This is a genomic window from Coprococcus sp. AF21-14LB (genome assembly GCF_003458885.1).
Lineage (GTDB): Bacteria > Bacillota > Clostridia > Lachnospirales > Lachnospiraceae > UBA9414.
Map to the genome: position 1 here is coordinate 1 of NZ_QRVX01000011.1, position 57,671 is coordinate 57,671.

Genomic DNA, 57,671 nt, shown 5'->3' on the forward strand with positions numbered 1-57,671 from the left:
GAAAACAATCTTCATTGGGTGTTGGATGTTCATTTTCGAGAGGATGCATGTAAAATCAAAGCAGAAAAAGCGATGCAAAATCTGTCACTGATCCGAAAGATCTGTTATAATCTTATGAAATTGGATAAACGATTTGACAAGAAGAAAAAAATGACCTATAAAAAGATGAGTATGTTATATACATATCATTTAGAATATGTGCAGGAATTGATTTTTGAGAAAATTGTAGAAAATATTTAAAAATATCCATCTAGGGAAATAGTTCTCTAAATGGATATTTTATGCGGTTGCCCTGGTAGCAGGAAAACTAAAACTTGTGGAATTGTTGTTGATGATGTATAATCATAAGTTGGAATATGAAAAGAAAAGGGAAGACGTCATATGGCAATACCAGTAAAGCTGGATGTATTTGAAGGTCCTTTGGATCTCCTAATGCATTTAATTGATAAAAATAAGGTAGATATTTATGATATTCCGATTGTAGAAATTACGAATCAGTATATGGAATATATACGAGCAATGCAGGAACAAGACTTAAATGTGATGAGCGAATTTCTTTTGATGGCAGCAACACTTTTGGACATTAAATGTCGTATGCTTTTGCCGAAAGAAGTAAATGAGGAAGGCGAAGAGGAAGATCCGAGACAGGAACTTGTGGAGCAGCTGCTGCAGTACAAGATGTATAAATATATGTCCTATGAATTAAAAGATCGACAGCTGGACAGTGAGAGATTAATGTTTAAAGGTCCTACAATTCCGGATGAGGTACAGGAATATCAGGAGCCGATTGATTTGGATAAACTTCTGGAAGGATTGACACTGGCAAAATTAAATGCAATTTTTACAGAAATTATGCGGCGCAAAGAAGATAAAATGGATCCGATTCGAAGTAAGTTTGGAAAAATTGAACGGGAAGAAGTGACGCTTTCAGACAAACTTGTATATGTAGAACAGTATGCAAGATTCCATAGATGTTTTAGTTTTCGAGAACTGTTAAGCCGTCAGCGTTCAAAGATGCATGTAATTGTTACATTTTTAGCGATTTTGGAATTGATGAAGATGGGAACGATTCTAATTGAACAGGATGGAACTTTTGCAGATATTATCATTACATCTCAGATATATAGAAAAGGATAGAAAAATGAAACTCACAAAATTAGAGAGTGCGGTGGAAGCAATTCTATTTGCAATGGGGGATTCGGTTGCTCTTGATAAGATTGCTGCGGCAATCGGGCAGACGCCGGATGAAACGAGAATGATTCTGCGGCATATGATGGACTATTATGAAAAGGAAAATAGAGGGATTCACATTATTGAGTTGGAAGATTCTTTCCAGATGTGCACGAAGACGGATTTATATGACTATTTAATCCGGATCGCAAAACAGCCGAAGAAATGTGTGCTGACAGATGTTCAGTTGGAAACGCTTTCTATTGTGGCATATAAACAGCCGGTAACAAAGCTGGAGATTGAAAAAATCCGTGGTGTGAAATCAGACCACGCGATTAATAAATTAATTGAATATAACCTGATCTGTGAAGTGGGACGACTGGATGCGCCGGGACATCCGCATCTGTTTGGAACAACAGAAGAATTTTTGAGAAGATTTGGTGTTGCATCGCTAGAGGAGCTGCCAAATCTGAATCCGGAACAGGTGGAAGAAATGAAAACAGAAGCAGAGGAAGAAGCAGAGATGAAACTGGATGTATAGTGCAGTTTCATCTTTTTGTTTGCGGAATAATTCGTCTGAGAAATTCATAGATAACTATATATGCAGGAAATTATCCGGGTATTAGGAGGGCGCTATGAAAAAAATATATTGGAAAAGTATTTCGTGGATCATTGGACTGTTGCTCGGTCTGCAAATATGGATTTTGTCTGGCGGTGGGGCGGACGCAGCACAGACAGTACCGGAAGAACTTCAAAATCTGCATGCGCAGTCGGCTGTGTTAATGGATGGGGCCAGCGGACGTGTTCTGTTTGAAAAAAATGGTTATGAGAAGCGGGCTATGGCAAGTACGACAAAGATTCTCACATGCATTCTGGCTTTAGAAAAAGGAGATTTGGAACAGATTGTTACGGTTTCTAAAAATGCGGCAAGACAACCGAAAGTGCATCTTGGTATGCAGGAGGGAGAGAAATTCTTTCTGAAAGATCTGCTCTATTCATTGATGCTGGAATCCCATAATGATTCTGCAGTGGCAGTAGCAGAAGCGATTGCAGGTTCTACAGAGGAATTTGCGGTACAAATGAACGAAAAGGCGAGAGAAATCGGCTGTAGAAACAGTCATTTCATTACACCGAACGGATTGGATGCATCGGATGAAGAAGGAAAGCACTCTGCAACGGCAGAAGAACTGGCAAAAATCATGCGGTACTGTATTAAGGACTCTGAGAAGCGGGAAATTTTTCTGGAAATTACCGGTACACAGGAGAAAACATTTCAGAATATAGAAAAAACAAGAAGTTTTTCCTGCGTCAATCATAATGCGCTTTTACAGATGGAAGAAGGGGCTTTGACAGGGAAGACCGGATTTACCTCTGAAGCGGGATATTGCTATGTAGGGGCAGTGAAAAGAGATGACCGTACATTAATTGTAGCACTTTTAGGATGTGGCTGGCCAGGGCATAAGAGCTGGAAATGGCAGGATACAAAGTCTTTACTGCGTTATGGATTTGGGCATTATCGGTATCGTGAGATAAAAGCCATTCCGAAAATTCCAACAGTGGAAGTAGAAGAGGGATGTAAAGAGAACTCAGAGTTGTTTTCTAAAATATTTTTACAGGGTACGGCAGAAAAGCCGTCCTTTCGGATGTTGTTAAAAGATGATGAGAAAATATATGTGAAGGTAAAAATGAATGAACGGCAAAAAGCGCCTGTATGTAAGGGAGAGCTGATCGGAACAGTGTTATATACTTTGAATGGAAAAATTGTTTATCAGACTCCGGTTTTGGCAAAGGAGCAAATTGACAGAAGAAATTTCTGGTGGGTATTGAAAAAAGTGATAAAAATATATTTGATCCAATATAATTAGACAACAAGATAATAAAGGTCAAGAAGATGATAAAAACAACACTTTAAAGTTGATAAATTTTGTCATAGAATAAGAAAAGACAATTGACTTGATGAATTATACTTGATGAGAAATTAGAAGTGAGGACGATTTTTATGAGAAATTTTGAAAAATATGAACGGATGTATTTCATGCCGCCAGAAGTAAGTTATGATTGGGTCAGAAAAGAGTATTTAGAAAAACCTCCGGTATGGTGCAGCGTAGACTTAAGAGATGGCAATCAGGCTTTGATCGAACCGATGAGCTTGGAAGAAAAATTGGAATTTTTTGAGCTTCTTGTCGAAATTGGATTTAAAGAGATTGAGGTAGGATTTCCGGCCGCTTCAGAGACGGAATATACATTTTTGCGTGCATTAATTGAACGCAAGATGATTCCGGAAGATGTGACGATTCAGGTGCTGACACAGGCAAGAGAACATATTATCCGTAAGACATTTGAAGCGTTAGAGGGGGCGCCGCATGCGGTAGTGCATTTATATAATTCGACTTCTGTAGCGCAGCGCGAACAGGTCTTTCGGAAAAATCGGGAGGAGATTAAGCAAATTGCTGTAGAAGGCGCTAAACTGCTTCAAACATTGGCAGATGAAACGGATGGAAATTTCACATTTGAATACAGTCCGGAAAGTTTTTCGGGAACGGAAATGGATTATGCGTTGGAAGTGTGTAATGCAGTGCTTGATATCTGGAAGCCAACAAAAGAAAAACCGGTTATCATTAATATTCCAACAACGGTAGAAAATGCTATGCCGCATGTATTTGCCTGCCAGGTAGAATATTTTACAAAATATTTAGCATATCGGGAACATGTGGTGCTGAGTCTTCATCCTCATAATGACAGAGGATGCGGTGTTGCTACAGCAGAACTTGGCGTATTGGCAGGGGCTGACCGTGTGGAAGGGACGCTGTTTGGAAATGGCGAGCGGACTGGAAATGTAGATATTATCACGCTTGCTATGAATCTTTTTTCTCATGGGATTGATCCCGGGCTTGATTTTTCCAGAATGCCTCGCATTGTAGAAGCGTATGAGCGTCTTACAAGAATGAAGGTTGGGATGCGCCAGCCGTATGCGGGAGAACTTGTATTTACTGCGTTTTCAGGTTCCCATCAGGATGCCATTGCGAAAGGCATGAAGTGGCGTGAAGAAGGTCATACAGATAAATGGACAGTACCATATCTCCCGATCGATCCACATGATGTAGGGCGACGGTATGAGTCCGATGTGATTCGGATTAACAGTCAGTCCGGCAAAGGCGGCGTTAGCTATATTCTGAAGCAGAATTATGGCATTTCTCTTCCGGAAAAAATGAAAGAAGAAGTGGGATATCTTGTAAAAGATGTTTCAGATAAGGCGCACAAAGAATTAACGCCGGAATGGATTTATCATATTTTTGAAGATCATTATATTAATGCAAAAGGGGTATTTTATATTGAGGAATCCCATTTCCGCAGAGAAAATGGAATCCTTGCAGATGCAGTCATTGTGCATGGAACGAGTAAACATACAGTTACGGGAAGCGGAAATGGACGACTGGATGCCATTAGCAATGCGATCAAACAGTATTTTGGCGTCAGCTATGAGCTGTCTTTCTATGAGGAACATTCACTCACAAAAGGCTCTTCCTCGAAGGCAGTTGCCTATGTGGGTGTCATCTGTAATGGAAAGCATTATTGGGGAACCGGAATCGATGCAGATATTATCAGCGCATCGATAGAGGCGCTGACTGTTGCTGTTAATAAGATCGATCAGATTAAAAATTCTGATGGATATAAAGATGAGCGTATGATAGCAATTATGAATTTTATTCAGGAAAATTATCTGGATGTGACACTGGAAAGTCTGTCGGAGAAATTCTATCTTTCTAAGCCGTATCTTTCCAAATATATTAAAGAAAAAGCCGGAAGTACGTTCGGCGAGATCGTAAAACGTGTGCGTATGAAAAAGGCAAGGACATTGTTAAAGAGCAGCACCATGACCGTTGAGAGCATCGCAGAAGCGGTGGGATATCAGAATGTAGAGCATTTCAACAGGCTCTTTAAAAAAGCGTATAATATGACGCCGATTCAGTTCCGGAATCATGGATAATCAGAAGAGGCACGTAAAAAACAGGCGGGAGAAAATTCCCGCCTGCTTTTTACTTATATTAAATATTAAATTGCGCGTGTGTACTGGCGCAGCCATTCGTTTTCTTCTTCTGTCATATACGGAGAGAGTTTCTCGTAAACTTCAGCATGGTAACTGTTGAGCCATTCTTTCTCACGAGGAGACATGAGATCAGGATTGATACCGTCAAGGTCGATTGGCGCAAATGTGATCGTCTCGAAATACATGAACTGTCCGTATTCGTTCTTTTCGCCTTTGCGTACAACCATTTCATTTTCAGTACGGATGCCGTGAGAGCCTTCTGTGTAGATACCAGGTTCATTTGTAAGAACCATACCTTCTGTAAGTTTTTCACTTTCTCCGGCACGCCCCTGTGAACGGAATCCGGCAGGACCTCGTGGATGTTCAGGAGATAGCCGACACCGTGTCCTGTTCCGCAGCGATAATCGATTCCCATTTCCCACATTGGCTGTCTTGCATAGATGTCAAGATTGATTCCGGTACATCCGTAAAGGAATTTTGCCATGGAAAGTCCGATCATACCGCGTGCGACAGCAGTAAAGTCGCGTTTTAATTCATCACTGATCGGTCCAAGTACAAATGTTCTTGTGATATCTGTAGAACCTTCATAGTAGTTTCCGCCTGTATCATTCAGGAAGAAATGTGCTGGCTGAAGCTGTACGTCTGTTTCCGGTGTAGAAGAGTAGTGCATCATTGCTGCATGCTCTTTGTATGCACAGATCGGAGAGAAACTCTGCCAGAGGTAGCCGTCTTGTTCCTTGCGGAACTCATCTAATTTTTCAGCAGCAGAAGATTCCGTGATCTTCTCAGATGCAACATGGGTTTTTACCCAGTGCATGTATTTTGTGACAGCGACACCATCTTTGATATGTGCGCGGCGTATATTTTCAAGTTCCACTTCGTTCTTTAACGCTTTGAAAAGAATTTCCGGGTTTGTTGCTTCTACAGTTGCAGTATCTTCCGGAATGTTGGAAGAAAGTGCATAGTTCACGCGGTCCGGATCGAAAAGTACACAGTCTTCTTTCGAGAAGCCTTTGACTGTTTCGTAGATTGCGTTGTAAGGAAGAATTTCAATATTATCTTTTGCAAGGAGCGCTTTTGCTTCGTCGTTTAATTTCTTTTCAGAGATAAATAACTGCATGCGGTCTTCGTAAATGATTGCATAAGCAAGGATGAGCGGAGAATATGCAACGTCATTTCCGCGCATGTTAATCAGCCATGCAATGTCATCAAGAGAAGCCAATACATGGATGTTGGCGTTCTTTTCTTTCATCACTTCACGGATTCTTGCGAGTTTGGAAGCGGTACTTTCGCCGCTGTATTTTTCTTCCAGGATAAATACCGGTTCTTCTGCCATTGCAGGGCGGTCTTCCCAGACTTCATCGATCAGATCCATATCGTATTCGACAGTTACATTTTTGGCAGCCAATGCTTTTTTCCAGTTGTTTCCCTGAGTTGTGGAGATGACCTGTCCATTAAATGCCAGTTTTCCATTCTCTGGAAGATAGTTCACAAGATATTCCTGGATCGTCGGCACATCCGGCTGTCCCATGCGGTAAAGGTCGATTCCGCTTCCCTCCAGTTGTTTTTCGGCCTGGATGAAATATCTTCCGTCTGTCCAAAGTCCTGCTTCGTCTTTGGCAATGACAGCAGTTCCGGCAGAACCTGTGAAGCCGGAAATGAATTTTCTTGCCATGAAATACTCACCGACATATTCGCTCTGGTGATTGTCTGAAGAAGGAATTACATATGCATCGATATTCTTGCTTTTCATCAATGTCCGTAATTTCTCAATTCGTTCTGTTACGTTCATTTTCGTTTCCTCCTGTATAAAACATATTACAAATGATATTGTACCACAGTCTAAAAAAAAGAGATATAGTAAATCTGATTTTTCGAAAGAAAAATTTTTAGAAATTTTCAGAAGAAAATGGGGAGCTGTAATTTCTAAATTCATTTACGGCTGGAAAAAGTGAAAATGACAAAAAAATAACAAAAACAATTGCACTTTAAGGAAAAACACCGTATAATGATACTCGGCAGAATTTGAAAAGAATTTGGAAATAGGAAAATGGAGGACTGGGCTATGAATAACAGAACAGCAGAAAACTTCGCAGGCAAGCGAATCACAGCATTGCTCGATGAAGGAAGTTTTGTTGAAATCGGTAGAGAGATCACTGCCAGAACAACAGATTTCAACGTACAGGCAAAGGATACTCCGGCTGACGGCGTTATTACCGGATATGGAGTGATCGATGGAAATCTGGTTTATGTTTACAGCCAGGATGCAGAAGTGATGAATGGTTCCATCGGTGAAATGCATGCAAAAAAAATCGCACATATTTATGATATGGCAATGAAGATGGGGGCACCGGTAGTAGGTTTTGTGGACTGTGCAGGACTGCGGCTGCAGGAAGCGACAGATGCACTTAACGGATTTGGAGAATTATATTTGAAACAGGCAATGGCTTCTGGTGTGATTCCGCAGATTACTGCTGTGTTTGGTACATGCGGAGGAGGACTTGCAGTTGTTCCGGCATTGACAGATTTTACTTTTATCGAAGAAAAAGGACGTTTGTTTGTGAACTCACCAAATGCAATTCCGGGAAATACAGAAGCAAAATGTGATACGGCATCTGCTTCTTATCAGGAGAAAGAGACAGGTCTTGTCGATTTTGTTGGAACTGAGGAAGAGATTATTGAGAACATCCGCGAACTGATCTGCATGATTCCTGGAAATAACGAGGACAATGATTCTTATGATGAATGTCTGGATGATTTAAACAGACGCTGCGAAGAATTGGAAAATGCAGTTGAAGATCCGGCAATTATGCTTTCAATGATTTCTGATAATGGGATTTTCTTTGAAGCAAAGAGAAACTTTGCAAAAGATATGGTAATAGGGCTGATCCGTTTAAATGGAATGACTGTTGGTGCAGTGGCAAACCGTACAACACGTTATGATGAAGAAGGAAACGCCGCAGAGACATTTGATTGTGCATTATCTGCCCGTGGCTGCAGAAAAGCGGCAGACTTTGTGAATTTCTGTGACGCTTTCAATCTTCCGGTTGTGACATTTGTAAATGTAAACGGATTTAAGGCATGTAAGTGTTCTGAAAATAATATTGCAAGAGAGACAGGACGCCTCACATATGCGTTTGCAAATGCAACTGTTCCGAAAGTAACTGTTGTAACAGGAAAGGCTTACGGAAGCGCTTATGTTGCAATGAACAGTAAATCGATTGGTGCAGATATGGTTTATGCATGGCCGAAAGCAGAAATCGGTATGATGGATGCAAAACTGGCAGCAAAGATTATGTATGCGGATGAAGCTGCGGAAGTGATTGCAAAAAAGGCAAAAGAGTATGAAGCGCTTCAGACAAGTCCGGCTGCTGCCGCCAGAAGAGGCTATGTAGATACAATCATTGAACCGGCAGATACAAGAAAATATCTGATCGGTGCATTTGAGATGTTATTTACGAAAAGGGAAGACCGTCCGGTAAAAAAACACGGAACAGTATAGTGAGGTGAACCAAATTGAAAAAGAAATTAAGTATTCTTGTCTGTATGCTTGTATTTGTACTCGGCCTTTCAGCATGTTCCGGACAGAAAGAAACTGCAGAGTATAATCAGGAAGCATTGGCACAGGTATCAGACTTTTTGATTTCGAATTTCTCACAGATGACGGAAGAACAGTTCGAGGCGTTTCACAGTACATCTGAATATGCATTGAATTATACTCTGATGAACACAGGGGTTCCATTAGAAAGCGATGCATTTCTTGCGGCAATGGATGCCTGGCAGGCTGCCATTAAAGAATGTGGAACATATGCTGATCATGGCGACTATTCTATGGAAGTGAAAAGTGACGGAGCAATTTTGAAAGCAAATGCATCTTTTGAGAACCGTGATGCAGTCATGGAGTTTGCTTTTGATGAAGAGTCAAAGTTGGAATCTCTTACCGTGAGTGCAGAATATACAACAGGAGAGATCCTGACAAAGGCAGGATTGAATACAGTGCTTGGAATGGGAACTGTATTTGTTATGTTAATCTTTATGGCATGGCTGATTTCTCTTATGAAATATATTCCGGTAATTGCGGAGAAATTTTCCGGAAAGAAAAAAGAAGAGCCGTCAGAAGCAGCGCCGGTTGTTGTTGAGGAAACTGAGATCGCAGATGAAACAGATGATCTGGAACTTGTGGCTGTGATTACTGCAGCAATTGCTGCAGCAGAGGGAACATCCTCAGATGGATTTGTTGTAAGATCGATTAAAAAAAGAAGAAAACCAGGAAAATGGAATGCATAGGCGTTTTAGGAGGAAATCAATATGAAAAGCTATACAATTACAGTAAATGGAAATGTATATGATGTTACAGTAGAAGAAGTGGCTAATGGCACTGCACCGGCTGCAAGACCAGTGGCAGCACCTGTTGCAGCACCAAAAGCAGCACCGGCAAAAGCAGCAGCGAAACCGGCAGCAGGAAGTGTAGAAGTAAAAGCAGGTGCGGCAGGAAAAGTATTTAAGATTGAGGCATCTGTTGGTCAGACAGTGAAAAGCGGAGATACGGTTGTTGTCATTGAAGCAATGAAAATGGAAATCCCGGTTGTAGCACCGGAAGATGGAACAGTTGCAAGCATTAATGTAGCTGTCGGTGATGCAATTGAATCAGGAGCAGTTCTTGCTACATTAAACTAAACAATTAGCTCATCTTCGGATGTTACAGGAGGTTTAAACATGGAATATATTACAACGACCCTGGGAAACCTCGTTCATCAGACTGCCTTCTTCAATCTGACATGGGGAAACTTTTTGATGATTGCAGTTGCATGCGGTTTCCTGTATCTGGCGATAAAGCATGGGTTCGAACCGTTACTTCTGATTCCGATCGCATTTGGTATGCTGCTTGTTAATATCTATCCGGATATTATGCTCCATGCTGAAGATGCAGCGAACGGAACAGGTGGATTATTATATTATTTCTTCAAACTGGATGAATGGGCAATTCTTCCATCCCTGATTTTCATGGGAGTCGGGGCTATGACTGATTTCGGTCCTCTGATTGCAAATCCGGCCAGCTTCCTTCTTGGAGCTGCTGCACAGTTTGGTATTTTCGCAGCATATCTTGGCGCTATGGCAATGGGATTCTCAGATAAAGCAGCAGCTGCCATCTCTATCATTGGTGGTGCTGACGGACCAACATCTATTTTCCTTGCAAGCAAACTGCAGCAGACAGGACTTCTGGGACCGATTGCTGTGGCAGCGTATTCTTATATGTCGCTTGTGCCGATTATTCAGCCGCCGATCATGAAGCTTCTGACAACAGAAAAAGAGCGAAAGATTAAAATGGAACAGCTTCGTCCGGTATCAAAACTGGAAAGAATTCTGTTCCCGATCATCGTTACAATCGTTGTCTGCCTGATTCTTCCGACAACGGCTCCGCTTGTTGGTATGCTGATGCTCGGAAACCTGTTTAAAGAATGTGGCGTTGTAAGGCAGCTGACAGAGACTGCCTCAAATGCAATGATGTATATTGTTGTTATTTTACTTGGAACGTCTGTTGGCGCTACAACAAGTGCAGAAGCATTCCTGAACTGGACTACATTAAAAATTGTAGCGCTTGGTTTGATTGCATTTGCATTCGGAACGGCATCCGGTGTTATTTTTGGTAAGATTATGTGTTATGCAACTCACGGAAAAGTCAATCCGCTGATTGGTTCTGCCGGAGTATCTGCAGTACCGATGGCAGCGCGTGTATCACAGAAAGTTGGTGCAGAAGCTGATCCGACGAACTTCCTGCTGATGCATGCAATGGGACCGAATGTAGCCGGCGTAATCGGAACAGCGGTTGCCGCCGGAACTTTTATGGCGATTTTCGGGGTATAGGAGACAGGGCATAATTGTCCAGGAAATAGGAGGAACACACAATGGCAGAAATGGTAAAAAAACCAATTAAAATAACTGAAACAATTCTGCGTGATGCACATCAGTCTTTGATTGCGACACGTATGACAACAGAACAGATGCTTCCGATCATTGATAAAATGGATCAGGTCGGATATCATTCTGTCGAATGTTGGGGCGGAGCCACATTTGACGCTTCTCTCAGATTTTTGAAAGAAGATCCGTGGGACAGACTTCGTAAATTCCGTGCCGGATTTAAAAACACAAAACTTCAGATGCTGTTCCGTGGGCAGAATATTCTCGGATATCGCCCGTATGCTGATGATGTAGTAGAATATTTCGTGAAGAAATCTGTTGCAAATGGAATTGATATTATTCGTATTTTTGATTGTCTGAATGACCTTCGCAACCTTCAGACAGCGGTAACAGCAGCAGTGTCAGAAAAAGCAGATGCACAGGTTGCGCTTTCTTATACACTGGGAGATGCTTATACACTGGAATACTGGATCGATATTGCGAAAAGAATTGAAGATATGGGAGCTACATCAATCTGTATTAAAGATATGGCAGGACTTCTTGTGCCGTATAAAGCAACAGAACTGGTACAGGCGATGAAAGAAGCAACAACACTTCCGATTCAGCTTCATACACATTACACATCAGGCGTTGCGTCTATGACTTATTTGAAGGCAGTAGAAGCCGGAGTTGATGTGATCGATACTGCAATCTCACCGTTTGCAATGGGAACGTCTCAGCCGGCGACAGAAGTTATGGTAGAGACATTTAAGGGAACGCCGTACGATACAGGATTGGATCAGAAATTGCTTGCAGAAATTGCAGACTATTTCCGTCCGATCCGCGACGAAGCTCTGGAATCCGGACTTCTCAATCCAAAGAATCTGGGAGTTAATATTAAAACACTTCTGTATCAGGTTCCGGGCGGAATGCTTTCTAACCTGACATCACAGTTAAAAGAGCAGGGTGCAGAAGATAAGTATTATGAAGTGTTAGAAGAGGTTCCAAGAGTGCGAAAAGATCTCGGAGAACCGCCGCTTGTAACACCATCTTCACAGATTGTCGGTACACAGGCTGTATTTAACGTATTGATGGGCGAACGTTACAAAATGGCAACAAAAGAAACGAAAGATATTTTAAGCGGAAAATACGGAAAAACAGTTAAGCCATTTAACGAAGAAGTACAGAAGAAATGTATTGGAGATGCAGAAGTCATTACATGTCGTCCGGCAGATCTGATTCCGGATGAACTTGACACACTGCGAGGAGAAATGGCACAGTGGTCACAGCAGGATGAGGACGTATTGTCTTATGCATTATTCCCGCAGGTGGCAACAGACTATTTTAAATATCGGGAAGCTCAGCAGACAAAAGTAGATCAGACAGTTGCCGATACAGAGAACGGTGCTTATCCGGTATAAGGAAATAAATAATCGGGGAGAAAATCAGAGATTCTGGTTTTCTTCCTTGTTTTTTTTCTGAAAAACATTTAATATAGAAGAGGTATTTTAGAAAAAAGGAAGAGTCAGAATATGAGCAGTAACAATAAGAATGAATTATTGCGGAGAATAGAAGAACAGTACAAAGAACTGAGCAAAGGGCAGAAACGGCTTGCAGACTATATTGTTCAGAATTACGATAAGGCGGTATTTCTGACTGCAGCCAGACTTGGAAAAGTTGTAGGAGTAAGTGAGTCTACGGTTGTGCGCTTTGCAACTCAGCTTGGTTATAAAGGATATCCGGGTTTTCAAAGAGCGCTGGAAGAGCTTGTAAGACATAAACTGAATTCCATTCAGCGTATGGAAGTAACTTATGGGCGTATCAGTCAGTCAGAGATTCTGGAGTCTGTGTTGCAGTCGGATATTGAGAAGATTAAGATGACGATAGGAAGTCTGGATCAGAAAGCTTTTGAAGAAGCGGTGGATACGATTGTAAAGGCGAGGAAGATTTATATTATCGGGATTCGCAGCTGTGCGCCGTTGGCTAACTTCTTGAGTTATTACCTGAATCTGATCTTTGACCATATTACACTGGTTCATACCAACAGCTCCAGCGAGATCTTTGAACAGATGATACGGATTGGTGAGGAAGATGTCGTAATCGGTATTAGTTTTCCGCGGTATTCGATGCGTACACTAAAGGCGTTAGAATTTGCCAGCAATAGAAAAGCAAAGGTGATCACACTGACAGACAGTGTGCACTCGCCAATGACTATTTATTCTTCCTGTAATCTGATTGCAAGAAGCGATATGGCTTCCATTGTAGATTCGCTTGTGGCGCCGCTTAGTGTGATCAATGCGCTTGTTGTAGCATTGTGCATGAAGAAACAAAAGGAAGTTGTAAAGACGTTGGAGACGCTGGAAGAAATCTGGGATGAATATCAGGTATACAGCGGTGATGAACTGAATCAGGTAGATGACAGGATGGAATTAGGATATGAAGAATAAAGTGCTGATAATAGGCGGAGGAGCTGCTGGAATGTTTGCGGCTATCTTTGCTGCAAGAAATGGTCGGGAAGTACATTTATATGAACAGAACGAAAAGCTTGGGAAAAAACTATTTATTACAGGAAAAGGACGCTGTAATCTGACGAATGCTGCCGATATGGAAGTACTTTTCCGGTCGGTTGTATCCAACGCTAAGTTTTTGTACAGCAGTTTTTATGGATATACGAATGAGGACACCATTCGCTTCTTTGAAGAAATCGGGCTGAAGACAAAAATTGAGCGCGGAGACAGAGTTTTTCCGGTGTCAGATCATTCTTCTGATGTGATCCAGGTGCTGCAAAAAGAGATGAAAACTCAGGGAGTGCAAATACATCTGAACACAAAAGTGAAAGAAATTCTTACAAAAGAAGGAAGATTTGACGCGGTTATACTTGAAAAGGGAGAAAAAATACATGGAGATGCCTGTATTATTACAACCGGTGGATTTTCTTATCAGACAACAGGATCTCGTGGAGATGGATACCAGTTTGCAGCGGAACTGGGCCATAAGGTAACAGAGCTGATGCCGGCACTTGTTCCAATGGAGACGGAGGAAGTCTATACGCATGAGCTTCAGGGATTGTCGCTTCGCAATGTAGCAGTAAAGATTTTGAATGGCAAAAAAGTTCTGTACAGTGATTTTGGAGAAATGCTGTTCACTCATTATGGAGTAAGCGGACCGCTGATGTTAAGTGCCAGCAGTATCGTAGGGAAAAGGCTTTTAAAACAATCATTGGAACTTCAGATTGATCTCAAACCTGCACTTTCGGAAGAACAGCTTGATCAGAGGGTGCTCCGGGATTTTGAGGAGAATCGGAATAAACAGTTTAAAAATGCAGTCCACAAGCTCTTTCCGGCAAAATTGATTCCGGTAATGATTTCACTTAGTGGAATTGATCCGGATAAAAAAGTAAATGAAATTTCAAAGGAAGAGCGCCAGAGATTTGTAAAACTGATGAAAGCATTTCCGGCAACATTGACCGGCTTGCGGGATTATAATGAAGCAATTATTACAAAAGGCGGTGTAAACGTAAAAGAAATCAATCCGGCGACAATGGAGTCCAAGATTGTACCGGGCGTTTATTTTGCGGGAGAAGTTTTGGATCTGGATGCGCTGACAGGCGGATTTAATCTTCAGATTGCATGGTCAACAGCTTATGCAGCGGGGATGAACGCCGGAATCGCAGAAGAATAATACGGAGGCAGAGTTTAGATGGGATATAATATTGCAATAGATGGACCGGCTGGTGCCGGTAAAAGTACAATAGCAAAAAAAGTTGCGAAAGAAAAAGGATTTATTTATGTAGATACCGGAGCAATGTATCGGGCGATGGCGCTGTATTTTTTAAAACTCGGAATCGCCCCGGAAGATAGTAATTCGATTGCCAAAGCCTGTACAGGTGCAGAAATTAAGATTGCCTATGAAGATGGAATGCAGCAGGTATATCTAAACGGACAGAATGTTACAGACCGGCTTAGAGAAGAGATGGTAGGAAATATGGCCTCTAAAAGCTCTGCTGTCGCTGAAGTGCGTGAGCATCTGCTGTCGCTGCAGAGAGAGCTTGCCAGAACTGAGGATGTGGTCATGGACGGACGTGATATCGGAACAAGGATCTTACCGGATGCCGATGTGAAAATATATTTGACGGCCAGCGTGGAAACAAGAGCAAAAAGACGCTACCGGGAACTTTTAGAGAAGGGCGAGGACTGCGATTATGAGAAAGTAGCGCAGGATATTGAACAGCGGGATTATCAGGATATGAACCGCCAGGTATCTCCGCTTTGCCAGGCAGAAGACGCGGTTTTCATAGATTCTTCTGATATGACAATTGAGGAAGTAGTGGAGGCGATTAAAGCATTATGCAGATAAAAGTAGCAAAAACAGCAGGGTTTTGTTTTGGTGTAAAGCGGGCTGTAGAGACTGTTTATGAGCAGGCAGAAACAAATCAGGGGAAAAAGATTTACACTTATGGTCCGATTATTCATAATGAGATTGTTGTGAATGATCTCCGGCAAAAAGGGGTAGAAGTAATCGAATCAGAAGAAGAGCTGGCCTCATTGAAAGACGGGATTGTTGTGATCCGTTCCCACGGTGTAGCAAAACATATTTATGATCTTTTGGAAGAAAATCAGATTGTCTGTGTGGATGCTACCTGTCCTTTTGTTAAAAAAATTCACAGAATCGTTGCAGAAGAAAGCGCGAAAGGCAAAGAAATTATTATTATTGGGAATGAAAAACATCCGGAAGTGGAAGGAATCAAAGGGTGGTCCGAAACAAAAGTGACAGTGATCGGATCAAAAGAAGATGCCTGCAGATTTCAGACTTCATTCGATCAGGAGCTGTGTATTGTATCACAGACGACATTTAATTACAATAAATTTAAAGAATTAGTTGAAATTATAGAAAAAATGGGGTATCATATAAGTGTTTTAAATACGATTTGCAGTGCTACGAAGGAACGTCAGGATGAGGCGCTTTGCATTGCCGGGGAAGTTGATGCCATGCTTGTCATTGGCGATAAGCACAGCTCGAATACCCAAAAGCTATTTGAAATATCAAAAAAAGCATGTAACAATACGTACTATATTCAGACACTTGACGATTTGGATTTGAATCAATTAGGGTCCTCGGAAACAGTAGGTATTACAGCTGGGGCATCGACGCCCAATAAAATAATTGAGGAGGTTCAAAATAATGTCAGATTTAACTTTTGAACAAATGTTAGAAGAGTCATTTAAAACAATACATAACGGAGAGGTAGTAGACGGTACAGTTATCGATGTAAAACCGGATGAGATTATCCTGAACATCGGATATAAAGCAGACGGTATCATTACACGCAGTGAATATACAAACGAAACCGGTGTAGATCTTACAACGCTTGTATCTGTTGGAGATCCGATGACAGTGAAAGTTCTGAAAGTCAATGACGGAGAAGGTCAGGTGCTCTTAACATATAAGAGATTGGCAGCTGAAAAAGGCAACGAGAGACTGCGTGAAGCATTTGAGAACAAAGAAGTTCTGAAAGCAACTGTAACTCAGATTTTAGGCGGCGGCTTAAGTGTTGTTGTTGATGAAGCAAGAGTATTTATTCCGGCAAGTCTTGTGTCTGACACATATGAGAAAGACTTAGGAAAATATCAGGGACAGGAAATTGAATTTGTTATCAGCGAATTCAACCCAAGAAGAAACCGTATTATCGGAGACAGAAGACAGCTTCTTGTTGCTAAGAAAGCAGAACTTCAGAAAGAATTATTTGCAAAACTTCAGGTTGGTGATACAGTAGAAGGAACTGTTAAGAATGTAACAGATTTTGGTGCATTCATTGACCTCGGCGGAGTAGACGGTTTACTTCATATTTCTGAAATGTCCTGGGGCAGAGTAGAGAACCCGAAAAAAGTATTCCAGGTAGGCGATACTGTGAAAGTTCTTGTAAAAGATATTAACGATACAAAAGTTGCTTTATCTTTAAAATTCCCAGAGACAAATCCGTGGGCAAATGCAGCTGAAGCATATGCTGTTGGAAGCGTTGTAACAGGAAAAGTTGCAAGAATGACAGATTTTGGTGCATTCGTAGAACTTGCTCCGGGTGTAGATGCATTACTTCATGTATCTCAGATTTCAAGAGCACATGTTGAAAAACCGGCAGATGTGCTGAGCATTGGTCAGGAGATTACAGCAAAAGTAGTAGACCTGAACGAAGAAGAGAAAAAAATCAGCTTAAGCATGAAAGCATTAGAACCAGAGACAACATCTGAAGAAACAGCAGAAGAAGAATAAGACTGAATAATGCGAAGGACTGTACAGAAGTGTACAGTCCTTTTTATATATTGACGAAAAAATATCAATTTCATGGCTTTTTTGTATGTTAAAATGTACAATATTTTTTGCGTGGAAAACTGGATTTTTATATTGCTTTTGCCTATAATAGAGAAGGATAAGACTTAAAGAGAAAGGATAATGGGGTATGAAGCTTGTAACATTTAAAGGTGGTGTTCATCCGAATGATGGCAAAAGTCTCGCCAAAGACAAAGCCATTCAGGTATTGAAACCGAAAGGGACTCTTGTATACCCTCTTTCACAGCATATAGGTGCGCCTGCACAGGCAATCGTTTCTGTTGGTGATAGAGTGTTGAAAGGGCAAAAGATTGCTGAAAGCAGTGGATTTGTATCATCACCGATTTACGCATCTGTTTCCGGTACGGTAAAAGCAATTGAGCCGAGATATAATCCGACAGGTGCAAAGGTAAACAGTATTGTGATCGAAAATGATGAACAGTATGAAGAAGTAACCTATGAAGAGCGAAAACCGCTGATCTACATGACAAAAGAAGAAATTCTTAATATCATTGCAGATGCGGGGATCGTTGGAATGGGGGGTGCAGGTTTCCCGACAAGGGTAAAACTGTCTCCGAAAGAACCTGAAAAGATAGATTATATTATTGCAAACTGTGCAGAGTGTGAACCGTATATTACGGCGGACTATCGCAGAATGCTGGAAAATCCGGATGAGCTTATCAGCGGTCTGAAGGTTGTTCTTCAGCTATTTGATAATGCTACAGGAATTTTGGCGATAGAAGATAATAAATCAGACTGTATCCAACGGTTAGAAGAGCTTGTTCAGAATGAACCGCGAATCAAAGTAGTAGCACTTCAGACAAAGTATCCGCAGGGTGCAGAGCGTCAATTGATTTATGCCTCTACAGGCAGAGCGATCAATTCAAGCATGCTGCCGGCAGATGCAGGCTGTGTAGTAGATAATGTGGAGACATTGATCAGCATTCATCGGGCAATCATTACCGGAAAACCATTAATGGAACGAGTAGTAACAGTAAGTGGAGATGCTGTAAATGAACCTGGCAATTTCCTTGTTCCACTCGGAATGAATCAAAATGAATTGATTGAAGCGGCAGGAGGATTCAAAGGGGAACCGGAAAAAATTATTTCCGGCGGACCAATGATGGGATTTGCTATGTTTACGACAGATACGCCTGTGACTAAGACATCTTCTGCAATTCTCGGATTTACAGAAGATGAAGTTGCAAAACAGGAAGCAACGGCCTGCATTAACTGCGGACGATGTGTAGATGCGTGTCCGAGTCGGATTATTCCGTCAAGACTTGCAGATTTTGCAGAGCGGATGGATGAGTCTTCTTTCGTAAAATGGGAAGGGCTGGAATGTGTAGAGTGCGGTTCCTGCAGCTATGTTTGTCCGGCAAAACGTCATTTAAAGCAGGCAATCGGATCCATGAGAAAAATCGCTTTATCGCATAAAAAGAAATAGAGAGAAAGGGTAGGAATACGGGCGTGAGTGAACAATATCATCTTTCATCATCTCCGCATGTCCGGGATAAAATTACGACAAGCAATATTATGCTTATGGTAACAATTGCATTGTTGCCGGCAGCAGCATTTGGCGTATTTAATTTTGGACTTCCGGCATTGTGGAATATTATCGTGACGACAGCAGCAGCAGTTTTGACAGAATATGTTTATGAAAAGCTGATGCATAAGAAAATAACTATCAATGATTTCAGTGCAGTTGTAACAGGGCTTTTGCTGGCACTGAACCTTCCGCCGACAGCGCCGCTCTGGATGGGAGCGCTTGGAAGTGTTTTTGCAATTCTTGTTGTAAAACAGCTGTTTGGAGGATTAGGACAGAATTTCATGAACCCTGCGCTTGGTGCAAGGTGTTTCCTTTTGATTTCTTTTACTGGAAGAATGACAACATTTATGTATGATGGTGTGACATCAGCAACACCTTTGGCACAGATGCGATCTGACGGAAGTCTTGAAGGAGTCAATACATTCAAAATGCTTCTTGGAACGATTCCGGGAACGATTGGTGAGACTTCTGTTATTGCAATTATGATTGGTGCGATCTTCCTCCTGCTTCTTGGCATCATCGATCTTCGCATCCCTGGTACATATATTGCTACATTTGTGATCTTTATCAGTATTTTTGGCGGACATGGATTTGATCCGCAGTTTATTACAGCACATCTGTGCGGCGGCGGTCTGATGCTCGGTGCATGGTTCATGGCAACGGATTATGTAACTTCACCGATTACAAAGAGAGGGCAAATTGTATATGGCATGCTGCTTGGTATCCTGACAGGATTGTTCCGTCTCTTCGGCGGTTCTGCAGAAGGTGTATCTTATGCGATCATTATCAGCAATATGCTTGTACCGTTGATTGAGAAGGTAACTCTTCCAAAACCATTTGGTAAAGGAGGAGAGAAATAATGAATAAGATTATGAAAAATACGTTGATTCTGACAGCGATCACACTTGTATCCGGTTTGCTGCTTGGGATCGTATATGAAGTAACGAAAGAACCGATTGCTGCCTCTCAGGAAGCAGCGAAACAGGAAGCCTATCGTCAGGTACTTCCGGAGGCAGATGCATTTGAGCCAATGACAGTTGATGTAAATGAAGCTGCAGCAGCTGTTGAACAGGCGACGATTGGCGGAGCAGCTGTAAATGCTGTTATTGATGAAGCAGCAAAAGCACTTAGCGGAAGCGAAGAAATCGGATATGTAGTGACGGTGACAGATAAAGAAGGATATGGTGGAAATATTCAGATTTCTGTCGGAATTCTGTCCGATGGAACTTTGAATGGAATTTCAATTCTGTCAATCAGCGAAACTGCAGGTCTTGGTATGAATGCGCAGGAACCGGAGTTTTACGAACAGTTTTCAGGAAAACAGGCTGCTCAGTTTGAAGTAACAAAAAATGGCGCAGCATCAGATTCTGAAATCGATGCGATCAGTGGTGCAACGATTACATCGAAAGCTGTTACCGGTGGAGTAAATGCAGCATTAGCCTATTATCAAAATGTGTTAGGAGGCAGTGTCAATGAATAAATGTACAGAGAGACTATGGAATGGTCTCGTAAAAGAAAATCCTACGTTTGTCCTGATGCTCGGTATGTGTCCGACACTTGCGGTAACAACATCCGCAGTCAATGGAGTGGGAATGGGTCTTTCTACAACAGTAGTACTTGTATTATCGAATATGCTGATCTCCATGTTACGGAAAATTATTCCGGATTCTGTCAGAATGCCGGCATTTATCGTTGTTGTTGCATCATTTGTAACGATTGTGCAGTTTCTTCTGCAGGGATTTGTGCCAAGTTTATATGCTTCTCTCGGGCTCTATATTCCGTTGATCGTTGTAAACTGCATTATTCTGGGACGTGCAGAGAGTTATGCTTCAAAAAACCCGGTACTTCCATCTATTTTTGACGGAATCGGAATGGGGCTTGGTTTTACAGTGGGGCTGACAGCGATCGGTATTGTCCGTGAACTTATTGGAGCCGGTCAGATTTTTGGATTTCAGGTAATGCCGTCTGCTTATGAGCCGGTTACAATCTTTATTTTAGCGCCGGGAGCATTTCTTGTACTTGCAGGACTTGTGGCAGTACAGAATAAAGTAAAAGCCAATGCGGCTAAGAAAAACAAGGCAGCAGCACCATCAGAAGGCGGATGTCCGGAGGGAGGATGTGCTTCCTGCAAAGGATGTACAGGTAATATCTTCCCGACAGGTCAGGAAAAGGAGTAGTGAGCTATGAAAGAATTATTGATCATTGCGATTGGTTCTGCACTTGTAAATAACGTTGTACTCAGCCAGTTCTTAGGAATCTGTCCATTTCTTGGGGTATCCAAGAAAGTTGAGACAGCTGCCGGAATGGGAGGCGCTGTTGTATTCGTTATAACAATCGCATCATTTGTAACAGGACTGATCTATAAATATATTCTGGCGAATCCTGCAATTCTCGGAGGAAAACTGGTTTATCTGCAGACAATTGTTTTCATCCTTGTAATTGCATGTCTCGTACAGTTTGTAGAAATGTTTTTAAAGAAAGCCATGCCGTCATTGTATCAGGCATTGGGAGTATACCTCCCGCTGATCACAACAAACTGCGCTGTACTTGGAGTTGCACTGACAAATGTGCAGAAAGAGTACAATGTTTTAACAGGTGTGATCAATGGTTTCGGCACAGCAATCGGATTTCTTGTTGCGATTGTAATTATGGCAGGAATTAGAGAGAAAGTTGACAATAATACCGGAATTCCGGAAGCATTTAAAGGAACACCGATCGTTCTTGTAACGGCAGCGCTGATGTCTATTGCTTTCTTTGGTTTTTCCGGACTGATATAGGAGGAATAGAAAAATGATCATGGGAATTATTTTAGCCGCAGTGATTGTTGGCGGTACCGGATTATTTATTGGCGTTTTCCTCGGAGTAGCCGGCAAAAAATTTGCTGTTGAAGTGGATCCGCGAGAAGAAGAAATCGGAAGTGTTCTTCCGGGAAATAACTGCGGAGGCTGCGGGTATGCAGGATGTTCAGGACTGGCAGCTGCAATTGTGAAAGGAGAAGCGCCGGTTGGGGCTTGTCCGGTAGGCGGAGCGCCTGTAGCTGAGAAAATTGCTGAGATTATGGGAGAGAATGTCGGAGAATCTGTCCGCATGACGGCATTTGTAAAATGTGCCGGAACATGTGAAAAGGCAAAACAGAAATATGATTATACAGGTATTGAAGACTGTGTAATGGCTGGAATGATGCAAAATGGGGGGCCAAAAGGATGTACTTACGGGTGTCTTGGCTTCGGCTCCTGCGTAAAGGCATGTCCATTTGATGCAATCCACATCGTTGATGGTGTAGCAGTTGTAGATAAAGAGGCATGCAAATCCTGTGGAAAATGTGTAGTAGCATGTCCGAAAGGATTGATTGAGCTTGTTCCATATGAACAGAAGCATCTTGTACAGTGCAGTTCCAAAGACAAAGGAAAAGATGTCATGGCAGTATGTTCTGTTGGATGTATCGGATGCCGTATGTGTCAGAAAGTATGTGAATTTGATGCAGTCACAGTTGAAAATAATATTGCTCATATCGATCCGGAGAAATGTACCGGATGTGGAAAATGTGCAGAGAAATGTCCAAAGAAAATCATTTTATAAAAAAGGCAAAAAAAGTTCAGAGGACAAAGCAGTATCGCAGACGCTCACCGGGAGAGGTTCTGCGTACTGCCCTGCAGCTTGTTAGGGAAGATATCCGTGCATATGGTCTGGCAGTTGTGATCATTGCCGGATATCTTTTCTTTTGTTTGAAATTTTTTTACAGCAGCTGTCCGATTGTAATGCTGACCGGCTTTCCCTGTCCCGGATGCGGATTAACGAGAGCAGGAATAGCACTGCTTCATTTTCGGTTTGCAGAAGCATTTCACATGCATCCGATGATCTATCCGATTGCAGTATTCGTGCTGGTGTTTTTGATTTGCCGTTATCTTTTGCAGAAACCTACTCGCTTTCTTCTGAAATATGTGGTTCTGATCCTGGCAGCACTGGGAATTCTTTATGTATATCGAATGTTGAAATACTTTCCGAATCATGAGCCGATGACTTATTACTATGGAGCTGTATTTCGATTTTTGTAAGAAACGGTAGTTTTTTCGTACAAAGCATGGTACAATAAGCGCAGAGTTTAGCCATGTCAGCGAAGCGCTGTGATGGCAGACCGGCAGGAGGTGAAAGATATGACAGAACAGGAATTTGAGAAAAATCAACCGGAGACAGGTGAATCCACGCAGTCTGTTGTGCCGGCAGCAAGTGAAACAGCAGAAGAACCGCAGCAGTCTGAAATGAATGGAACAATCGTACCGGAGAATAAACCGACAGGAGATTATCGTCAATATAATTATCAGCAGGAACAGACATATGATTATGGAAATACCGGTTATCATGCTGATTACAGCAGAAGCCAGAAGGCAGGAGAAGAGGAGCTGGATACACGCCCGCTTTCTATGGGAGAATGGGCGCTTACTTTATTAGCGTTGTTGATTCCGTGCTGTGGAGGAATCATCCTCTACATTTTTTGGGCATTTAGCAAAAAAGGCAATATTAACCGCAGAAATTACTGCCGTGCAGCATTAATTGTGATGGCGGGTGTTGCAGTTGTTTATTTCCTTGTAATGTCAATTCTCGGAAGCGCTGTATTTAGTTATGTGCAGCACTATGGAGTGTACTAAACGAGGGTATCAAAGATGATGTCAGGACTTTGGTTGTTCTGGCGTCATTTTTATTATATGGAAGGAAACATGGAATCGAACATGTGGTTGCATAATTAATTTCCCTGTGCTAGAATAGGACGAAGAGGAATGAAGGTGTGATATGAAACGAAATGATTATCTGCTGGCAGGAGTAATCTGTCTTACAGCTATAGTGCTGTGGGTGTTCCAGATTGTAAATCGGGATTCAGGAACTACCGTTGTTGTAAAGACGGACGGACATATTTACGGAACGTATCGTTTGGATTGCAATCGGGAGATTTTAATTGATGATCATAATCTGCTTGTGATTGAAGAGGGAAAAGCATATATGAAATGGGCAGACTGTAAAGACCAGTTGTGCGTGCATCAGAAAGAAATCGCGTCGGAGAATGAGAGTATCATTTGCCTTCCGAATAAAGTAATTGTAGAGGTGTCCGGAAGGGCAGATACGCAGCCGGAAACAGATGCAACGGCACAGTAACGGAGGAATGAGTTTGAGACGACAGGCAGCATATTTTGGAGTATTGACAGCGCTTGCGCTTATTTTCAGCTATGTAGAAACATTCATCCCGGTGCCGATTGGGATTCCGGGAATAAAGCTTGGTCTTGCAAATCTTGTGGTTGTGATCGCGCTGTACAAGATGGATATTTTATCGGCGTATACATTGGCAGTTTTGCGAGTTATACTGGCAGGATTCTTGTTTGGAAACCTGTTTAGCATCTTATATAGTTTGGCAGGAAGCCTTTTGAGTGTGTCGGTAATGTTTTTGCTTAAAAAAACAGAATTGTTTAGTGTAGTCGGAGTAAGCTTTGGAGGAGGAGTTGCCCACAATCTTGGTCAATTACTTGTGGCAGCAGTTGTAGTGGAAAGCTACGATGTATTTTACTATGTTCCGGTTCTGATTATTGCAGGGCTTCTTACAGGAGCTGCGATTGGATTTGTGGCCAGAGAGATGCTGAAGCGGCTGCAGAAGCTTTTGATATAGTGTGCAGGTCTTTATACAGATTAAGTATCTGGCAGTCAGAAATGAGAACAGGAGGAGAAGGATGATTTCATATATTAGAGGAACGCTTGCGGAGATAGAAGAAGACAGGATTCTTGTAGATGTAGGAGGTATCGGTTACGGAATCTATATGCCGGGAGAATCTATTACAAGACTTCCGGCGGTTGGAACAGAGATAAAGATCCACACATATCTGAATGTGCGGGAAGATGCGATGCAGTTGTTTGGATTTTTAACAAAAGATGACTTAAAGGTATTTCGCCTTGTGATTGGAGTCAGCGGAATCGGACCAAAGGGTGGATTGAATATCCTGTCTTGTCTCAGCCCGGATGACCTGAGATTTGCGGTAATGGCAGGTGATGCAAAGGCAATTTCGAAAGCACCCGGGATTGGGAAGAAAACAGCGGAAAAGCTGATTATTGAATTGAAGGATAAGTTGAGTATCGAAGATACGTTATCTCGTCTTGGAGATTCGGAAGAAGAAAACATGTCAGTTTCTTCCGGAATATCAGAGATACAGTCGGAAGCAGTTCAGGCACTTACCGCGCTTGGATATGCAGCTTCTGAGGCGGCAAAAGCCGTAAAACTGGCGGCGCCTTCTCCGCAGGACAGCGTAGAAGATGTGTTGAAGGCAGCGCTGAAGCAGATGATCAGTTTATAGCAGGAGATGGAAAACATGGCAAAACGGATTATAACAACAGAAAATCTGGAAGAAGATATGAAAATTGAGAATCATCTTCGCCCACAGATGCTGGACGACTATATCGGTCAGGAGAAGGCGAAGACGATGCTGAAGGTTTATATTGAAGCAGCGAAGGGCAGAGGTGAGGCGTTGGATCATGTGTTGTTCTATGGACCTCCTGGACTCGGTAAAACAACGCTTGCCGGCATTATTGCCAATGAAATGGGCGTTCATATGAAAATTACTTCCGGACCTGCCATCGAAAAACCGGGGGAGATGGCTGCAATTTTGAATAATCTGCAGGAAGGGGACGTGCTTTTTGTAGATGAAATCCACCGTCTGAATCGTCAGGTAGAGGAAGTGCTCTATCCGGCGATGGAAGATTACGCTATAGACATTATGATCGGAAAAGGGGCAGCAGCTCGATCCATTCGCCTGGATCTCCCAAAGTTTACGCTTGTGGGAGCGACAACAAGAGCAGGAATGCTGACGGCGCCGCTGAGAGATCGTTTTGGTGTGATCAATCGATTGGAGTTTTATACGGATCAGGAATTGAAGACAATTATTACACGTTCTGCCAAAGTATTAGACGTAGAAATTGATGAACAGGGAGCGTTAGAACTTGCAAGACGTTCCAGGGGAACACCGCGTCTGGCGAATCGTTTGTTAAAACGAGTCAGAGATTTTGCGCAGATTCGCTATGACGGAGTCATTACAGAGCAAGTTGCCGTCTATGCGCTTGATCTTTTAGATGTGGATCGATATGGTTTGGATCATATTGACAGAAATATTCTAATGACTATGATCCAGAAATTCGGCGGAGGACCGGTAGGACTTGATACACTGGCTGCATCAATCGGAGAAGATTCGGGAACAATCGAAGAAGTGTATGAGCCATATCTTTTGAAGAATGGATTTCTTCAAAGGACGCCCAGGGGGCGGGTTGTGACAGAATTTGCATATCATCATCTCGGAATTTCCACAGAAAATACCGGAAAATAGTTGGTTTTTTGTGTGATATCGTTTATAATAGGAAGAACAAAAGAGAAATTCGAGGAGGTAATGCCAATGGCATCAGCTAAGAATTATACAGAGGTTTTGATTGGCGGAAAGGTATTTACGCTGAGCGGATTTGAGAGTGAAGAATATTTGCAGAAAGTATCTGCATATCTGAACCATAAACTGACAGAATGTTCAAATAATGAGAGCTATCGCAAGCAGAGTGCAGAGACAAGAAGTATTTTGCTGGCGCTGAATATTGCAGATGACTACTTCAAGGCAAAGACACAGGCAGATTCTCTGGAAAATGACGCAGAGGGACGGGATAAAGAAGTATATGATCTGAAACATGATCTGATTTCAACACAGATCAAATACGAAAATACACAAAAAGCTCTGGACAAAGTACGCGAAGAGAACCGCGAACTTCAGATGCAGATCGTAAAATTAGAAACAGAAATACAAAGTAAGAAAAAATAGGCTGTCTTCTGACAGCCTTTTTTGAGGAAAGGGATTATGACGAAAGAAAGGACAGAAATATTGGCTCCGGCCGGTTCTTACGAAAGCTTAAAGACGGCGATTGCAGCAGGAGCGGATGCGGTATACATCGGCGGTTCTTTATTCGGAGCAAGGGCTTTTGCGGACAACCCGGAAGAAGACGTACTGCTGCAAGCAATCGATTATACACATTTGCATGGGAAAAAGATTTATTTGACGGTAAATACATTGTTGAAAGAGCAGGAATTGTCTGAACAGTTATATGAGTATTTGCTCCCATATTATCAGCAGGGATTGGATGCGGTTATTGTACAGGATATCGGAGTGCTGAGATTTGTGAAACGGCATTTCCCTAATATGGCTATTCATGCCAGCACGCAGATGACAATTACAAATACATATGGTGCAAAATTTCTGCAGCAATTGGGCGCAGAACGTGTCGTAACGGCGAGAGAACTACAGCTTTCAGAAGTGGCAGAGATTGTGAAGCAGACGGGAATGGAGATCGAAAGCTTTGTGCATGGAGCACTTTGTTATTGTTATTCCGGTCAATGTCTTTTAAGCAGTATGATTGGCGGAAGAAGCGGAAACCGGGGACAGTGTGCACAGCCGTGCAGACTTTTGTATCAGACAGCGCATAGCAAAAAGCCGGAATATCTGATGAGTCTGAAAGATATCTGTACGCTGGATTTTTTGCCAAAGCTTATTCAGGCGGGAATTTATTCTTTTAAGATTGAAGGGAGAATGAAAAAACCGGAATATGTGGCGGCAGTTACTTCGATGTACCGAAAATATACGGATTTGTATTTGGAAAGAGGAGAGAAAGGATATCGGGTATTGCCGGAAGATAAACAGATGCTTATGGACATCTATAATCGCGGCGGATTTCATTCCGGTTACTATCAGATGAGAAACGGGCGGGAAATGTTGTCTCTGGCTCGTCCGAATCATGCCGGAGTTCAGGCAGTAACAGTTGAAAAAATCCAGGGCAATCGAATCATAGGCAAGGCATTGACAGAACTGCATCCCGGAGATGTAATTGAAATCGGAAGAGAAAAAGAAAATTTCACAATGGCAGAGAGTGTTTTGGAAGGAAATAAGGTTAGCCTTACAACTCATCGAAATCATGCGGTAAAGAAAAATGCGGTACTTAACAGAGTACGCAATACGGCTTTGATTGAAGCGCTTCGAAAAAACTATGTGGATACGAAAATAAAAGAAAAAATTAATGGGATTTTAATACTTTCTACGACAAATTCTGTTACACTAAAGGTTGAAAAAAACGGTATTGCAGTAGAGGTGTATGGGAAACCGGCTGAAAAGGCACAGACGCAGCCGATGACGATCGATCGGATAAAAAAACAAATGTGCAAAACAGGGACAACGCCTTTTGTATTTGAGACATTAGAAATTCAAATGGAAGAAGATCTGTTTGTACCGGTGCAGGCTTTAAATGAGCTTCGCAGAGAAGCCCTTGAAGAATTAGAACGCAGACTATGCGGCAGTTACAGAAGAGAAACACCGCAGGAAGCAGATGAAGTATTGGAAAGAGATTCTGCAGAAGAGCAGCGGCTGAGGATGTATGCTTTGGCTGAAACAAAAGAGCAGTTTGATGCACTGTGCTGTGAACAGGGCGTTGAGAGAATCTATCTGGAAAGTTTCGCAGTTTCAGATGTTTTTGCCAGTGAGGAAATACAAAAGATCGTACAGCTGGCTCATGAGATGGGGAAAGAGATTTTCTTAGCAATGCCTCATATTTTCCGCTCCAATACAGTTCAAAGATATGAAGAAAACTATACAGCATTCACAGGAGCAGGTTTTGATGGTGTATTAATACGAAATTATGAAAGTTTTGCATTTTTGAAAACACATGATTACCAGGGAACCATTGTGACAGATCATAATCTATATCGATTCAATCGGGAAGCAGATAGATTTTGGAGAGAACTTGGTGTCAAAGAAGGAACTGCGCCGCTGGAGCTAAATGCCGGGGAACTTCGAAGACTTGGAATCCATGACAAAGAGCTTATCGTCTATGGTTATATTCCGGTAATGCTGTCTGCCCAATGCATTCAAAAGACAACCGGAGGATGCAGAAAGAAATCAGGGGTTATGACACTGACTGACCGTTGTCAGAAACAATTTCAGGTCAGAAACAATTGTGAAGATTGTTATAACATCATTTATAATACTGCGCCTATTATGCTGACAGATCAGCGCGAAGAAATAGAAAATCTGGCTCCCCGGGCGATTCGAATGATGTTTACGAGGGAGAATGCTTCGCAGGTAAAAGCATGTGTAGAGCGTTATCGCAAGGTGTTCCTGGAACAGGGCGAGATATCCAAAATAACAGGGGAATTTACAAGGGGACACTTTAAACGAGGAATAAAGTAGGTGAAGATTTGGTTAATATTATTGTAGAGCTGTCAAAATATCTCATAATTTTATTTATGATTGCGTATACTTATCAATGTTTTGCGGTATTTGGACATCATGACAGCAGAAAAAAGCGCAGGATTCTCCGGACACAAAATGTATTGATGTTTGAAATTCATCTTGTGGCCTTTCTTGTGATGTATTTACAGACACAGGAAAAAAGGGTTCTGTATTTATACATTGGTCAGGTGTTTGTACTGGCTATGATTATTTTGTTATATACGAAAATCTATCCGAGGGTATCGCGATTGATTGTAAACAATATGTGTATGCTGCTAAGTGCGGGATTTATTATGCTGACACGTCTGTCTTATAATCTTTCTTTAAAACAGACGGTGATTGCAGCAGGAGGTGTGGTGATCAGTCTTCTCGTTCCGGTAGCCATGAGTCGGATAAAAATACTGGCTTCTCTGAAAAAAGTGTATGGGGTTGTAGGTATTATTGCACTGGCACTGGTGCTTGTGATCGCACCGATCTCCGGCGGCGCTAAACTGGGATTTGAAATTGGAGGATTTGGTATTCAGCCGTCGGAATTTGTTAAGATTTTGTTTGTGTTTCTTGTGGCAGCAAGCTTCGCAGATCGGTGCAGTTTAAAAATATTGTTACGACAACGGCGATTGCAGCCGCACATGTGCTGATTCTTGTTGTTTCGAAAGATTTAGGAGCGGCGCTGATCATTTTTGTCGTGTATTTAGTAATGCTTTATGTAGCAACAAGACAGCCGCTTTATATTGTGGCAGGACTTGGTGCGGGTTCGGCGGCATCGGTATTGGCGTATCATCTGTTTACACATATCCGAACAAGAGTGCATGCATGGAAAGATCCGTTTGCGGATTATTCCGGTGGAGGATATCAGGTGGCGCAGTCGCTTTTTGCGATAGGAACCGGAAGCTGGTTTGGAATGGGACTGTATCAAGGGATGGCGGATAAGATTCCGGTGGCATCAACCGATTTTATTTTTTCAGCAATTGCAGAGGAAATGGGGCTGATTTATGCACTCTGCCTGATTTTAGTGTATTTGAGCTGCTATGTTATGTTTCTGAATATTGCGCTGCAGCTTGTAAATGTGTTCTATAAGCTTGTAGCGCTTGGACTTGGAACTTGTTTTATTTTTCAGGCATTTCTTACGATCGGAGGGGTTACAAAATTTATCCCTTCGACCGGTGTAACTCTTCCGCTGATTAGTTATGGCGGAAGTTCTGTGCTGAGTACATTGATTATGTTTGCAATTATTCAGGGCTTGTATCATTTAAGAGAAGATGAGGAAGAGGCAATTGAACGAAGTAAAGAACAACAAAAACGCACAAAGCAGAAAAACGCAGAAAAAGAAAAACACACCCGCAGGCCAGCCAAGAGACCGGAAAGAGAAAGAACTGCAGTCTCCTCTGAGCGCAGGCCACAGCCACAAAGCTATGGAACAGAAACGGGTAGTATTGACGAAGAGATCGGAGCAACCGTCCGTGAAGCACTCCGGGAACGCAAAGATGCCGGAGAAAGAAATGCGCCGGCAAGGAAGCGGGGCAGATAGAAAAGTGCATAGTCAAAAATACATGGATGAAGAAAGAAACAATCGAAGAAAACCGCCAAAACAAAAGCGGATTCGCAATAAGGAATTCACACGGATTACATATGTGTTTGTATCGCTGTTTCTTGTAATGATGGGGTATATTGTATATTTCAATGCGGTTAAAAGCAAAGATGTTATTAATAGCCCTTATAACAAAAGGCAGGAAGCATTTGCAGACAGAGTTGTGCGCGGAAATATTCTTGATCAATCCGGAAATGTATTGGCAAAGACCGAAGTGGGAGAAGACGGGAGTGAAACAAGAGTCTATCCATATGGTCCGATGTATGCACATGTAGTAGGGTATGATTCTTTCGGAGGAGCAGGACTGGAACTGACTGAGAATTTTTCGCTTGTAAATTCAAATGCATTCATTTTGGAACGAATTATGAATGATTTCAAAGATCAGAAAAATATTGGAGATAATATTGTGACAACGCTGGATACGGATGTGCAAAGGGCAGCGTATCAGGCGCTTGGAGATAATAAAGGTGCGGTCTTCGTAATGGAGGCAAGTACAGGAAAGGTATTGGCAATGGTGTCCGGTTCTTCTTTTGATCCGAATACACTTGCAGATACATGGCCAACACTAAACTCAGACAATGAAAATAGTCCTTTGCTTAATAGAGCAATGCAGGGACTGTATGCGCCCGGTTCTACTTTTAAGATCATTACTGCTTTGGAATATATGAGGGAACATTCGGATTATCAGAATTATACATATGACTGCAGCGGAGAGATTGAGCATCAGGGAGCAGTAATCCACTGTTTCAACGGAACTGTTCATGGTCATCAGACACTGGCAGACTCATTTGCCAATTCTTGTAATGCATCATTTTGTAATATCGGACTTATGTTAGACCGCAATGCTTATCGGGAAACGGCAGAGAAATTATTATTTAATAAAAAGCTTCCGAATCTTTTGTCGTACAGCAAAAGTAAATTTTCGGTAACGAAACAGACAACAGACGCAGAACTTATGATGACAGCAATGGGGCAGGGAGAGACATTGGTAAGCCCTTATCATCTGGCGCTCATTACAGCGGCTGCGGCAAACGGCGGAACATTGATGGAGCCGTATTTGGTAGATGAGATTGTGAATCACACAGGAACCCGTGTGAAGAAAAATATGCCGAAAAAATATAAGACACTCATGACTTCAGAAGAAGCAGCACAGCTGAAAGAATATATGGAGGGCGTTGTGTCCTACGGAACAGGCACTCTTTTGAGCGGAGAAAGCTATTCAGCAGCCGGTAAGACAGGAACAGCAGAATACAGCAGTGATAAGAACAAGAGCCATTCCTGGTTTGTTGGATTTTCAAATGTGGAGAATCCGGAACTGGTTGTCAGTGTTGTTGTGGAAGGGGCAGATGATACAGGAGTGAAGGCAGTTCCAATCGCTAAAGCAGTATTTGATGCATATTATTATAGATAGTGGTGAATGCTATGCAGTATTACAGAGAATTATATTTAAGTGACACTTTATGCGAAAAAAAAGAAAAAATCATCTGGCGTTTAGAACATAATAAAATACAACTGCATATTTATCTGATCGTTCTGGCAGTTCGCGGAAAAAAACAATTAGAATTTTTTGATGCGGCTATGCTCCGACAAAAGGAATTTTCTCCTCAAAAGGAGGAATGCAGAGTCATTGGGATTGCAGACGGCTATGAAGAAGCAGTAGGACTTGTGGCACAGATCACAGCAGATGTATTAGAAAAAACCGGTGGGACTGAACTTCGGGAATATTTTATGGAACGGATGCAGGCCGATGAAATGACAGAATAAGAGAAAGGGCATCAGAATATGATTTTACATATCTTATTATGGATTTTAAAAATAATCGGGATCGCGTTAGCTGTGATTCTTTGTATATTCCTGCTGTTAATCGGAATCCTTCTTTTTGTTCCGGTCAGATATGAGATTTTTTTTCGCTCGCGCGGTATGCGGGATTCTTTGGAAGCAGATATACGTGTTTCATGGTTTTTGCGCCTCATTGCCGCCCGGATCCGTGTTAATGGGACAGAAACGGACTTCTGTGTAAGGGCAGCATGGAAACAGCTTCTTCCCGCAAAAGAAAAAGAGGAACCGGAAGAAGCTGAGAATTTTCCAAAAGAGAACCAGGAAAGCATATTGGAAAGTCCTGATGTGGAAGAAGAGCGGAAGACAGAACAGAGTTTTTCAAAAGAAGAGATTCTCAAAGAAAAGGATTTCAATCAAAAAACAGAAGAAAAAGAGACGGAAAGACAAAAGACAGAAGAAAAAAAAGGGACAGAACCGGACGGGATATGGTTCCGGAAAATATTGGTTCTCTGGAATAAGATAAAAGCAATCTGGGTAAAGATAAAATATACAATCACTGGAATTTGTGATAAAATAGAAGTATTCATTGAAAGAAAAGATCGTTTGACAGAATTTCTTGCGCAGGAAGAGCATCGGAAGGCATTTTCTGTTGGAGTTTCCGAACTTCGAAGAATTTTGTCTATTCTGAAACCAAAAGAACTTCGCGGTAAACTTCGGTTCGGATTTTCAGATCCGTATTTGACTGGAAACACATTGGCTTTGCTTGGGATAGTATATCCGTTCTTGGGGGATTCCTTAGAAATCACACCGGAATTTGAGGAATGTGTTCTGGAGGGAGAAGTTTTTGCCAAAGGGAAACTTCGAGTTGGAACATTTGTGAGAACAGCAATACGACTGCTGCGAAGTTGTGAAGTGCGTATGACTGTCAGAGATATAAGAAAATTCAGATGGTAACGGCAGGATATGAATCAAAGGAGGAATACAAGATATGGCAGAAAATAATTTTAAAAATACTGTTGGAACATTGCTTCAGGGAATCGACAGTGTGATTTCATCTAAAACAGTGGTGGGAGATGCAATTCATATTGATGATACGATTATCGTACCACTTGTCGATGTCTCATTTGCAATTGGAGCAGGTTCCTTCCAGGGAGATAAAAAAGATAAGGGTGCCGGCGGTGTCGGCGGTAAGATTACTCCAAGCGCCGTGCTTGTGATTAAGAATGGTACAACAAGGCTGGTAAATATTAAAAATCAGGATACGATGACAAAAATTCTTGATATGGTTCCGGATCTGGTAGATAAATTTTCCGGGAAAAAAGAGACGGTAACGGAAGCAGATGTGGATGACATTTTGGATGCAGCAGTAAAAGAAGAGATGAAATAAAAGTGTGATAAGCAGATGCGTTCAGGCATAAATTATAGTAACACATGTCGGAGGAGTAATGTTTTGAAAAGGCTCATTGGATTTGGTCTGTTTTGTGTTGCGATTGGTTTAGTAGTCATGATGTGTTTGCCCGGTACTTTTGTCGGCAGTTTACTCGCATTGTTGTGTCTGTTCGCAGGGTACCGGTTATTCTGCTGTTGAATAAAAAGGAGAGAGTGGTTCTTATAAAGTTCTTATAGGAATGCTGTCTCTTTTTTATTACACAGGAAATCCCTTCGGAATCCTGTATAATAAAAATAAAACCGAGGCGATTACTCGTCCCGGTTTCTCTTCGTAAAATTAAGCTCTTTCAACTTTTCCAGATCTTAAGCAAGAAGTACACACGTACATTTTCTTTGTAGCGCCACCTTCTGTTTTAACTCTGACTGATTTTACATTTGATTTCCACATTTTTGGTGTTTTTCTATTAGAGTGGCTTACATTGTTTCCGAAATGAGCACCCTTTTCACAAATAGCACATTTAGCCATGACTGCACCTCCTAACGATCTTAAATAGTCTTGCTAGACTCACAACACTCGTTATTGTAGCAGATAACAATCAAAAATGCAAGTGATTATTTATGATTATTTTATTTTTTGTAAAGTTGTTGTAAAGCGAAAGGAAAAAGAGTATAATACATGTGTTAAGTATGCGTAAGAAATTCTAAGATAGAATTGGAGGTATAGATTATGAGAGGCAATATGAGTACAGAGCTTGGAATTATTACAGTAGATTCAGAAGTTATTGCGAAATATGCAGGATCTGTTGCAGTGGAATGTTTTGGAATTGTCGGTATGGCGGCAGTCAATGTGAAAGACGGTCTTGTAAGACTTCTCAAAAAAGAGAGCCTTACACACGGAATTCAGGTCGGAATCTCTGATGATAATCGTATTACACTTGACTTTCATGTCATTGTAGCTTATGGTGTAAGTATTTCTGCGGTTGCAGATAACCTGATCAGCAATGTAAAATATAAAGTAAAAGAATTTACAGGAATGCCGGTAGATAAGATCAATATCTACGTGGAAGGCGTGCGTGTAATTGATTAATCTAAGGAGGAACACGATTGTGGCAACGAAGACAATCAATGTAGAACTGCTTGCAAAGATGTTTCTTGCAGGTGCTTCGAATCTTGAAGCAAAGAAAGAGTTTATTAATGAATTGAATGTATTCCCGGTTCCGGATGGAGATACAGGTACAAATATGACACTGACGATCATGTCAGCTGCAAAGGAAGTAACAGCGCTTGCGAATCCTGATATGGCAACGCTTGCGAAGGCGATTTCTTCCGGTTCCTTAAGAGGGGCGCGTGGAAACTCCGGTGTAATTCTTTCTCAGTTATTGAGAGGATTTACTAAAGGAATCCGTGAATATGAAGAAATTGATGTAATGATTCTGGCGAATGCCCTTGTGAAAGCAAAAGAGACAGCTTATAAAGCGGTTATGAAACCGAAGGAAGGAACGATTCTCACTGTTGCAAGAGGGATTGCAGAGAAAGGTCTGGAGCTGGCAGAAGAGACAGACGATCTGGAAGAATTTATTCCGCAGGTAATTGCTTATGCGCAGGAAGTTCTGGATCAGACACCGGAGATGCTTCCGGTCTTAAAAGAGGCAGGTGTAGTGGACTCCGGTGGACAGGGACTTCTTGAGACAATCCGCGGTGCATATGATGCATTCCTCGGTAAAGAAATTGATTACAGTGCAATTACGCCGGCGGCTTCTTCTGTTAATGTGACTAAGATTTCAGCTGACACTGCTGCAGAAATCAAGTTTGGATATTGTACAGAATTTATTATTCTGACAGAAAAGGAATTTACCGAGAAAGACGAACATGAATTCAAGGCATATCTGGAATCAATAGGAGATTCTATTGTTTGCGTTGCAGATGATGAAGTTGTAAAAGTACATGTGCATACAAATGATCCGGGACTTGCGATTCAGAAAGCACTGACATTTGGCCAGCTTTCCCGTATGAAGATTGATAATATGCGCGAAGAACATCAGGAGAAACTGATCCGGGATGCCGAGAAACTGGCAAAACAGCAACAGGAAGAGGCGCAGGAAGCAAAGAAGAATGAGCCTAGAAAACCGATGGGGTTTGTTGCTGTTTCTATTGGCGCCGGTTTGAATGATATCTTTAGAGAGCTTGGTGTAGACTATATTATCGAAGGCGGACAGACAATGAATCCAAGTACAGAGGATATGCTCAAAGCCATTGATGAAGTTAACGCAGACTGCATTTTCATTCTTCCGAATAACAAGAACATTATTCTTGCTGCCAATCAGGCAAAGGCGCTTGTGGATGATAAGGAGATTATCGTACTTCCAACAAAGACAGTTCCGCAGGGAATCACAGCTGTCATCAACTTCATGCCGGAGGCAACACCACAGGAGAATGAAGAGACGATGCTGGAAGAAATCAAGCGGGTAAAGACAGGACAGGTAACATATGCGGTTCGTGATACGAAGATTGATGAAAAAGAGATTCATGAAGGCGATATCATGGGAATCGGAGATGCCGGAATTTTGGCAGTAGGCAGCGGAATCGACGCCACTTTGAAAGAAATGCTGGCAGAACTTGTAGATGAGGATTCTGAGCTTATCAGTCTCTACTACGGGGAAGATGTCTCAGAGGAAGATGCCGGTGCGCTGACAGCAGAAATTGAAGAACTTTATCCTGAACTGGATGTGGATACGCATTTTGGAGGACAGCCGATTTATTACTATGTATTGGCTGTAGAATAGAAAAACAGATGAAAAGGCGCTCGGAGGATGTACTGATCTTCCGGGCGTAAATTTTATGCCGGATGAAGGCAGGAGTAACAGCAGGTTGGAATTATGAATGAATTAGCAAATATTAGCGCCTTAAAAGGAATCGGAGAAAAAACAGCACAGCTTTTTGGAAAGCTTGAGATTTATACGATAGGAGATCTTCTGAAATATTTTCCGCGAAGCTATGACGTGTATGAGAATCCGATTCCCATTAAAGAAGTGGAAGAAGGCCATGTGGTAACTGTAAGCGGTGCGATTTTTGGAGCGGTGCAGTTAGGAGGAAATCCGCGGATGCAGATTATATCTGCACAGATCAAAGATCTTACCGGAACAATCCAGGCGGTATGGTTTCGTATGCCCTTTTTGCGGCATACACTGCGCAGCGGTATGCCTGTCATTTTGAGAGGCCGGGCAGTAAATAAACGTGGACGATTAATTCTGGAGCATCCGGAGATTTTTCAGCCACCGTCTTCTTATGAACATAAAAAAGATACATTGCAGCCGGTATATCCGCTGACAAATGGAATTACCAATCACACGATTATGAAAGCAGTCCGTCAGGCTTTGGAGCAGATAGATCTGCAGCCGGAATTTCTTCCGGAAGAGATTCGCAAGAAATATCACCTTGCGGAATATAATTATGCGTTGAAGGGGATTCATTTTCCGATTTCCAAAGAGAATTATTACCATGCAAGAGAGCGATTTGTTTTTGAAGAATTCTTTTTGTTTGTTATGGCACTGCGGCGTCTAAAAGCAGAAGAAGGGAAGGCAGAGAATTCCTTGCAGATTCGGGAGAAGGAAGAAATTGAAATCTTTATCAAAAAACTCCCGTATGAGCTGACAAATGCACAGAGAAAGGTATGGAAAGAGATTTCCGATGACATGACGGGACCGTATGTGATGTCCCGGCTTGTACAGGGAGATGTTGGTTCCGGAAAAACGATTCTTGCGGTGCTGGCCTTGATGTTAGCGGGATTTAATGGCTGTCAAGGTGCACTGATGGCGCCGACAGAAGTGCTTGCAAGACAGCACTTTGAGACTGTAAAGGAAATGTTTCTGACATATGAGATTCCGCTTACGCCGATCTTGCTTACCGGTTCTATGAAAGCCAAAGAAAAAAGAGAGGCATATGCACAGATCGAAAGCGGAGAGGCGGATATCATTATCGGTACCCATGCGCTGATTCAGGATAAAGTAAACTATCATAATCTTGGGCTTGTTGTGACGGATGAACAGCATCGCTTTGGCGTTCGTCAAAGAGAAACGCTGGCAGGGAAAGGAACGTGCCCGCATATTCTCGTTATGAGCGCGACACCGATTCCAAGAACATTAGGGATTATTCTCTATGGTGATTTGGATATTTCAGCGGTGGATGAGCTTCCAGCCAATCGTCTTCCGATCAAAAACTGTGTAGTGGATACCGGATATCGAAAAACAGCCTATCAGTTTATGAAAAAGCAGGTGTTGGAAGGACGTCAGTGTTATGTAATCTGTCCGATGGTCGAAGAAAGCGAACATATGGAGGCGGAAAATGTTATTGACTATGCGGCTGTGCTGCAGGAATCATTGGGAGATGAGATTAAAGTCGGATATTTGCACGGGAAAATGAAGCAGACAGAGAAAGATCAGATTATGGAAGCATTTTCCAGACGGGAAATAGGGATTCTTGTATCAACGACCGTCATCGAAGTTGGAATTAATGTACCGAATGCAACCGTAATGATGGTAGAGAATGCAGAACGATTTGGTCTGGCACAGCTTCATCAGCTCCGTGGAAGGGTTGGCCGGGGAGAGCACCAGTCATACTGTATTTTTATGACTGCATCAAAATCCAGAGAGACAAAGGAGCGCCTTGAAATTTTAAATCACTCGAATGACGGATTTTATATAGCAAATGAAGATCTGAAATTGCGGGGACCGGGAGATCTTTTTGGGATTCGCCAAAGCGGCGTAATGGACTTTAAACTGGGAGACATCTTTCAGGATGCTAAAATTCTTCAAAATGCCAATGAAGCAGCAGGAACCATTTGGAAAGAAGATCCGACGCTGAAAAAAGAAAACCATCGTCTTCTTGCGAAACGAATGGAGCAATTATTATCTGAAACAGAGCGGATTCGAAAAAATCTATAAACAATTTATAAATAATCTGTTTCTTCCATAAATTCTCATTGCAATTTGTAGTGACGTTGGCTATAGTATCTTTTATATATTTTACAGAAGAGGTGACATGATGTATTACACATGGGAAGATTTGTTTTGGATTTTTCTTTTTTACTCGTTGATTGGATGGATCGCAGGGGTAATTGCAAATGCATTTCGCAGAAAAGAATTTGTTAATACTGGATTTTTAAATCTTCCGCTTTGTCCTATTTACGGTGTGATAGAAGTTTTTTATTGTATTTTTCTTCCGGAATTAAAAGGACGTTTCTTTTTCTTGTTTCTCGGAAGCAGTGTGCTTGCATTTTTTGTCATTGTAATGACAGGTTTAATATTGGAAAAAATCTTTAACACAAAGTGGTGGGATTACAGTAAAAGCCGTCTTCAATTTCAAGGGTATGTCCGCTTTTCACATCTATTTCTTTTTGGACTTAGTGGTGTTGTCAGCATTAAGTTTGTGAATCCATTTATTTCTTCATTGCTCCACATGGTTCCGGACAAGATATTGCTGATTGCCGGGCTAATTACCGGGATGATTGTTATTTTTGACAGTATCTGCTGTATAGCTGCAGTGTTTAAACTAAAACAATCCCTTCAAACAAAACGGTTTGTCGGCTACGCGCGGCAGATTTCAAAAAACTTAGGGAATGCGCTGACAGGATATGTAGAAAAACGAATTCAGAAAGCTTATCCGAATGTAAAAGAAGCTGCTGTGACGGGAGGAGTATCTGATTCCTCGCAACCGTCAGCAATTTTTGCAGAAGGATGTTGTTTTGATAAACTGGTTGGACTTTTTTTCATTGGAGCATTTCTTGGAGATATTACCGAAACGATTTTCTGCCGGATCACTGCCGGAAGATGGATGAGCCGAAGCAGTGTTGTGTATGGCCCTTTTAGTATTGTGTGGGGACTTGGATGTGTGTTTTTAACTTTGTTTTTATATAAATATAAAGATAAAAATGATCGCTACATTTTTCTCTATGGGACAATTCTAGGCGGTGCTTATGAATATATCTGCAGTATTTTTACAGAGCTCGTTTTTGGCACAGTGTTTTGGGATTATAGCAAGATTCCTTTTAATCTTGGCGGAAGAATCAACTTGCTGTTTTGTTTCTTCTGGGGAATTGCAGCAGTAGTCTGGCTGAAGATCCTTTATCCGGTTTTTTCGGGATGGATTGAGAGGATTCCGGTAAAATGCGGAAAACTCCTGATTAAAATTTCGATTATCTTTATGGTTTGGAATATCCTTTTATCCGCAGCGGCATTGTATCGATATAATGACAGGCTGGTGCATCCGACTCCGGCGAACCGGCTGGAGCAGCGTTTGGATGAACGTTTTCCGGATGAGAGAATGCATCGGATCTATCCAAATGCAAAAAGAGGAAGATAAGAAAGAATTGCTAAAATTTTCTAGTTTAAGTTTTTGAATTCTCCATATAATAGGACTGTAACAAAAACAGAAGTGTTACAAAGAAGGGAGAGTATAAAAATGACAAGTAATTCATCAAACAGAACATCTGTACCAGAAGCAAAAGAAGCATTAAACAAATTTAAATACGAGGTAGCCAGCGAGCTTGGTGTGCCGTTAAAAGAAGGCTACAACGGTGATCTGACTTCCAGACAGAACGGAAGTGTCGGAGGTTATATGGTGAAAAAAATGATTGAGCAGCAGGAAAGACAGATGGCAGGCAAATAAGCTTCCGCCACGTTTGGAAAGCAGACAATCTGAAAATAAAAAGGCGCTTTGCAGGATGCAGGCGCTTTTTTATTTTTCAAATGATGAGATACGAAACTTTCTTGAGATTTTTTGATTTTCCTTGACACAAATATTCTACAAATGTAGAATAGAAAATAATAATACATTTGTAGATGCGGTTATTCCAAGTCAAATGGGAAAAAGCATATCAGGAGGTGAAGCTTGTGAAGAGACTTTCCGATGCTGAACAGGATATTATGATGTATATCTGGCAGAATCATCATGAAGTTACATCAGATGAAATTGTAGAGGGACTTCATTATCGCTGGAAAAAAACGTCTGTTCTTACATTTTTATCACGGCTGACAGAAAAAGAATATTTAAAATGCCGCAAAGATGGAAAGAAAAATTATTATGAACCTGCTGTTGCCTATGAAGCTTTTGCCAGAGAGGAAGGCAGAACGATCTTGGGAAAGTTATATCAGAATTCGGTCAAAAACTTTGTGGCGGCTTTATATGACGGTCAGGAGCTGGATCGAAAAGAATTGGAAGAATTAAAGCAATATTTAGTTTCTCTGGAAGATACTCCGGAAAAGAGCAGAAAGGAGCCAAGGTTATGGAAAAGAGACATAGAAAAATAAAGCGGCGCAGATTAATCCAGATTCTGTCGATTATCCTGGTATTTCTCATAGTAATCTGCATTGTTATGCTATTATGGGGGAAAAAAGAAAAGAAACAGCAGACGCCGGAAATTGTTTTAAAAGCATATTATAAAGCGCTGAATGAAAAGAACTATGAAGAAATGTATGATTTTTTGACAGAAGATGCCAGAGCAAAGATTGCGAAAGAGGAGTTTGTAAAGCGGAATCAGAATATTTATGAAGGAATTGAAGCGTCTAAGATTACAATCCATTTGACGAAAGAAGCAATCCGGTATGCCGATGACCAGAAGAGCGCTTCTGCTGAATATGAAACATCGATGCATACGATTGCCGGAGAGATTACATTTACAGCAAGTGCAGAATTTGTCAAAAACGATGAGAAAGATTATCGGATCAACTGGTCTTCCGAGATGATCTACCCGGAACTCCTGGATCAGTACAAATTAAGAGTGAATACAACGAAAGCAAAACGCGGAGAAATACTGGATCGGAATGGAATCGCTCTTGCGAAAAATGGAATAGTCACAAATGTAGGGCTTGTTCCGGGAAAAATGGGAGAAAATCGGCAGGCAGCAGAAGAGCAGCTGGCATCATTGCTTGGTATTTCAGCGGAATCGATCCGGAAGAAACTCGAGGCAGGCTGGGTAACAGAAGAATCTTTTGTACCGATAAAGGAAATTGCAAAAGGAAATACGGAGTTAGAAACAGCACTTTTAGGAATCCCGGGTGTGATGCTCAGTGATACAGAAGAAAGAGTATATCCTTTTGGTGCAGCAGCAGGACACTTAACAGGCTATGTGGCGTCAGTAAGTGCAGAAGATTTGGAAACGCTTTCCAAAGAGGGGTATCATTCCGGAAGTGTTATCGGGAAATCCGGATTGGAGAAAGCTTATGAATCCCGTCTTCGCCCGATAGACGGAGCAGAAATCCTGATTCTGAATGAGGAGGGAGAACAGGTAGGCATTATGGCACAGAAAAATCCTCAGGATGGAGAAACAATTACCGTGTCGATTGACAGCGCAGTGCAGCAGAACACATATGAACAATTTGCAGAAGATGAAGGCGCAGTAGTTGCTATGAATCCGAAAACAGGAGAAGTGCTGGCGCTTGTCAGTACACCGGGAATGGACCCGAATGAATTTGTGCTGGGAATGTCAGACGCTAGGTGGGAAGCTCTGAATCAAGATCCGATGATGCCCCTTACAAACCGTTATCATGCTGCATGGGTACCTGGTTCAACATTAAAGCCGATTGTAGGCGCCATTGGTGTGGAAAGTAACAGTCTGGATCCCAATGCAAATCTTGGAGATGTCGGGCTTTCCTGGCAGAAAGATGCAAGTTGGGGAAATTACTTTGTGACAACATTGACTGCTTATGGCGATCAGGTAACGCTGCAAAATGCGCTCGTATATTCTGATAATATTTATTTTGCGAGAGCAGCGCTTCAGATGGGAGAGGCTGCGCTGGTTGACGGATTGAAAAAATTCGGTTTTGGAGAAACAATGAAATTTGATCTGAAACTGACAGCATCCAGTTACAGTTCGAAAGAAACAATTGATAATGAAATTCAGTTGGCGGACAGTGGTTACGGTCAGGGAGAGATTCTTGTGAATCCGGTACATATAGCATCCATGTACTCTGCATTTGTAAATGACGGAAATATGATCCAACCGGTATTAATGACCGGAAAAACGCCGACTTACTGGAAAGAGCAGGTGATTTCGCCAAATACGGCAGAAATTATACGAAATGCTATGAAAGAAGTGATCGAGCGAGAGGACGGAACAGGTCATGCCATGAAAATCGACGGTCTTATGCTCTGCGGAAAAACCGGAACTGCTGAGACAAAGCAAAGTCAGGAAGAGAGCGGAGCAACAGAGTACGGCTGGTTTGCATGTTCAACTACAGAAGAGACAGAACGTCCGCTGGAAGTGATCGCAATGGTAAAAGACGTGCAGGCAAAGGGCGTGAGAGGATATGTTACGAAAAAAGTACGGAATATTTATTCGTCCTATTATCAGCTTCCATAATTGACTTTTTTGCATAAAATTCTTATAATAGCGTGAGAATGAAACGGAGGAAAGAACGTGAGAGTAATTTCAGGAAGTGCACGGAGGACCGTGTTAAAGACAGTAGAAGGAATGGATACAAGACCTACAACAGATCGGATTAAGGAACGCTGTTTAATATGATTTCGGAATATTTATGTGACAGCAGTTTTCTGGATCTATTTGCCGGAAGCGGCGCCATTGGAATTGAGGCCTTAAGCCGAGGTGCAAAAGAAGCAGTGTTTGTTGAGAGCAGCCCGAAAGCGGCCGAATGTATTCGAGAGAATTTAAAAAGGACATCTCTGACAGAACGAGGCTATGTAATGATTCAGGATGTGATCAGTGCGCTTGCAGCTTTAGATGGAAAAAAGCAGTTTGATTATATTTTTCTGGATCCGCCATACAGATGTGATTGGGAAAGAAAAGTTCTGGCTGAAATTGCAGACAGCAATCTTCTAAGTCCGGATGCGTTGATCATCGTGGAAGCAGCGAAAGAGACAGATTTGTCCTTTGCGGAAGAATACGGATACCAGATGATAAAAGAAAAAGTTTATAAGACAAATAAACATATTTTTCTGGAATTTATCAAGAATTGACATTGTTTTCTGCCGAAGAACATGCTAGAATATGAAAGATAGGAATATATTATCCTGTTATGATTGGAATTTCAAGTGTAGACTTTTGTGATACAAGTGAAATGAATGAACAAAGGAGAGTGTAGATTATGAGCAGCCGTATTGAGCAGATTATTGAAGAAATTGAAGAGTATATTGACAGCTGTAAATTTCAGCCGTTATCAACAACAAAGATTATTGTAAATAAAGATCAGATGGATGAACTGCTTCGTGAACTTAGAATGAAGACACCGGATGAGATTAAACGCTATCAGAAGATTATTGCTAACAAAGATGCGATCCTTGCAGATGCACAGGCAAAAGCAGACAGTATGTTAGAGCAGGCACAAGTACATACGAATGAACTTGTCAGCGAACATGAAATTATGCAGCAGGCATACGCACAGGCGAATGAAATTGTTATGGCAGCAACAGAGCAGGCACAGCAGATTCTTGATAATGCTACGAGTGATGCCAATGATATCCGCATTGGCGCAATTCAGTACACGAATGACCTTTTGGCCAATGCAGAGAATATTATTGGACACACGCTGGATAGCTATACAACAAAGTATGATGGTCTTGTGTCTTCTCTTCAGGAGTGTTATGAGACAGTGCACCGTAACCGTGAGGAGCTGGAGATTCCGGAACGCTCTTCAAATGGTTTGGAATCTGAATTCGGCAGTGTTTCAGAGGATATGATGTAAATAGAGCAAACAAAGCAGGCTGGTCACCAAAGCGGTGATCAGCTTTTCTATTAGATAAGGTACTATGCGAAGGCCGCTGCCGCGGATCATGCAGTTTGTCTGAGCAGCGGCACAGATTCCTCCGAAGGAGGTAAGAGCACACACGGCAGGAAAAAGAAACTCTGATGACGGAAACATTTTTGTTAAAAGTAAAATACCATTTGTCATTTCCAGAGCCGGAAGAAACAGTTTTACACATGGCGGAAGGATGCTGCTTTCTTGAAGGAGAGCAAGAAGAATAGAGAAAAGGATAATATATCCTCCGATATTTGTAATGGTTTCAAAGCTATCCATAATACAGGTATCCAAAAGATCAAATTTTATGGAACAGCTGCGAGGTGCTCTGGCTTGTGATTTTGGACTTTGGAAATTTCGCAGATGATATTTGTGATAATAAAACATTCTAAAAAATATACTTGTAAGAACCGGAGAGACCAGGAGAATAAACAGGCCGGGAATAACCAGATCTTTTCTTTGCAGTATATTGAAAAAAATGTAATTCATAATAAATCCGATACTCGTATTATTACAAAAAGAAAGTAAATAAGTTCCCTCTGCCTGTGTAATATGACCGGAACGGATAAGATCTGCCGTTGTTTTTGCCCCCATAGGGTATCCGCAGAGAAATCCTGTCAGTACGGCAAAGCTGCCTTCTTCGGATGTTCCAAAAAGCTGCCGGATGACTGGGCCGAAAAGGCGGGTTAAGTAAGAAAATGCATTGGTATGTATAAGCAGGTTAGAAATTAAGATAAAAGGAAGCAATGTAGGGAGTACAGTTTCAAACCAGAGGAGGAGTCCGGATCTGGCGCCGAGAAATACTGTTTCCGGACGGAGCAGCATACAGAAAAACAGCAGGACAAGAGAAATTTTCAAGACAGCAGGTTTCATGGAAGAAGCCCCTTTCAAAATGACGTTTTTAGTACTATATGGAATTGCCCAAGAACTTATGCCGAAAAACAGACCAGTAAAAGTGCATGAGAAATGGATTGACTGCATAACGTGGTAGAAAAGAAGAAAAGAGATTCGTGTATGGGACCGATATGGGTAAAACAAAGAACGCTGTGGAATTTGTTTTTGCTTATCTTGCTTTGCTCTTTTTTTGATGTGCTTGGCGTGCAGATGTTGGAAGAAAAGTGCCATGCCCGGTGGCCGAAGGAAATTACCGTCAGAAGCGATGCTTTTCGGGCACAGCAATTTCCGGAAAATGATCTTCCAAAGCTGTTTACATTTGCAAAGCCGGCAGAAGATGAAAAAAGGGCAAAAGCGGCTGCGGCAATTTTTCTGGAATATCATTGTGCGGGAAAGAGATCGGGAAGAGGGAAGAAAACAGAGATTTCACAGCTGATTGAGAAATGGGAGCAATTTCCCCAATGGAAATCCTTTTTAAAACAAATGGATTCTATCTGGGCGGATGTACAGTATTTTCCGATTTTGCAGAGGACAGGAGAAAAAGAATCTGTCACTTTTGAAAACAGTTGGATGGAAGAACGTACCTTTGGGGGAAAGCGCGGGCATGAAGGAACAGATTTGATGACTGCATTTGATGAACCGGGACGTTATCCTGCTGTTAGTATGACAGATGGTACGGTTCTGCATAAAGGATGGCTGCCCAAAGGTGGTTATCGAATCGGGATTCTCTCGCCTCACGGCGGCTATTTTTATTATGCACATTTGGATTCTTATGCAGAGATTGAAGAAGGAGATACGGTACAGGCCGGACAACTGATCGGTTTTGTCGGGAACAGCGGCTATGGTGTCGAAGGAACGAAGGGGAAATTTGCAACACATCTTCATGTTGGAATCTACCTGAATCCGGGTAAGGAAGAAATTAGTGTGAATCCTTATTGGATTCTGAAATATCTGGAACAGAGAAAATTAACATATACGTCAGGGTAGATTGTATGTTACAATAGAAAGAAGGTATGTTACTTGAGGAGGAAATCAGTATGAATTTACCGAAAGCATTTGAAGAGAAAATGAAACTGCTTCTAAAAGAAGAGTTTGAAGATTATATTGCATGTTACGAAGAACCACGTTTTTATGGACTGCGCGTAAATACCGCAAAGATTAGTGTAGAAGAATTCAAAAAGATCTGTCCTTTTGAAATTCATCCGATTCCGTGGATTGAGAATGGATTTTATTATGACGGCGATCAGATACAGCCGTCAAAACATCCGTATTATTACGCAGGGCTTTACTATCTGCAGGAACCAAGCGCCATGACTCCGGCAAATCGTCTTCCGGTCAGTCCGGGAGAACGGGTTTTGGACGTCTGTGCGGCTCCGGGAGGAAAGGCCACAGAGCTTGGAGCGAAACTTGCAGGGGACGGAGTGCTTGTTGCCAATGATATTAGTAATTCCAGAGCGAAAGGTCTTTTAAAGAATCTGGAAGTATTTGGTGTGAAAAATATGCTGGTACTCAGTGAAGAGCCCGGAAAGCTGATTGATTATTTTCCAGAATATTTTGATAAGATACTGATTGATGCACCGTGTTCCGGAGAAGGGATGTTTCGCAAAGATAAGAAAATGGTGAAGGCATGGGAAGAACATGGTCCTGAGTTTTTTGCGAAGCTTCAGAGAAGCATTATCACGCAGGCAGCACAAATGCTGCGTCCGGGTGGTATGATTTTATATTCTACTTGTACATTTGATGCAATGGAGAATGAAGGTACGATAGAATATCTGCTGACGCAGTATCCGGAATTCGAAATCTGTGAGATTGCTCCTTATGAACATTTTGTAAAAGGAATGCCGGAGACAACCATGTCCGGTAATCCGGAATTTGAAAAGACGGTTCGTATTTTTCCGCATAAAATGCACGGGGAAGGACATTTTCTTGCGCTGTTGAAAAAGAAGGGGACAAAAGAGCAGCAATCTCAGGGAAAGAAGAATAAAAAGCCAACAGCGATTCCGGAACCTCTGGAAATGTTTTTTAAGGATACCGAATGGAAGCTGGAAGGCGACCGGCTTGAAATTCACGGCGAGCGGGTATATTATATGCCGGAGCAGATTCCGGACGTGAGAGGACTGCGGTTTTTGCGGACAGGATTGTATCTTGGCGATTTGAAAAAGCAGCGTTTTGAACCAAGTCAGGCGCTGGCGATGGCATTTACGAAGGAGGAATACCATCATTGCATTTCTCTAAAAGCAGATGACGAGAGGGTAATTAAGTATCTGAAGGGAGAAACACTGGAAGTGGATGATCTTGTGACAGGAAAAGACAAGGGATGGCAGCTTGTACTGGTAGACGGATATCCGCTGGGATGGGGAAAACTGAGCAATGGAACACTTAAGAATAAATATCTGCCAGGCTGGAGATGGATGTCATCATGATGAGATTAGATAAATTTCTTTCAGAAATGGGCGTGGGAACGCGCAGCGAATTAAAAAAAGCAATCCGTGCCGGTGCAGTGCAGATTGACGGAAGAACAGCGTTAAGACCGGAAGAAAAAGTGGAACCAGAACAACAGGAAATTACTTATCAGGGAAAACAGATCGGTTATGTCCAATATGAATACTATATGTTAAATAAACCGGCTGGCGTGATTTCTGCAACGGAAGATGCAGCTGCCAGAACAGTGTTAGATCTTATTGGGACAAAAAAACGAAAAGATCTTTTTCCGGTGGGAAGACTTGATAAGGATACGGAAGGTCTTTTGCTGATCACAAATGACGGGGATCTGGCTCACCGTCTGCTGTCACCGAAAAAGCATGTAGATAAAGTTTATTTTGCACGGATCGCAGGCAGGGTTACAGAGGAAGACAAGGAAGCATTTGCACTTGGCGTAGACATCGGAGATGAGAAATTAACGCTTCCGGCAAAACTTCAGATCCTGTGTTCCGATGAAGTTTCAGAAATCGAGCTGACAATCCGGGAGGGAAGATTTCATCAGGTAAAACGAATGTTTGAGGCAGTCGGAAAAGAAGTAATCTATCTGAAACGCCTGTCTATGGGACAACTTGTTTTGGATGATTCACTTGCCGCGGGAGCTTACCGGGAACTTACAAAGGAGGAATTGAATTTATTATGCTAAACGAAATCGATGCAGTTTTATTCGATCTGGACGGGACGCTTCTGGACTCTATGTGGGTATGGGAGGATCTGGATCAGATTTATATTGAGAAATACCATTTGACGATCCCGGAAGATTTTTACACAAAAATGGAAGGAATGAGCTTTACCGAGACTGCCCGTTACTATCTGGAAACCTTTCCGCAGATTGATCGGACAATCGAGGAGCTGAAAGCAGAATGGAATGAGATTGCGATGGACTGTTATACGAAAGAAGTTGCAGCAAAGCCGGGGGCAGAGAATTTCCTGAGAGAGCTTCGGGAAAGGGGAATCCGCACTGCAATTGCCAGCAGTAATTCAAGAGAACTGATTGAAGCATCTTTAAAAGCGCATAAAATGGATCATCAGATTGAAGCGATCACAACAAGCTGTGAGGTAAATGCCGGAAAACCTGCGCCGGATGTATATTTAAAATCAGCCGAGAAGCTGGTGTTGTTCCGGAACGCTGCCTTGTTTTTGAAGATGTGCCAAATGGAATTCTGGCGGGAAAGAATGCCGGCATGAAAGTTTGTGCAGTTTATGACGAGTTTTCGGCTTGTCAGGATAAAAGGAAAAAAGAATTGGCGGATTACTACATCCGCAGTTATGATGAAATAAAAAATCAGACATACGAGGTATTATAAATGAGACAGGGATTTTTACCGGTCACGAGAGCAGATATGGAAGCACGCGGATGGGACCGGGTGGATTTTGTATATGTATCAGGAGATGCATATGTGGATCATCCATCTTTTGGGCATGCAATTATTACGAGAGTGCTGGAGTCCAGAGGGTATCGTGTTGGCATCATTGCACAGCCGGATTGGAAAAAGAAAGAAAGTATTGCTGTATTTGGAGAACCACGGCTTGGATTTTTAGTTTCTTCCGGGAATATGGATTCTATGGTTAACCATTATTCCGTATCAAAAAAGCGAAGAAAGACAGATGCTTATACACCGGGCGGTATTATGGGAAAACGTCCGGATTATGCAGCGGTTGTCTACGGTAATCTGATTCGCCAGACTTACAAGCATACTCCGATTATTCTCGGAGGAATCGAAGCGTCTCTTCGCCGGCTTGCCCACTATGATTACTGGTCAGACAAGTTAAAGCGTTCGATACTTTTGGACGCTCAGGCGGATTTGATTTCTTACGGAATGGGCGAACGCTCTATTATAGAAATTGCAGAAGCACTGGATGCCGGAATCGCTGTGCAGGATATCACTTATATTGACGGAACTGTTTGTAAAGTGAAAAGCAAAGATCTGATTTATGACGCGGAATATCTTCCGTCTTATGAAGAGCTTCAGGAAGATAAGATGAATTATGCGCGCAGTTTTTATCAGCAGTACAATAATACAGATCCATTTACCGGAAAGCGCCTTGCAGAGCCATATGGAGAGCATTTGTATGTAGTGCAGAATCCGCCGGCAAAGCCGCTGACACAGCAGGAAATGGATGATGTCTACAGTCTTCCGTATATGCGGACATACCATCCGGATTATGAGAAAGAAGGAGGCGTTCCGGCAATTTCAGAAGTGAAGTTTAGTCTGATCAGCAACCGGGGATGCTTCGGTTCCTGCAGCTTCTGTGCGCTGACATTTCATCAGGGAAGGATTATTCAGACAAGAAGTCATGAATCCCTTCTGCAAGAAGCAGAAATGTTCACAAAAGATCCGGAATTTAAAGGTTATATCCATGATGTAGGCGGACCTACAGCGAACTTCAGAGCGCCGGCATGTGATAAGCAGCTGACACATGGTGCATGCAGGCACAGACAATGTCTGTTCCCAACACCGTGTAAGCAGTTAAAAGCCGATCATAGTGATTACCTGAGTCTTTTGAAAAAACTTCGCGAGATTCCAAAAGTAAAGAAAGTCTTCATTCGTTCCGGTATCCGGTTTGATTATGTTCTTGCAGATCGTAATGACAGATTTTTAAAAGAATTATGTCAGTATCATGTCAGCGGTCAGCTGAAAGTTGCGCCGGAACATGTGTCAGATCAAGTGTTGGAATTGATGGGGAAACCAAAGAATTCCGTTTATCAGACTTTTGTAGAAAAATATTATGACATGAATAAAAAACTTGGCAAAGAGCAATATCTTGTGCCGTATCTGATGTCATCCCATCCGGGTTCGACTATGAAAGAGGCAGTGAAACTGGCGGAATATCTGAGAGGACTCGGCTATATGCCGGAACAGGTGCAGGATTTTTATCCGACGCCGTCAACGATTTCTACCTGTATGTATTATACAGGTGTGGATCCGCGTACAATGAAACCGGTTTACGTACCGAAAAATCCGCACGAAAAGGCGATGCAGCGGGCGTTAATCCAATATCGTGATCCGAAGAATTATGATTTGATTCTGGAAGCATTAAAAATGACGGGAAGAATGGATCTTGTAGGATTTGGTCCGAACTGCCTGATTCCACCGCGAAAGTTGGAACATACCGGAAGACAAAATGGAAAAAAAGCAACTTCTTATGCGAAAAGCAAAGCAGGAGCAAATCATTATAAAGAAAAAAATGCGAAGCGCAAACCAATTCGGAATGTGCATAAAAAGAAGGAACGATAGAAATGAAAATTGCAGTTGTAACAGGAGCATCTTCTGGGTTTGGACGCATTTTTGTGTCAGAACTCCAGAAATGCTGTAAAACATTAGATGAGATATGGGTAGTTGCAAGAAGAAAAGAACGCCTGATGGAACTTGCAGAAAAAGCATCAATTCCGATACGAGTGTTTGAAGCAGATCTTAGCAAAAAGAGTTGGGATCGGGAATTTGCAGAGTCTTTAAGATCAGAGAATCCAACCGTTCGAATTTTAATTAATTGTGCGGGATACGGAAAGACCGGGAATTGTGGAGAGCTTGGCGTGGATGAGCAGCTTGGCATGATCGATGTGAACTGCAGGGCTCTGACAAAAATGACATTGTTATGTATGCCCTATCTTGGAAGTTACGGAAGAATTATCCAGGTTTCTTCGGCAGCAGCATTTGCACCTCAGCCAGGATTTGCAGTTTACGCAGCGAGTAAAGCCTATGTACTCAGCTTTTCCAGAGCGCTTCGGGAAGAAGTGGCTCCAAAGGGGATTTCTGTCACAGCAGTCTGTCCGGGACCATCAGAAACGGAATTTTTTCTTCGAGCAGGGAAGGGGATTGATGGAATAAAAAAAAGAACAGCGATCGCGCCGGAGCGAATCGTCAGACAGGCGCTGGAAGATGCCAGAAAGAGACGTGATGTTTCTGTCTGCGGCATGCCAATGAAGGGCGCCCGGATTGCCTGTAAGCTCCTTCCGCATAGTGTGATTACGAAAGTGATGGCACGGTTCTGATATAGAGTTAGGATTTGCATAGAAAAGACACTCAGAAAACAAAAGAAGAGGTGAATATGAATATGAAAATATCAGGCGGCGAGGCTGGGTATATCAAATATAGAAAACGGGTACTTACTATCAAGCTTCTGTTAGAAGCTGGCATCATTGCGGGACTTTTGATACTTGGCTATACACAGACTGGTACAAGAAAAAATCTGCTGACAATCGTGGCGATTATCGGCTGCCTTCCGGCATCGAAGATTGCTGTATTATTATTGACAATTTTGCCGTACAAAACAGTTTCTAAAAATATCATCACTGATCTTGAAGAGAAAGTAGCATTGTTGACAAAAGTATATGATACGATACTGACAAGTACAGAGAAAATTTTACCAGTAGACTGTTTCGTTATTTCAGGCAATACGATTTGCGGTTATGCTTCCCACAAGAAAGCAGATCCTGCTTATACTGCAGACTTTATCAAACAAATATTAAAACAAAATGGCTATGAAGGGATTTCAGTAAAAATTTTCCGGGAATATCATGCATTTCTGACAAGGGCAGAAGGGATGAACAAAATTGCATCTGTGGAAAGAACCCAGGTAAAAGATTTGGAAAATGGACTCAAACAACTTCTGGTCAATATATCAATGTAAGGAAGAACAATATGCGGGAAATTATAATTTCTGCCAATGAGGCGGCGCAGAGAATGGATAAACTGCTATTTAAGTATTTGAATGAAGCGCCAAAGAGCTTTGTTTACAAAATGCTTCGCAAAAAAAATATCGTATTAAATGGAAAAAAAGCGGATGGCAGCGAAAAACTTTGTCCTGGAGACAGTATACGGCTGTATCTGGCGGAAGAAACACTGGAAAAGTTTTCAAAAGTACGGGTACAGCGGGTATCATCAAAACTTAATATTATCTATGAGGATAACAATATCATTCTGATTAATAAACCTGTCGGGATGCTTTCACAGAAGGCAAAGCCGGAGGATGTATCGGCAGTGGAACATCTGATTTCTTATCTGTTAGAAAAAGGGGAACTGACAGAAGAAACATTGCGAAGTTTCCGGCCTTCTGTCTGCAATCGGTTGGATCGAAATACGAGTGGTTTGCTTGCGGCCGGCAAAAGTCTTGCAGGGCTTCAGACATTAAGCGAACTGTTCCGGGATCGAAGTCTGAAAAAATATTATCGCTGTATCGTTTCCGGACAGGTAAGAGAAGGATGTCGAATTTCCGGATGGCTTACAAAAGATGCTAAAACGAATAAAGTAACTATTTCCAAAGAAAAAACAGCAGATGCTTCTAGAATTGAAACAGAATATTATCCGGTTAAGATTGGAACAGCTGCCACACTATTAGAAGTTCACCTTATTACAGGAAAAACGCATCAGATCAGGGCGCATCTGGCATCTCAGGGGCATCCGATTCTCGGAGATTTTAAATATGGAATTACAGGAGAAAATCAGAAATACCGGAAAGCGTATGGGATTCAGTCTCAATTACTGCATGCTTTTCGATTAGAATTTCCGGAAATTGACGGGCCGCTTTCTTATTTGAGCGGAAAGATTTTTACAGCAGATATTCCGGAAACTTTTCACAAGGTATGCAGGGGAGAGGGGCTGTAGATGAGTACATGGAATTCAAGAGGGCTTAGGGGATCAACACTGGAAGAATTTATTAATCGTACGAATGAATATTATCTCAGCAGGCATCTTGCGCTGATCCAGAAGATTCCAACGCCGATCACGCCTGTGAAGATTGATAAAACACAGCGTCATATCACGTTGGCGTATTTTGATCAGCGAAGTACGGTGGACTATATTGGAGCAGTTCAGGGGATACCGGTCTGTTTTGATGCGAAAGAATGTAATCAGGATACGTTTCCGATGCAAAACATTCATGAACATCAGGTTACATTTATGAGGGAATTTGAGGAACAGGGAGGAATTTCTTTTTTGATTATTTATTACAGTATGCGGGATGTTCTTTATTACATGCTATCGGGAAGTAAAAGAGTTCTGGGAACGTGCCAAGAACGGCGGGCGAAAGAGTATACGGTTTGAAGAACTTACAGATGCACACTTTATGAAAGAGCGAAAAGGATTTCTTGTTCCGTATCTGGATGCGATTCAAAATGATCTGGATGAGCGGGATACAGAACAGTAATATATCCGGCGGGGGGATAGCGACACAGATGATTTGCAGTTAAATTTACTGAAAAGACAAAAGGGGAGATTTGCATGGATCAGACATTACATACTCCGGAAGGAGTCAGAGACATTTATCAGAAAGAATGCAGAAAAAAATTGGAATTGGAGCGGAAACTTCATCAGGCAGCAGTTCTATATGGCTATCAGGATATACAGACACCGATGTTTGAATACGCAGATGTATTTCAGAAAGACATAGGAACCGTTCCGTCAAAAGAGCAGTATAAGTTTTTTGACCGGGAGGGAGAAATTCTGACGTTAAGACCGGATATGACACCGGCGATTGCAAGAGCAGCAGCCGGATTATATGAAACAGGAGACATGCCGCTAAGACTTTGTTGTTTTGGAGAAACTTTTGTGAACCATAGCAATCAGCAGAGGGGGCAGAACATTTCAGCGCAGCTGGATGCAGAGCTGATCGGAGTCGGAACAGCGGATGCAGATGTGGAAATGCTGGCAATGGCATTCGATTGTCTGAAAGAATCCGGCCTGAAACAATTCCATGTTACGCTTGGACATGTGGGATTTTGCCAGGGGTTAATGGAAGCAGCTTGTTTATCAGGGGAATCGGAACGGTTACTGAGGGAATATCTTCGGAATGGAAATGCCTCCGGAATCAAGATGCTTTTGAACCAGTCTAAGGTCGGAAATGAAATAAAAGAAGCATTTGAAAAACTTGAAGAATTGCATGGAACAGCAGAAATACTGAAAATTGCGCGCAAATATGCGCCGGTCGGAAAAGCTATGGAGGCTATTTCCAGATTGGAAAAAGTTTTCGAGCTTCTAAAACTTTACGGAATCGAAGAAATATCTTTTGATCTTCGTATGACCGGGAAGTATGGCTATTATACCGGAATGATCTTTCGAGCCGAAACCGGAGAAGTATCCGGAGATCTCATGCGGGGCGGACGGTATGACCATCTGCTTGAGAAATATGGAAAATCCCGCCCGGCTGTTGGATTTACCATAAATATAGATAGACTTTTGGAGGCGCTCGAAAAACAGGAAGTTTCTATGGACGGGGAAATGGATCGTACAATCGTATTATTTCTTCCGGAACGGCAGCAGGAGGCAATTGAACTTGTGCAGGAATTCCGCAGTTTGAAAAAGCAGACAGAACTCATTGGGAAACGGCCGGAATGTGCCCTGGAAGAATACTGCCGTTATGGACTTGAACATTTTGCCGGACGTCTGATTTATTTAAAAGAAGGAAAACTGATCGAAGTACACAATTTACTGACAAATGAACAGCAGACGATTACAGCAGAGGAAGAGTAACAGGAGAAGGAGATAAGAAAATGACATATAAGAGAATCATCCATGTATTTTTATTAAAGATGGGAGAGCGGTGAAATGGTTTGATAATCCGGAAATAGTCGATGAAGATCCCATTGCACTGGCCAAATTTTATAATCTGCACGGGGCAGATGAACTTCTTGTATTTGATCTTTCTGATGATGATGAAGAACATGATGATACAATCGATCTGATCAAGAAAATGAATCGGGCAATTCAGATTCCGACCATTGTGGGAGGAAATATCCGCAGAGCGGAAGATGTGAAAAAAATCCTGTATGCGGGAGCGAAAAGAGCTATTTTGAATCTTGCAAAATCTTCGGCAGTTGAATTGTTTGAGGAAGTATCTTTAAAATTTGGCAAAGAACGAATCGCAGTCTCTTTGAATGATTTTGATGCATTGTTTAAACAACAGCATTTGATTGAAGAATACTGCAGTGAAATTCTATTTATGCACAGACTCGATCTGGATTCTATTATTAATATTACGAAAAAACCGTGTATTGTATTGACTGATACGATGGATGAGGAAGAATTAATCCAGATTTTAAAAAGTCAGAGTGTTATGGGACTGTCTGGAAAATATGTCAGCAGCAGAGAAATGGACTTTGAAGGATTTAAAGAGAAATGTACAGAAAAGGAAATCAAAATGGCATCCTTTGAAAGTCAGATGGATTTTGCCGAGTTTCAGTTGAACAGTGAAGGACTGCTGCCGGTGATCGTACAGAATTATAAGACAGATGAAGTTCTAATGTTTGCTTATATGAATGAGGCTGCGTTTGATCAGACAATTAAAACCGGACGGATGACGTACTTCGATCCGAACAAAGAGCTTTTGTGGACAAAGGGAGAAGCAGACGGACATTTTCAGTTTGTAAAATCACTGATCATCGAATGTAATAAAGAAAGTCTTCTTGCAAAGGTAGATCCGGTAGGGCCGACCTGTCAAAGCGGGAATCCATCCTGCTTTCATCAGTCTATTGTAGGAAGCGATTATGATGAAACAAACCCACGCCAGGTTTTGGAACGGGTGTATGATACCATTCGTGACCGGAAAGAAAATCCAATCGAAGGTTCGTATACAAATTATTTGTTTGAAAAAGGCATTGATAAAATTTTGAAAAAAGTAGGCGAAGAATCTACAGAGCTGATTATTGCGGCGAAAAACCCAAATCCGGAAGAAATTAAATATGAGCTTTCAGATTTTCTCTATCATGCAATGGTGCTGATGGTGGAAAAGGGAGTTACCTGGGAAGAAGTTATCCGGGAATTGGCAGATCGTTAAAGTTATTGGTTAAGTTCGTATAAAGAAAAAAGAGAGGGCATATACTGCTGTAACGTGGTATATGCTCATTTTATATAAAGGGGGGAGCAGCATGAACGAAACAGAGAAACGCCGGCGGCAGCTTTTGCGTCAGGCAAGAGAGCTTTACCGGGATGCCGGCGAGACAATTCCGGCAATTCATCCGAGATACCGGGCTGCTTATGAGAGTATTTATGGTACTGATACAGAAGAAACGATCCAAGGTACATTTGGGATACGGGTAGTCATCTGTGTAATGATTTTTGCTGTGTTTGTGTTGACGGATTATAAGGGAACAACGATCTGTAATCTAAATAGTCAGGAAATTACAGAGCAGATTCAAATTCAGTCCCATATAGCTAACGTCATAAAGGAAAGTCAAAATCCATAGGGAAATTAATGTTTTTGTAATGTCTTTGTAGTAGATTTGCATTTTTTCTCTGCTATAATTGCACTCTATGATAGGAGAGTGCATATGAGAGTTTTGAGAAACCGCTTCCTTCTGTTTGGAGGCATCATATATTTGATATATTTAGCAGTATATATTTTATTACGAAGACCGCTGCCCGGACATATTGAAATAAGAGCATGGGTATCTGTTCTCTTACTTATTATCGCGATTGTTGGCGGGATGCTCTGGCTTTTGTCATTAATCCGGATAATTGCAGGGAAATTTACCAACATCGGCTGGAAACGATATGCCGTGAAAGGACTGGCAGTCATATGCAGT

54 protein-coding genes and 6 pseudogenes (1 of these 60 running past the window's edge) are annotated in these 57,671 nt (G+C 41.9%); 57 read left to right on the plus strand and 3 right to left on the minus strand.

Going from position 1 to position 57,671, the window contains the following annotated elements:
- The 5 genes and pseudogenes from DWX73_RS13515 to DWX73_RS04245 all read left to right on the plus strand — a co-directional run.
- Nucleotides 1-240, plus strand: a pseudogene (locus tag DWX73_RS13515) (hypothetical protein); the annotation flags it as partial.
- A 141-nt stretch (nt 241-381) separates the two neighbouring features.
- Nucleotides 382-1,137 carry a segregation and condensation protein A gene (locus DWX73_RS04230; RefSeq protein ID WP_118347167.1) on the plus strand — a complete coding sequence of 252 codons (756 nt, stop codon included), beginning with the start codon at nt 382-384 and terminating at the stop codon, nt 1,135-1,137.
- A 4-nt stretch (nt 1,138-1,141) separates the two neighbouring features.
- Complete coding sequence (gene scpB, locus DWX73_RS04235; RefSeq protein WP_118347170.1) at nt 1,142-1,711, plus strand: SMC-Scp complex subunit ScpB; 570 nt, start codon at nt 1,142-1,144, stop codon at nt 1,709-1,711.
- Nucleotides 1,712-1,805: 94 nt separating this feature from the next.
- On the plus strand, nt 1,806-3,035 hold the full coding sequence (locus tag DWX73_RS04240) for a D-alanyl-D-alanine carboxypeptidase family protein (protein ID WP_118347172.1): 1,230 nt from the start codon (nt 1,806-1,808) through the stop codon (nt 3,033-3,035).
- Nucleotides 3,036-3,169: 134 nt separating this feature from the next.
- Nucleotides 3,170-5,158, plus strand: a complete 1,989-nt coding sequence (locus DWX73_RS04245; RefSeq protein WP_118347174.1) for a 2-isopropylmalate synthase — start codon at nt 3,170-3,172, stop codon at nt 5,156-5,158.
- A gap of 65 nt (nt 5,159-5,223) precedes the next feature.
- Here DWX73_RS04245 and DWX73_RS04250 read toward each other — a convergent pair.
- Nucleotides 5,224-7,010, minus strand: a pseudogene (locus tag DWX73_RS04250) (aminopeptidase P family protein).
- A gap of 273 nt (nt 7,011-7,283) precedes the next feature.
- Here DWX73_RS04250 and DWX73_RS04255 point away from each other — a divergent pair.
- The 29 genes and pseudogenes from DWX73_RS04255 (at nt 7,284) to DWX73_RS04395 (ending at nt 34,029) form a co-directional block, all read left to right on the plus strand.
- Nucleotides 7,284-8,720 carry an acyl-CoA carboxylase subunit beta gene (locus tag DWX73_RS04255; protein ID WP_118347176.1) on the plus strand — a complete coding sequence of 479 codons (1,437 nt, stop codon included), beginning with the start codon at nt 7,284-7,286 and terminating at the stop codon, nt 8,718-8,720.
- 14 nt (nt 8,721-8,734) lie between these two features.
- Nucleotides 8,735-9,505 (plus strand): OadG family transporter subunit, encoded by a 771-nt coding sequence (locus tag DWX73_RS04260; RefSeq protein ID WP_118347178.1) that lies wholly within the window; start codon nt 8,735-8,737, stop codon nt 9,503-9,505.
- Between the two features lie 21 nt (nt 9,506-9,526).
- The gene (locus tag DWX73_RS04265; RefSeq protein ID WP_118347180.1) at nt 9,527-9,895 is read left to right on the plus strand and encodes a biotin/lipoyl-containing protein; all 369 of its coding nucleotides are present in this window, start codon (nt 9,527-9,529) and stop codon (nt 9,893-9,895) included.
- Between the two features lie 39 nt (nt 9,896-9,934).
- Nucleotides 9,935-11,083 carry a sodium ion-translocating decarboxylase subunit beta gene (locus DWX73_RS04270; RefSeq protein ID WP_118347182.1) on the plus strand — a complete coding sequence of 383 codons (1,149 nt, stop codon included), beginning with the start codon at nt 9,935-9,937 and terminating at the stop codon, nt 11,081-11,083.
- Nucleotides 11,084-11,124: 41 nt separating this feature from the next.
- Nucleotides 11,125-12,537: an oxaloacetate decarboxylase subunit alpha gene (locus tag DWX73_RS04275; RefSeq protein ID WP_118347184.1), complete on the plus strand. Its 1,413-nt coding sequence runs from the start codon at nt 11,125-11,127 to the stop codon at nt 12,535-12,537.
- 111 nt (nt 12,538-12,648) lie between these two features.
- Nucleotides 12,649-13,563 carry a MurR/RpiR family transcriptional regulator gene (locus tag DWX73_RS04280; RefSeq protein ID WP_118347186.1) on the plus strand — a complete coding sequence of 305 codons (915 nt, stop codon included), beginning with the start codon at nt 12,649-12,651 and terminating at the stop codon, nt 13,561-13,563.
- Nucleotides 13,553-14,797 carry an NAD(P)/FAD-dependent oxidoreductase gene (locus DWX73_RS04285; RefSeq protein WP_118347188.1) on the plus strand — a complete coding sequence of 415 codons (1,245 nt, stop codon included), beginning with the start codon at nt 13,553-13,555 and terminating at the stop codon, nt 14,795-14,797. Before DWX73_RS04280 ends, DWX73_RS04285 begins: the two co-directional genes overlap by 11 nt.
- An 18-nt stretch (nt 14,798-14,815) precedes the next feature.
- Nucleotides 14,816-15,472 carry a (d)CMP kinase gene (gene cmk / locus DWX73_RS04290; protein WP_118347190.1) on the plus strand — a complete coding sequence of 219 codons (657 nt, stop codon included), beginning with the start codon at nt 14,816-14,818 and terminating at the stop codon, nt 15,470-15,472.
- Complete coding sequence (gene ispH / locus DWX73_RS04295) at nt 15,463-16,317, plus strand: 4-hydroxy-3-methylbut-2-enyl diphosphate reductase (protein ID WP_118347192.1); 855 nt, start codon at nt 15,463-15,465, stop codon at nt 16,315-16,317. The genes cmk and ispH overlap by 10 nt, the downstream gene beginning before the upstream one ends.
- Complete coding sequence (rpsA, locus tag DWX73_RS04300; RefSeq protein ID WP_118347194.1) at nt 16,298-17,383, plus strand: 30S ribosomal protein S1; 1,086 nt, start codon at nt 16,298-16,300, stop codon at nt 17,381-17,383. The genes ispH and rpsA overlap by 20 nt, the downstream gene beginning before the upstream one ends.
- Before the next feature lie 187 nt (nt 17,384-17,570).
- Nucleotides 17,571-18,887, plus strand: a complete 1,317-nt coding sequence (gene rsxC, locus DWX73_RS04305) for an electron transport complex subunit RsxC (RefSeq protein ID WP_118347196.1) — start codon at nt 17,571-17,573, stop codon at nt 18,885-18,887.
- Nucleotides 18,888-18,910: 23 nt separating this feature from the next.
- Nucleotides 18,911-19,849: an RnfABCDGE type electron transport complex subunit D gene (locus DWX73_RS04310; RefSeq protein ID WP_118347198.1), complete on the plus strand. Its 939-nt coding sequence runs from the start codon at nt 18,911-18,913 to the stop codon at nt 19,847-19,849.
- Entirely contained in the window at nt 19,849-20,469 is a 621-nt protein-coding gene (locus tag DWX73_RS04315; protein ID WP_118347201.1) for an RnfABCDGE type electron transport complex subunit G, read from the plus strand. Before DWX73_RS04310 ends, DWX73_RS04315 begins: the two co-directional genes overlap by 1 nt.
- On the plus strand, nt 20,462-21,166 hold the full coding sequence (gene rsxE, locus DWX73_RS04320) for an electron transport complex subunit RsxE (protein ID WP_118347203.1): 705 nt from the start codon (nt 20,462-20,464) through the stop codon (nt 21,164-21,166). Before DWX73_RS04315 ends, rsxE begins: the two co-directional genes overlap by 8 nt.
- A gap of 6 nt (nt 21,167-21,172) precedes the next feature.
- Entirely contained in the window at nt 21,173-21,766 is a 594-nt protein-coding gene (locus tag DWX73_RS04325; protein ID WP_118347205.1) for an electron transport complex protein RnfA, read from the plus strand.
- A 13-nt stretch (nt 21,767-21,779) separates the two neighbouring features.
- A complete protein-coding gene (locus DWX73_RS04330; protein ID WP_118347208.1) occupies nt 21,780-22,568 on the plus strand; it encodes an RnfABCDGE type electron transport complex subunit B in 789 nt (262 codons plus the stop codon).
- The gene (locus tag DWX73_RS04335) at nt 22,532-23,044 is read left to right on the plus strand and encodes a DUF2752 domain-containing protein (RefSeq protein WP_158556824.1); all 513 of its coding nucleotides are present in this window, start codon (nt 22,532-22,534) and stop codon (nt 23,042-23,044) included. The genes DWX73_RS04330 and DWX73_RS04335 overlap by 37 nt, the downstream gene beginning before the upstream one ends.
- Before the next feature lie 99 nt (nt 23,045-23,143).
- Nucleotides 23,144-23,635 carry a hypothetical protein gene (locus DWX73_RS04340; RefSeq protein WP_118347212.1) on the plus strand — a complete coding sequence of 164 codons (492 nt, stop codon included), beginning with the start codon at nt 23,144-23,146 and terminating at the stop codon, nt 23,633-23,635.
- Nucleotides 23,636-23,777: 142 nt separating this feature from the next.
- Nucleotides 23,778-24,137, plus strand: a complete 360-nt coding sequence (locus tag DWX73_RS04345; RefSeq protein WP_118347214.1) for a NusG domain II-containing protein — start codon at nt 23,778-23,780, stop codon at nt 24,135-24,137.
- Between the two features lie 7 nt (nt 24,138-24,144).
- Nucleotides 24,145-24,642: a Gx transporter family protein gene (locus DWX73_RS04350; RefSeq protein ID WP_242996615.1), complete on the plus strand. Its 498-nt coding sequence runs from the start codon at nt 24,145-24,147 to the stop codon at nt 24,640-24,642.
- A 61-nt stretch (nt 24,643-24,703) separates the two neighbouring features.
- Nucleotides 24,704-25,321, plus strand: a complete 618-nt coding sequence (gene ruvA / locus DWX73_RS04355) for a Holliday junction branch migration protein RuvA (RefSeq protein WP_118347218.1) — start codon at nt 24,704-24,706, stop codon at nt 25,319-25,321.
- A gap of 15 nt (nt 25,322-25,336) precedes the next feature.
- Nucleotides 25,337-26,344: a Holliday junction branch migration DNA helicase RuvB gene (gene ruvB / locus DWX73_RS04360; RefSeq protein WP_118347220.1), complete on the plus strand. Its 1,008-nt coding sequence runs from the start codon at nt 25,337-25,339 to the stop codon at nt 26,342-26,344.
- Between the two features lie 66 nt (nt 26,345-26,410).
- Nucleotides 26,411-26,821 (plus strand): cell division protein ZapA, encoded by a 411-nt coding sequence (locus DWX73_RS04365; protein ID WP_118347222.1) that lies wholly within the window; start codon nt 26,411-26,413, stop codon nt 26,819-26,821.
- Nucleotides 26,822-26,857: 36 nt separating this feature from the next.
- A complete protein-coding gene (locus DWX73_RS04370) occupies nt 26,858-29,233 on the plus strand; it encodes a U32 family peptidase (RefSeq protein ID WP_118347224.1) in 2,376 nt (791 codons plus the stop codon).
- Nucleotides 29,234-29,241: 8 nt separating this feature from the next.
- Nucleotides 29,242-30,803, plus strand: a pseudogene (locus tag DWX73_RS15470) (FtsW/RodA/SpoVE family cell cycle protein).
- Nucleotides 30,804-30,933: 130 nt separating this feature from the next.
- Nucleotides 30,934-32,274, plus strand: a complete 1,341-nt coding sequence (locus tag DWX73_RS04380; protein ID WP_118347285.1) for a peptidoglycan D,D-transpeptidase FtsI family protein — start codon at nt 30,934-30,936, stop codon at nt 32,272-32,274.
- A gap of 11 nt (nt 32,275-32,285) precedes the next feature.
- Nucleotides 32,286-32,627 carry a hypothetical protein gene (locus DWX73_RS04385; RefSeq protein ID WP_118347227.1) on the plus strand — a complete coding sequence of 114 codons (342 nt, stop codon included), beginning with the start codon at nt 32,286-32,288 and terminating at the stop codon, nt 32,625-32,627.
- Between the two features lie 18 nt (nt 32,628-32,645).
- Complete coding sequence (locus tag DWX73_RS04390) at nt 32,646-33,596, plus strand: DUF2953 domain-containing protein (protein WP_118347229.1); 951 nt, start codon at nt 32,646-32,648, stop codon at nt 33,594-33,596.
- A 34-nt stretch (nt 33,597-33,630) separates the two neighbouring features.
- Nucleotides 33,631-34,029 (plus strand): GerW family sporulation protein, encoded by a 399-nt coding sequence (locus tag DWX73_RS04395; RefSeq protein WP_118347231.1) that lies wholly within the window; start codon nt 33,631-33,633, stop codon nt 34,027-34,029.
- Between the two features lie 339 nt (nt 34,030-34,368).
- Here the strand turns inward: DWX73_RS04395 and rpmB are convergent, their stop codons facing one another.
- On the minus strand, nt 34,369-34,557 hold the full coding sequence (gene rpmB, locus DWX73_RS04400) for a 50S ribosomal protein L28 (RefSeq protein WP_118347233.1): 189 nt from the start codon (nt 34,555-34,557) through the stop codon (nt 34,369-34,371).
- 201 nt (nt 34,558-34,758) lie between these two features.
- On the opposite strand from rpmB, the gene DWX73_RS04405 reads away from it, so the two are divergent.
- From DWX73_RS04405 to DWX73_RS04445, 9 genes and pseudogenes are all read left to right on the plus strand, one after another.
- Nucleotides 34,759-35,118, plus strand: coding sequence for an Asp23/Gls24 family envelope stress response protein (locus tag DWX73_RS04405; protein ID WP_118347235.1), 360 nt, complete (start codon nt 34,759-34,761; stop codon nt 35,116-35,118).
- Between the two features lie 19 nt (nt 35,119-35,137).
- The gene (locus tag DWX73_RS04410) at nt 35,138-36,814 is read left to right on the plus strand and encodes a DAK2 domain-containing protein (protein ID WP_118347237.1); all 1,677 of its coding nucleotides are present in this window, start codon (nt 35,138-35,140) and stop codon (nt 36,812-36,814) included.
- Between the two features lie 93 nt (nt 36,815-36,907).
- Nucleotides 36,908-38,971 (plus strand): ATP-dependent DNA helicase RecG, encoded by a 2,064-nt coding sequence (gene recG / locus DWX73_RS04415; RefSeq protein WP_118347239.1) that lies wholly within the window; start codon nt 36,908-36,910, stop codon nt 38,969-38,971.
- A 97-nt stretch (nt 38,972-39,068) separates the two neighbouring features.
- On the plus strand, nt 39,069-40,388 hold the full coding sequence (locus tag DWX73_RS04420) for a putative ABC transporter permease (protein ID WP_330413469.1): 1,320 nt from the start codon (nt 39,069-39,071) through the stop codon (nt 40,386-40,388).
- Between the two features lie 99 nt (nt 40,389-40,487).
- A complete protein-coding gene (locus DWX73_RS04425; protein ID WP_118347243.1) occupies nt 40,488-40,694 on the plus strand; it encodes an alpha/beta-type small acid-soluble spore protein in 207 nt (68 codons plus the stop codon).
- Between the two features lie 224 nt (nt 40,695-40,918).
- Nucleotides 40,919-41,335 (plus strand): BlaI/MecI/CopY family transcriptional regulator, encoded by a 417-nt coding sequence (locus DWX73_RS04430; RefSeq protein WP_118347245.1) that lies wholly within the window; start codon nt 40,919-40,921, stop codon nt 41,333-41,335.
- A complete protein-coding gene (locus DWX73_RS04435; RefSeq protein WP_242996617.1) occupies nt 41,311-43,386 on the plus strand; it encodes a penicillin-binding transpeptidase domain-containing protein in 2,076 nt (691 codons plus the stop codon). Before DWX73_RS04430 ends, DWX73_RS04435 begins: the two co-directional genes overlap by 25 nt.
- Before the next feature lie 57 nt (nt 43,387-43,443).
- Nucleotides 43,444-44,000: pseudogene (rsmD, locus tag DWX73_RS04440) on the plus strand (16S rRNA (guanine(966)-N(2))-methyltransferase RsmD).
- Between the two features lie 128 nt (nt 44,001-44,128).
- Complete coding sequence (locus DWX73_RS04445; RefSeq protein ID WP_118347247.1) at nt 44,129-44,725, plus strand: ATPase; 597 nt, start codon at nt 44,129-44,131, stop codon at nt 44,723-44,725.
- Here DWX73_RS04445 and DWX73_RS04450 read toward each other — a convergent pair.
- Complete coding sequence (locus DWX73_RS04450) at nt 44,708-45,652, minus strand: nucleoside recognition domain-containing protein (protein WP_118347249.1); 945 nt, start codon at nt 45,650-45,652, stop codon at nt 44,708-44,710. The two genes, DWX73_RS04445 and DWX73_RS04450, sit on opposite strands and share 18 nt — an antisense overlap.
- A gap of 141 nt (nt 45,653-45,793) precedes the next feature.
- Here DWX73_RS04450 and DWX73_RS04455 point away from each other — a divergent pair, with 141 nt between their 5' ends.
- The 14 genes and pseudogenes from DWX73_RS04455 to DWX73_RS04515 form a co-directional block, all read left to right on the plus strand.
- On the plus strand, nt 45,794-46,660 hold the full coding sequence (locus tag DWX73_RS04455; RefSeq protein WP_242996619.1) for a M23 family metallopeptidase: 867 nt from the start codon (nt 45,794-45,796) through the stop codon (nt 46,658-46,660).
- A 50-nt stretch (nt 46,661-46,710) separates the two neighbouring features.
- Nucleotides 46,711-48,096, plus strand: coding sequence for an RsmF rRNA methyltransferase first C-terminal domain-containing protein (locus DWX73_RS04460; protein ID WP_118347252.1), 1,386 nt, complete (start codon nt 46,711-46,713; stop codon nt 48,094-48,096).
- Complete coding sequence (locus DWX73_RS04465; protein ID WP_242996621.1) at nt 48,093-48,797, plus strand: pseudouridine synthase; 705 nt, start codon at nt 48,093-48,095, stop codon at nt 48,795-48,797. Before DWX73_RS04460 ends, DWX73_RS04465 begins: the two co-directional genes overlap by 4 nt.
- Nucleotides 48,791-49,339, plus strand: a complete 549-nt coding sequence (locus DWX73_RS04470) for an HAD family hydrolase (RefSeq protein ID WP_330413470.1) — start codon at nt 48,791-48,793, stop codon at nt 49,337-49,339. Before DWX73_RS04465 ends, DWX73_RS04470 begins: the two co-directional genes overlap by 7 nt.
- Nucleotides 49,300-49,458 (plus strand): hypothetical protein, encoded by a 159-nt coding sequence (locus tag DWX73_RS15475; protein WP_334294649.1) that lies wholly within the window; start codon nt 49,300-49,302, stop codon nt 49,456-49,458. The genes DWX73_RS04470 and DWX73_RS15475 overlap by 40 nt, the downstream gene beginning before the upstream one ends.
- A complete protein-coding gene (locus DWX73_RS04475; RefSeq protein ID WP_118347257.1) occupies nt 49,459-51,390 on the plus strand; it encodes a YgiQ family radical SAM protein in 1,932 nt (643 codons plus the stop codon).
- Nucleotides 51,391-51,392: 2 nt separating this feature from the next.
- Nucleotides 51,393-52,145 (plus strand): SDR family NAD(P)-dependent oxidoreductase, encoded by a 753-nt coding sequence (locus DWX73_RS04480; RefSeq protein WP_118347259.1) that lies wholly within the window; start codon nt 51,393-51,395, stop codon nt 52,143-52,145.
- 56 nt (nt 52,146-52,201) lie between these two features.
- Nucleotides 52,202-52,783 carry a hypothetical protein gene (locus DWX73_RS04485; protein ID WP_118347261.1) on the plus strand — a complete coding sequence of 194 codons (582 nt, stop codon included), beginning with the start codon at nt 52,202-52,204 and terminating at the stop codon, nt 52,781-52,783.
- 11 nt (nt 52,784-52,794) lie between these two features.
- Nucleotides 52,795-53,757, plus strand: coding sequence for an RluA family pseudouridine synthase (locus DWX73_RS04490; RefSeq protein WP_118347263.1), 963 nt, complete (start codon nt 52,795-52,797; stop codon nt 53,755-53,757).
- Nucleotides 53,758-54,205, plus strand: a pseudogene (locus DWX73_RS04495) (Holliday junction resolvase RecU); the annotation flags it as partial.
- A 167-nt stretch (nt 54,206-54,372) separates the two neighbouring features.
- The gene (hisZ, locus tag DWX73_RS04500) at nt 54,373-55,620 is read left to right on the plus strand and encodes an ATP phosphoribosyltransferase regulatory subunit (RefSeq protein WP_118347265.1); all 1,248 of its coding nucleotides are present in this window, start codon (nt 54,373-54,375) and stop codon (nt 55,618-55,620) included.
- A gap of 20 nt (nt 55,621-55,640) precedes the next feature.
- Nucleotides 55,641-56,923 (plus strand): annotated as a pseudogene (gene hisIE / locus DWX73_RS04505) (bifunctional phosphoribosyl-AMP cyclohydrolase/phosphoribosyl-ATP diphosphatase HisIE).
- A 91-nt stretch (nt 56,924-57,014) separates the two neighbouring features.
- Entirely contained in the window at nt 57,015-57,332 is a 318-nt protein-coding gene (locus DWX73_RS04510; protein WP_118347268.1) for a hypothetical protein, read from the plus strand.
- 84 nt (nt 57,333-57,416) lie between these two features.
- Nucleotides 57,417-57,671: the 5' portion of a hypothetical protein gene (locus DWX73_RS04515; protein ID WP_118347270.1), read on the plus strand. The gene runs 201 nt beyond the window's last position; only the first 255 of its 456 coding nucleotides appear in the window; it begins with the start codon at nt 57,417-57,419; its stop codon lies beyond the right edge, outside the window.

Coding starts and splice junctions, on each gene's coding strand:
- DWX73_RS04230 (WP_118347167.1), top strand. CDS start 382: ATGGCAATACCAGTAAAGCTGGATGTATTTGAAGGTCCTTTGGATCTC.
- scpB (WP_118347170.1), top strand. CDS start 1,142: ATGAAACTCACAAAATTAGAGAGTGCGGTGGAAGCAATTCTATTTGCA.
- DWX73_RS04240 (WP_118347172.1), top strand. CDS start 1,806: ATGAAAAAAATATATTGGAAAAGTATTTCGTGGATCATTGGACTGTTG.
- DWX73_RS04245 (WP_118347174.1), top strand. CDS start 3,170: ATGAGAAATTTTGAAAAATATGAACGGATGTATTTCATGCCGCCAGAA.
- DWX73_RS04255 (WP_118347176.1), top strand. CDS start 7,284: ATGAATAACAGAACAGCAGAAAACTTCGCAGGCAAGCGAATCACAGCA.
- DWX73_RS04265 (WP_118347180.1), top strand. CDS start 9,527: ATGAAAAGCTATACAATTACAGTAAATGGAAATGTATATGATGTTACA.
- DWX73_RS04270 (WP_118347182.1), top strand. CDS start 9,935: ATGGAATATATTACAACGACCCTGGGAAACCTCGTTCATCAGACTGCC.
- DWX73_RS04275 (WP_118347184.1), top strand. CDS start 11,125: ATGGCAGAAATGGTAAAAAAACCAATTAAAATAACTGAAACAATTCTG.
- DWX73_RS04280 (WP_118347186.1), top strand. CDS start 12,649: ATGAGCAGTAACAATAAGAATGAATTATTGCGGAGAATAGAAGAACAG.
- DWX73_RS04285 (WP_118347188.1), top strand. CDS start 13,553: ATGAAGAATAAAGTGCTGATAATAGGCGGAGGAGCTGCTGGAATGTTT.
- cmk (WP_118347190.1), top strand. CDS start 14,816: ATGGGATATAATATTGCAATAGATGGACCGGCTGGTGCCGGTAAAAGT.
- ispH (WP_118347192.1), top strand. CDS start 15,463: ATGCAGATAAAAGTAGCAAAAACAGCAGGGTTTTGTTTTGGTGTAAAG.
- rpsA (WP_118347194.1), top strand. CDS start 16,298: ATGTCAGATTTAACTTTTGAACAAATGTTAGAAGAGTCATTTAAAACA.
- rsxC (WP_118347196.1), top strand. CDS start 17,571: ATGAAGCTTGTAACATTTAAAGGTGGTGTTCATCCGAATGATGGCAAA.
- DWX73_RS04315 (WP_118347201.1), top strand. CDS start 19,849: ATGAATAAGATTATGAAAAATACGTTGATTCTGACAGCGATCACACTT.
- rsxE (WP_118347203.1), top strand. CDS start 20,462: ATGAATAAATGTACAGAGAGACTATGGAATGGTCTCGTAAAAGAAAAT.
- DWX73_RS04325 (WP_118347205.1), top strand. CDS start 21,173: ATGAAAGAATTATTGATCATTGCGATTGGTTCTGCACTTGTAAATAAC.
- DWX73_RS04330 (WP_118347208.1), top strand. CDS start 21,780: ATGATCATGGGAATTATTTTAGCCGCAGTGATTGTTGGCGGTACCGGA.
- DWX73_RS04335 (WP_158556824.1), top strand. CDS start 22,532: ATGTGCAGAGAAATGTCCAAAGAAAATCATTTTATAAAAAAGGCAAAA.
- DWX73_RS04340 (WP_118347212.1), top strand. CDS start 23,144: ATGACAGAACAGGAATTTGAGAAAAATCAACCGGAGACAGGTGAATCC.
- DWX73_RS04345 (WP_118347214.1), top strand. CDS start 23,778: ATGAAACGAAATGATTATCTGCTGGCAGGAGTAATCTGTCTTACAGCT.
- DWX73_RS04350 (WP_242996615.1), top strand. CDS start 24,145: ATGAGTTTGAGACGACAGGCAGCATATTTTGGAGTATTGACAGCGCTT.
- ruvA (WP_118347218.1), top strand. CDS start 24,704: ATGATTTCATATATTAGAGGAACGCTTGCGGAGATAGAAGAAGACAGG.
- ruvB (WP_118347220.1), top strand. CDS start 25,337: ATGGCAAAACGGATTATAACAACAGAAAATCTGGAAGAAGATATGAAA.
- DWX73_RS04365 (WP_118347222.1), top strand. CDS start 26,411: ATGGCATCAGCTAAGAATTATACAGAGGTTTTGATTGGCGGAAAGGTA.
- DWX73_RS04370 (WP_118347224.1), top strand. CDS start 26,858: ATGACGAAAGAAAGGACAGAAATATTGGCTCCGGCCGGTTCTTACGAA.
- DWX73_RS04380 (WP_118347285.1), top strand. CDS start 30,934: ATGGGGTATATTGTATATTTCAATGCGGTTAAAAGCAAAGATGTTATT.
- DWX73_RS04385 (WP_118347227.1), top strand. CDS start 32,286: ATGCAGTATTACAGAGAATTATATTTAAGTGACACTTTATGCGAAAAA.
- DWX73_RS04390 (WP_118347229.1), top strand. CDS start 32,646: ATGATTTTACATATCTTATTATGGATTTTAAAAATAATCGGGATCGCG.
- DWX73_RS04395 (WP_118347231.1), top strand. CDS start 33,631: ATGGCAGAAAATAATTTTAAAAATACTGTTGGAACATTGCTTCAGGGA.
- rpmB (WP_118347233.1), bottom strand. CDS start 34,557: ATGGCTAAATGTGCTATTTGTGAAAAGGGTGCTCATTTCGGAAACAAT.
- DWX73_RS04405 (WP_118347235.1), top strand. CDS start 34,759: ATGAGAGGCAATATGAGTACAGAGCTTGGAATTATTACAGTAGATTCA.
- recG (WP_118347239.1), top strand. CDS start 36,908: ATGAATGAATTAGCAAATATTAGCGCCTTAAAAGGAATCGGAGAAAAA.
- DWX73_RS04420 (WP_330413469.1), top strand. CDS start 39,069: ATGATGTATTACACATGGGAAGATTTGTTTTGGATTTTTCTTTTTTAC.
- DWX73_RS04425 (WP_118347243.1), top strand. CDS start 40,488: ATGACAAGTAATTCATCAAACAGAACATCTGTACCAGAAGCAAAAGAA.
- DWX73_RS04435 (WP_242996617.1), top strand. CDS start 41,311: ATGGAAAAGAGACATAGAAAAATAAAGCGGCGCAGATTAATCCAGATT.
- DWX73_RS04445 (WP_118347247.1), top strand. CDS start 44,129: ATGAGCAGCCGTATTGAGCAGATTATTGAAGAAATTGAAGAGTATATT.
- DWX73_RS04450 (WP_118347249.1), bottom strand. CDS start 45,652: ATGAAACCTGCTGTCTTGAAAATTTCTCTTGTCCTGCTGTTTTTCTGT.
- DWX73_RS04455 (WP_242996619.1), top strand. CDS start 45,794: ATGGGACCGATATGGGTAAAACAAAGAACGCTGTGGAATTTGTTTTTG.
- DWX73_RS04460 (WP_118347252.1), top strand. CDS start 46,711: ATGAATTTACCGAAAGCATTTGAAGAGAAAATGAAACTGCTTCTAAAA.
- DWX73_RS04465 (WP_242996621.1), top strand. CDS start 48,093: ATGATGAGATTAGATAAATTTCTTTCAGAAATGGGCGTGGGAACGCGC.
- DWX73_RS04470 (WP_330413470.1), top strand. CDS start 48,791: ATGCTAAACGAAATCGATGCAGTTTTATTCGATCTGGACGGGACGCTT.
- DWX73_RS04475 (WP_118347257.1), top strand. CDS start 49,459: ATGAGACAGGGATTTTTACCGGTCACGAGAGCAGATATGGAAGCACGC.
- DWX73_RS04480 (WP_118347259.1), top strand. CDS start 51,393: ATGAAAATTGCAGTTGTAACAGGAGCATCTTCTGGGTTTGGACGCATT.
- DWX73_RS04485 (WP_118347261.1), top strand. CDS start 52,202: ATGAATATGAAAATATCAGGCGGCGAGGCTGGGTATATCAAATATAGA.
- DWX73_RS04490 (WP_118347263.1), top strand. CDS start 52,795: ATGCGGGAAATTATAATTTCTGCCAATGAGGCGGCGCAGAGAATGGAT.
- hisZ (WP_118347265.1), top strand. CDS start 54,373: ATGGATCAGACATTACATACTCCGGAAGGAGTCAGAGACATTTATCAG.
- DWX73_RS04510 (WP_118347268.1), top strand. CDS start 57,015: ATGAACGAAACAGAGAAACGCCGGCGGCAGCTTTTGCGTCAGGCAAGA.